Origin of the sequence: Duganella sp. CF458 (genome assembly GCF_900113115.1) — a bacterium.
Lineage (GTDB): Bacteria > Pseudomonadota > Gammaproteobacteria > Burkholderiales > Burkholderiaceae_D > Rugamonas.
Window position 1 is genome coordinate 226,989 of the sequence record NZ_FOOF01000010.1, and the last position, 56,241, is coordinate 283,229.

A 56,241-nucleotide genomic window follows, 5' to 3' on the forward strand; every position below is an offset into this window, starting at 1 on the left:
GTTGGTGACCTGGTGCGCACCGGTTGCCAGCACCGTGCGTTCTTCGCGCCATGGGCGGCGGGATTCCTGGTCCTCCACTGTCGCACCGAATGCGATGCTGTCGGCACCGAACTGCCGCGTGGCGTTGGCCGCCAGGCCTTTGCTCTTGTTGAGGAATGCGGTGTCGATGCTGCGCGCATAACGCTGCGGACCCACCACATAGGCCGCATTGGTGTGGTCCTCTACGCGTGCGTCCTGCACGTAAGCACGGCTCTCTAGCAGCCATGGGCCGGCTGCCAGCTCATGCTCCACGCTGAAGCGGTTGCGGCGGGTGCGGGACGATTGCATGGCACCTTGCGGATAAGAGGTGCCCAGCTTGTTGTCGAATTCGCGCTCGTGCTCGGAACGGAAGCCATCGAAGGTGAAGCCCAGCTTCTGCCCCGGCGCCAGGCGCCACGCCAACTTGGCCAGCAGCGCGTCGGAACTCCAGTCGTCCGGGTTCGGCGGCACGCTGCCTTCGCTTTCGGTCTGTTCACCTCTGCGGTGTACGGCCACTGCCAGCGCCTGCAAGGTGCCGAATTGGGCCGCTCCGGTTAGAGCGTTCAGGCGCGCGTTATTGGCACCGTGGTAGCCGGCTTTGTACTCGGCATACACCGGCCGCTCGTCGCTGACGTAATCCGACGGCGCCTTGGTCACGAACGACACCTTGCCGCCCAGGCCCGCGCTGCCGCCGTCGGCCGCTGTACTGCCGGCGCCAATGCGCACTTCGCGGAAGGTCTCGGGATCGAAATAGTCGCGCCCCACGCCGAAGCTGTTCAGCGTCGAGCTGTCCGGCCGTGGCGCAGCATCCGGCAAGGCGATGCCATCGAGATCGAGGCCGATGCGATTGCCTTCCACGCCACGGATATTGAAGCCGGTATTGCCCGCACCGTCCCATATGTTGGCGCCGCCGCTCAGCGCCGCCGGCACGGTGACCAGCGTTTCATAGCGCGCGATCTGCGACATATCGGTCACGCCGCGCTTATCCAGCTCGCGCGAGTTGATGGTCTTGGTTTCTTCAGGCTTGGCGGTGACGAGGATTTCGCCGAGGCGGGTCGCCTCTTCGGCGTGGGCGTGTGCGCCCAAGGCGGCAGCCAGCAACAGCGCCAGGCGCCGCGGCCGCAATACGGATGCTTTCATGATGGTCCAGTCGAGAGTCAGTCAAATGCTGGCTCACGGCTGGCATGGGAATATCATTTTAATGCGAATAATTCTCATTCGCAAGACCTGACCGGCCGTCGTGGAAAATTTGGAGTATCCTGAGCGCCTTCCGTTTTCATCCTGGATACCTAATGCTGCCAACCCGTTTCTCGACCGCAGTTCTTGCCGCCAGTTTGCTGGCCTCCCCTCTCGCTTTCAGCCCTGCGCTGGCAGCACCGGCCGCCAAACAGCAGGTCTCCCAGGCCAGCCGCAAACTGGCGCAGCTCGCCAATGAGTTCCACGTCGCCCGCGCGCAGTTCGATCCACTGTTGTTTGCCACCGCCAACGGCGACCCGCGCTACAACGACCAGATCGGCATGGCGATCTCGCCGGCAGTGCGCGCCAAGCAGTTCGCGACCTATCGCCAGATGCAGAAGCGCCTCGCGCAAATCCCTCGCGCGCAATTGGCAAACCAGGACCAGATGACGCTTGACCTTCTGGCGTATGAACTGGATGCGGCATTGGCGCTGGCGCCTTTCCCGGAACACCTGCTGCCGCTGAACCACTTCGATAACATTCCCAATACCCTGGCGAATTACGCTGGCGGCACCGGCTCGCAGCCACTGGCCACCGTCAAGCAATACCAGGACTACCTGAGCCGCGTACAGCAACTCGCGCCGTGGATCGACCAAGCCATTGCCAATATGCGCGAAGGCATCAAGCAAGGCATCGTGCAACCCAAGCCGATCACGCAAGCAATGCTGCCGCAGATGACCGCGCTGCGCAGCGCAACTGCTGAAGCCAGTGTGTACTACTCCCCTGTCAAGCGCATGCCGGCCAGTTTCAGCGACGCCGACAAGCAGCGCCTGGCGCACGACTACCGCGCCGCCGTCGAAAAAGTGAATCCGGCACTGGAACGCCTGGCAAAATTCCTGGAAGCGGAATACCTGCCGGCCAGCCGCAATAGCACCGGCTGGAGCGCACTACCGAATGGTGCCGCGTGGTACAAGGCCCGCATCAACGACAGCACCACCCTGCCGCTGACGCCGCAGGAAGTGCATGATCTTGGCCTGAAAGAAGTCGCCCGCATCGGCGCACAAATGCAAACCCTGATGGGCAAGCTGGGTTACGACGGTCCTGCGCAGGCTTTCCCGCAATGGGTGCGCGACCAGAAGCAGTTCAAGCCGTTCACCACCGAGGCGGAAGTCCTGGCCGAATACCGCAGGATCTACGACACGGTGCAAGCCAAGCTGCCTGCTTACTTCACCCTGGTGCCGAAATCAACGCTGGTGGTCGACCTGGAGCCCGAACTGACGCGCGCTACAGCCTCCGACCATTACACGCCGCCCGCAGCAGACGGATCGCACCCCGGCGTCTTCTGGGCCGTCGTCAACGACCCGAAAGACTATAGCCGAACCGGCATGGCCAGCTTGCTGCTGCACGAAGGCGTGCCAGGCCACCACTTCCACGCCGCGCTGCTGAAGGAAATGCCGCTGCCCGACTTCCGCATGTTCAGCACCGAAAACCAGAACAACGCCGCCTACACCGAAGGCTGGGCGCTGTACGCGGAAACCCTGGGCAAGGACTTCGGCCTGTATGAAGACCCGGTCTGGTACTACGGCCACCTGAATGCGGAAATGCTGCGCGCCGTGCGCCTGGTGGTCGACACCGGCATGCATGCGCTGGGCTGGAGCCGCGAAAAGGCCATCGCCTATATGGTTGAAAAACAGGGCGTATCCGAAGCGCGCGCCAAGAACCAGATCGAACGCTACATGGTCTGGCCGGCGCAGGCTTTGAGCTACAAGGTCGGCTCGTTGAAGATCCTGGAGTTGCGCGACAAGGCGCAACGGGTACTAGGTAATAAGTTCAGCTACCCAGCCTTCCACGCAGTTATTCTGGGCGAAGGCACCCTTCCCCTGCCGCTGCTTGAAAAGCGCGTCAACGCATGGATTGAGCAAACCAAGCGTTGATGAAAAAAAACTGATCTAACGATGCGCCGCAATCGAACCCATACTCCAGCAAGCGTCACCCCGAAGCTACTCTTGGGCACGCGCTGGAAATTGCTTGGCCGTGATGAGCTCGCCTTGTATCTCCGTCGGCTCATCGTGGCGGAGCGTAAGTGCCTCGGCGGGGAATTTTCCAAGAGAGTCGCACCACGCCTGCGCTGGCGGCGTTTGGCTACGGCGCATCGGCTGGTTGCAATCGGGCGCATCGTCGATCGGCGAGTTTTTTCGAGTCCTAATGCACGGTCCTGGTCGTCCGGCGAACTCAGGCCCGAGGTTCCTCCACGTTATTCTTGGGTCGGTGTTTTTATGCTCGTTCCCGTTCAAGGAAAAACCGATGAGGGCTAAGAGTTGAATTGGCCTCGGCAACTGGACATGGCAGTAACCAGTCAGCAGCGAAAGGTCTACTTTTCAGTCAAGACAATGTAAACGATTTAATCGAGCGGTACCCATGGTTAAAGGAATTCTTTTTTTGCTCGTCGCCGTGTATTGCAACGTGGCGAAGGCGTGCACTTGCGACTTTTTGTTTCTAGATACGGCAGCAGCCCGTAGTGCACAACAGGTATTTGTTTTTCGTCTCGTTTCGGCAGAGATCGGCGGTGGCGCGCGTGATGGCATGGGCGATAACGAAATAATCGGACGCATCGAGATTGTCTCCCAACTTCGCGGTTCATCGGAACACGTCAGTGAGCTGTCCTTTTCGACTCAGCGCTGCTGTGGCACGCGCCTGGACGTCGGCGGATACTTCGTAGCATTCCTTCCGCAAACAGGGAAACGCTTTGCAGCGAACAACGGGAACGTCGTGGAAGTTGATCGATTTGATCTGCAAGATACGCAGGTGAAGGTCAACGCTCTACTTGCCGGGAAAACGCGTTTCGAGGACGTATTTTCAAAAGCAGCCACAGATCGAACCGAGCAGGAGCCCGTTCCACCACCACCGTGTCCCTTGCCAAAAGGTGCGAGGTTGCCAAGGTAAGTAGCAGCTACTTGCGTTTCTTTGGATACAGCGGAGGAGCCAGTTAAGGCTTGGTGTCGGCGGGGGCCGGCCTGGCCTGGTCCTTGCCGAGGATTTGAACGTAGATTTCGTTCTGCTTGATCATGCTCAGCTCAAAGCGGGCACGCTCTTCGACAGCGCCGGTGCCGTCTTTCAGGTCGTTCACTTCCGAAGCCAGCTTGGCATTGCGCTGGCGCAGGCCTTCATTCTTTTCCTGCGCAGCCGCGACTTCTTTCTCCAGCTCCGCCACACGCAGCCAGCCGCCCTTCCCCAGCCAAAGCGGGTATTGGATCAAGAGCAGCAACAGGGCAAGGGCAACGGAAATCAGGCGCATTGGGTCACAACTGAACCGGCCGGGGGACCCGGCCGGTGGGTACTGAGTTACTTCAGATTATAGAACGCATCGCGGCCTGGGTAGGAAGCGATATCGCCCAGGTCTTCTTCAATGCGCAGCAGCTGGTTGTACTTGGCCATGCGGTCCGAACGGGACAGGGAGCCAGTCTTGATCTGCAGCGCGTTGGTGCCGACAGCGATATCGGCGATGGTCGAATCTTCGGTTTCGCCGGAACGGTGCGAGATCACCGCGGTGTAGCCGGCGCGCTTGGCCATTTCGATTGCCGCGAAGGTTTCGGTCAGGGTGCCGATCTGGTTGATCTTGATCAGGATCGAGTTGGCGATGTCCTTCTGGATGCCTTCTTTCAGGATCTTGGTGTTGGTGACGAACAGGTCGTCGCCTACCAGTTGCACTTTCTTGCCCAGGGCCTGGGTCAGGTGCGCCCAACCAGCCCAATCGCCTTCGTGCATCGCGTCTTCGATCGAGATGATCGGGTACTTGTCGCACCAGGTAGCCAGCAGGTTGGTGAACTCTTCAGCCGACAGCACCATGCCTTCGCCTTCCAGGTGGTACTTGCCGTCCTTGTAGAACTCGGAAGCAGCGCAATCCAGGCCGATGGCGATCTGGGTGCCCGCTTCGTAGCCGGCTTCTTCGATCGCCTGCATGATCAGCTTGATCGCATCTTCGTGCGAAGCCAGCGAAGGAGCAAAGCCGCCCTCGTCGCCCACGGCGGTGTTCATGCCGTTCTTGTGCAGGATCTTCTTCAGGGTGTGGAACACTTCGGCGCCGTAACGGACCGCTTCCTTGAAGGATGGCGCACCCACCGGGATGATCATGAATTCCTGGATGTCCAGGTTGTTGTCGGCGTGCGCGCCGCCGTTGATCACGTTCATCATCGGCACCGGCATCTGCATCGCGCCGGAGCCGCCGAAGTAGCGGTACAGCGGCAAGCCGGCTTCTTCGGCAGCGGCCTTGGCCACGGCCATCGACACTGCCAGCATGGCGTTGGCGCCCAGGCGGGACTTGTTCTCGGTGCCATCGAGCTCGATCAGGGTGCGGTCCAGGAAAGCCTGCTCATTGGCGTCCAGGCCCATGATGGCTTCCGAGATTTCGGTATTGATGTTTTCGCAGGCCTTCAGCACGCCCTTGCCGAAGTAGCGCTTGGCATCGCCGTCGCGCAGTTCGATCGCTTCGCGCGAACCGGTCGAGGCGCCGGACGGCACTGCGGCACGGCCCATGACGCCGGATTCCAGCAGGACGTCGCATTCCACGGTCGGATTGCCGCGCGAATCAATTACTTCGCGGCCGATGATGTCAACGATTGCACTCATGTGTTTTCTCCAAAGTTAAAGCAAATATCTGGGGCAAAATTGTTGCAAGAATAACAGACGGGACCAAAAAAAGGCCGCAAATAACGCGGCCCTTTGGGATATGACTTAGTTGAAGTTGGACTCGAGGAAGCCAGCCTTCTTGGTGACGCGATCCAGTTCGATCAGAACGGACAGCAGTTCTTTCATGCGGCCGAGCGGTACGGCATTTGGGCCGTCCGACAGCGCTTGCGCTGGAACCGGGTGGGTTTCCATGAACAGGCCGGCTACACCTACCGCCACGGCAGCGCGCGACAGCACGGGCACCATGTCGCGCATGCCGCCCGACGAGCCGCCCTGGCCGCCCGGCAGCTGCACCGAGTGGGTTGCGTCGAACACCACCGGTGCGCCGGTTTCGCGCATGATGGCCAGCGAACGCATGTCCGACACCAGGTTGTTGTAGCCGAAGGAAGCGCCACGCTCGCACGCCATGAAGTTGTCTTCATTCAGGCCCTTGGCCTTGGCGGCAGCGCGTGCCTTGTCGATCACGTTCTTCATCTCGTGCGGCGACAGGAACTGGCCCTTCTTGATATTGACCGGCAGGCCGGATTCGGCGCAGGCGGTAATGAAGTCGGTCTGGCGGCACAGGAAGGCCGGGGTCTGGATCACGTCGACCACGGACGACACGGCGGCGATTTCTTCCACGGTGTGCACGTCGGTCAGCACCGGCACTTCCAGCTCGCGCTTGACGTCGCCCAGGATCTCCAGGCCCTTTTCCATGCCCGGACCGCGGTACGAGGTACCGGAGGTGCGGTTGGCCTTGTCGAAGGACGACTTGTAGATGAACGGGATGCCCAGTTCGGCGGTCATTTCCTTCAGCGCGCCGGCGGTATCGAACGCCATCTGGCGCGACTCGATCACGCAGGTGCCTGCGATCAGGAAGAATGGCTTGTCCAGGCCTACTTCAAAACCAGCGAGCTTCATGCTGCATTCTCCAGGCGGGAGCCGGCTGCTTTATGCGCCAGGGCTGCTTTGATGAACGACGTGAACAGCGGGTGGCCGTCACGCGGGGTCGATTTGAATTCAGGGTGGTACTGCACGCCCATATACCATGGGTGCGAATTGGCGCCGGTGCGCGGCAGTTCCATGATCTCGCACAGGTTCTCGTTCGGGGTGCGCGCTGCCACCACCAGGCCGGCTTCTTCAACGCGGGCCAGGTAATGGTTGTTCGCTTCATAGCGGTGACGGTGGCGCTCGGTGACCACGCTGCCGTAGATCTCGGAGGCCAGGGTGCCGGGCTTCACTTCGCAGGTCTGCGCGCCCAGGCGCATGGTGCCGCCCAGGTCGGAGTTGGCGTCGCGCTTCTCGATCTTGCCGTCTTCGTTCTGCCATTCGTCGATCAGGGCCACCAGCGGCTGCTCGGTGTCCGGCTCGAACTCGGTGGAGTTGGCCTTGCTGAAGCCGGCCATGTGGCGCGCGTATTCGATCAGCGCCACCTGCATGCCCAGGCAGATGCCCAGGTAAGGCACCTTGGATTCGCGGGCGAATTGCGCTGCCTTGATCTTGCCTTCCACGCCGCGCTTGCCGAAGCCGCCCGGTACCAGGATCGCGTCGAACTTGGCCAGTTCGGCGGTGCCCTTGCTTTCGATCTCTTCCGAGTCGATGTACTCGATGTTGACGCGCGATTCGGTGTGCAGGCCCGCGTGGCGCAGCGCTTCGGTCAGCGACTTGTAGGACTCGGTCAGTTCGACGTACTTGCCCACCATGCCGATCGACACTTCCGCCTTCGGGTTTTCCAGGTTGTGGATCAGTTTTGCCCACATCGACAGGTCGGCCGGCGCCGGGTTCAGGTCCAGCGCTTCGCAAATGATCGCGTCCAGGCCCTGGTCGTGCAGCATTTGCGGCACTTTGTAGATGGTGTCCACGTCCCATACCGAGATCACGGCGCGCTCCTCGATGTTCGAGAACAGCGAGATCTTCGCCACTTCGTCTTCCGGAATCTTGCGGTCGGCGCGGCACAGCAGCGCATTCGGGGAAATGCCGATTTCGCGCAGCTTCTGTACCGAGTGCTGGGTAGGCTTGGTTTTCAGTTCGCCGGCCGATGCGATGAACGGCACCAGGGTCAGGTGAACAAAGGCGCAGTTCTTGCGGCCGGCGCGCAGCGACAGCTGGCGGGCGGCTTCCAGGAATGGCAGCGATTCGATATCGCCGACGGTACCGCCGATTTCGCACAAGGCGACATCGTAGCCTTCCGCGCCACGGCGGATGTAATCCTGGATTTCATTGGTGATGTGCGGGATCACCTGCACGGTCTTGCCCAGGTACTCGCCGCGGCGTTCCTTGCGGATCACGGATTCGTAGATCTGGCCGGTGGTGAAGTTGTTCACCTTGCGCATGCGGGTGGAAATGAAACGCTCGTAGTGACCGAGGTCCAGGTCAGTCTCAGCACCATCATCGGTAACGAAAACTTCACCGTGTTGCATTGGGCTCATGGTGCCTGGGTCCACGTTGATGTACGGGTCCAGCTTGAGCATGGTGACTTTGAGGCCTCGCGATTCGAGGATCGCGGCGAGGGAGGCGGCGGCAATCCCTTTACCAAGGGACGACACAACGCCACCAGTGACGAAGACAAATTTGGTCATTGCGAGATCGGCGCCGGGGAGGCGCGCAGCGGGAAATTGAAATTATAGCTCATTTTGGAAGCAAATGCGTGCGGCACCGAACAGACCCTGGCCCCGCCAAGCAGCAACAATAACTTTATTTCAACAGGAGGCCACCATGAGTCTGGATCGCGACGAATATGGCAACTATGTCGACACTGGCCACCAGGGTCCAGGTCCCCGCCTGATGGGCGCGGACACCCTGATCGGCGACCATGTCCATAACCTGCAGAATGAACATCTGGGCACGGTCAAGGAAATCATGCTCGACATGCAGACCGGTCACATCGCCTATGTGGTGATGGCGTCCGGCGGCGTGCTGGGCATCGGCGAGAAGCTGTTTGCGGTGCCGTTCGAGGCGCTGTCGCTCGACACGTCCAACCATCGCATGACGCTGAATATCGATAAAGAGCGCATTGAACAGGCGCCCGGTTTCGATAAGAGCCACTGGCCGGACATGGCCAACCAGACCTGGGCTACCGAACTGCACAATTTTTACGGCACCAGCAGCAGCACCAGCGGCCCGAGCCACCTGGACCAGAGCTCCCGCTAGAGTTCCAGCCGCATCGGGATAAAGCGTATCCCGTGCATTTCCGCCACCGGGCCGGTCGCCGCGAAGCCCAGGTGGCGGTACATGCCTTCAGCGAAGGTTGAGGAATTGACGGTGAAGCTGCCGGGATTGCCGCGCGCCAGCGCATCATCGCGGACAACTTCCCACAACCGCCTGCCGACGCCTTGCCCGTGCCACGGTGAGCCCACGTACAGGCTGAACAGATGCGTGTTGTCGCGTACCGCGGCCACGCCTGCCAGCACGCCGCCGTCGAAGGCCAACTGGTAGCGGTAGGCCTCGTCTTTCAGGTTGCGGCGGATGATATCGGACGACAGCGATACCAGGAATTCTTCCGCGCCGCTTCCATCCGCTTCGATGGTCAGGTAGGGCTGCAGCGACAGGATCAGCGCACTGATCGCCGACGCGTCGCCGGCCACACCTGGACGTATGTCAAACTCCCGGGACAATGTTCTCCCCTTCAACCAGCACATAGCGGCCGCCATCGAATTTGTAGCGCGCCATGCCCTTCAACTCATCCCGCTTGCGCTCCGCGGTATCCGGCGCATTCTCGGCCCGGGTTTCTTCATAGCCGGCGAAGCGCAGCACCAGGTCATCGTATGCAGCTTGCTCGCGCTTTTCGAATTGCCATTTGCCTTGGATCGACCAGCAATGCGACGTTTCATCGCCGCAGGCACCCTCGTTATCCGACGACAGCGACACGCTTCCCGCCAGGTCGTGCATGCTGCCATCCGCCAGGTCGAAAACCGACATGAGGTTGATCGAATTACCCTGCCAGGTTCCGCCGTGCTGCACGATGAAGCCCGGCTTGCCTTGTCCCAAGGAGACCCACGCCACTTCGCCAAACGTGCCGTTCGACCCCAGTGATGCGACGTTCTCATGACGGGCTTCGACTTTCCATTTGCCGCCATCCTTGCGAAGAAGGTAGGCATTCAGCAGGCCGGAAGTGACATGGTAAGCCATCGCCTCGCCATTCGTATCCACCATCTGCGCATTGGCGACGACGGCAACCCGCCCATCCGCCAGCTCATGCATGGCAACGGGTTCCAGGCGATAGCTGCCGATTTCATTGCGCTTTTCCTGGTCCGGCAGTTCAACGTCCAGGTAATTGTCGTGCGCGGCCTTGTCGCCATACACGGCCCGCAAAAGCTCCATCATGCGGGCGGTCTTGGGATCTGCAGCGGGTTTCGCCTCGACCGCAACAGCCGAAGCGGAAGCCGATGCCGGCTCACCGACTGCTGGCAAGTCCGTTTTCTTTTCGCAAGCAACCAGGGCCAACGCTGCGCAAACCAGCGCAAGCTTCTTCATTTTCATCATCAGATTTTCTCCGGGGTTCAAGGATTTGGAACGGAATGTTCACCGCTCGCCAGCACATAGTCGCCATCGCGCAAAGCGTAGCGTGCCGAGTTGCTCACGGCGCTGCGGCTGCGGGCCACGTCTTCGGCGGAATCCTCGGGACGGGACTCGGTATAGCCGCTGAAATCGAACACCAGGTCATCGTAGGCCTGCTGCGCAGTGCGTTCGAAACGCCACTTCCCTTTTACACTCCAGCAGCGATGGCGGCGCTCATCGCAATCGCCTTTGTTGTCGGATCCGACCAATCCAATCTTCGTGGCAAGGTTACGCAACTTGGGATCGCCGAGATCAAAGAGCGCCATATCCCGGATACTGATTCCTTGCCAGGTTCCGCCCGCGACCACCGCAAACCCTGGACGTCCCTCGCCCAACTCCACCCATTCGACGCTGCCCAACCGGCCCCAGGAGCCCATCTCGGCGACGTTTTCAAAGCGGCGCTCCACCTTCCACTTGCCGTCCTGCTTGCGCAGCAGGTAGACATTCAGCAGGCCCGGTTGGCCGTGGCCAGGCGTCTCGTCGCTTGCATCGTTGGCATTCGCCACCAAGGCCACGCGGTCCGGCGCGATTTCATGCATGCCGACTGGCGTGATGCGATATTGGCTCTTCCCTCTGGCGTCGCCATAGTCCGGCAGTTCTGCAATCACATGGCCGCCGTCGGCGGGCCCATAAATGGCCTGCATCAATTCCATCATGCGCGCCATTTCCTGGCTTGGCTTTTCATCGGGGCTTGCGGCAGGCTGCGCTGCAGCGGCGGGCGTTTCGGCTTGAACTTTGGACGAAGGGCTTGTTTCCTCGCTGCGTTGGCAGGCGGTCGCCATGACCGCTATGGCGAGCAGCATCGCCATTCTTGTAGCTGTTATTTTCATGCCGGCATGGTAGCACCGGCAACCTGCGCACATTGTCGTCAAAAATCACCGGCGCGCTATTTCGCCATCATTGGAAATCACGGCTGGCGGTCGGCAGGCGTCCGAGCAGGTGCGACAAATCGACCAGGCGCCGCGCGACCAGGTGGCGCACGATGCCCTCCTGCTGCCACACGCCGTACACGCCGAGCAGCGAGGAGCCCAGCACCTCGCGCCGGTATTTTTCCACCATGTCGGGCCAGACGATCACGTTGACATAGCCGGTCTCGTCTTCGATGGTGACGAACAGCACGCCCTTGGCGGTACCGGGGCGCTGGCGGCCGGTGACGATGCCGGCGCCGCGCGCCAACTGGTTATTGCTGAAGGTGTTCAGCACATCGGCCGGCAGGAAGCGCTTGGCCAAGAGCGCCGGCCGCAGCAACGCCAACGGATGGCGCCCCAGCGTCAAGCCTTGCGAGCGATAGTCGCCAAGGATTTCTTCGCCCTCGGTTGGCGGCACCAGTTGCGGAACATCCTCCTGCACCTCGGTCGGGCGCAGCAAATCCTTGTCCGGCACCGCGCCCGCCGCGTCCCATAGCGCCTGGCGGCGATTCCCGGCCAGCGAACGCAAGGCATTGCCTGCCGCCAGTACCTGCAGGTCATGGCGATTGAGATCGGCGCAACGCGCCAGTTCAGTCACGCTGGCGAATGGGCGTGCAGCACGCTTTTCCTCGATACGCTTCGCCGCATCTTCACGCATGCCGTATAGGCGCGACATGCCGAGCCGCACCGCCGGCTGCCGCCGTACGCCCTGCGCGGCCACCACAGCCAGGAATTCGTCCGGCATCACGTCGCGTTCGAGCGCCTCCCCCAGCGGTGCCGGGACGGCATCCACCTCTTCCAGCGACGATTCCCAACCACTGATCGTCACATCCACCGGCCGCACTTCAATCCCATGCCGTTGCGCATCCTGCACCAGTTGCGAGGCGCTGTAAAAGCCCATCGGCAAGCTATTCAGCAAGGCACACAGGAAGGCCGCCGGTTCGTGACACTTGAGCCATGAGCTCACATACGTCAGCAACGCAAAGCTCGCCGCGTGCGATTCAGGAAAGCCGTATTCGCCGAAGCCCTGGATCTGCTGGCAGATCTGCAATGCGAATTTCTCGTCAAAATTACGGGCCTTCATGCCGGACACAATGCGGTCCTGGTATTTCTCCAGCCCCCCTTTGCGCTTCCAGGCCGCCATCGAGCGCCGCAACTGGTCCGCTTCGCCTGGCGTAAAACCTGCGCCATCAATCACGACCTGCATCACCTGCTCCTGGAAGATCGGCACGCCCAGCGTGCGGCCCAGCGCCTTCTTCAGTCCTTCGGGATAAGTGGCCTCCACCTTTCCCGTGCGCCGCTGCAGGTAGGGGTGCACCATCCCGCCCTGGATCGGTCCCGGCCGCACGATCGCCACCTCAATCACCAGGTCGTAGTAGGTGCGTGGCCGCAGGCGCGGCAACATGCTCATTTGCGCCCGCGATTCGATCTGGAACACGCCGATGGTGTCCGCCTCGCAGATCATGTCGTAGGTTGCAGGGTCCTCGGAAGGCACGCTGGCCATGCCGAAACGAAGCTGGTAACGCTGGGAGACCAGGTCGAAAGTCCGACGCATCGCCGTGAGCATGCCAAGCGCCAGCACGTCGACTTTCAACAAACCCAGTTCTTCCAGGTCGTCCTTGTCCCACTGGATCACGCTGCGGTCTTGCATCGCCGCGTTTTCGATCGGCACCAGGCGCGACAACTTGTCTTGCGAGATAACAAAGCCGCCGACATGCTGCGACAAATGGCGCGGGAAGCTGAGCAGCTGGAGCGCCAGTTGCGCCCATTGGTGCGCGATGGGTGAAGCCGGATCCATGCCGCATTCGGCAAAGCGCTCCATCAACTCGCTTTTCCGGTCGAACCAGCGGTGGGATTTGGCGACCTTCTCGACGATCTCCAGGTCCACCCCCAATGCCTTGCCGCTGTCGCGCAGCGCGCTCTTGGTGCGGTAGCAGATAACCGTCGCCGCCAATGCCGTACGGTGGCGGCCGTATTTCTCGTAGATGTACTGGATCACCTCTTCGCGGCGCTGGTGTTCGAAATCGACGTCGATATCGGGCGGCTCATTGCGTTCGATCGATATGAACCGCCCGACTACGCTGTTGCCGCGCACCGGATCGACCGAGGTCACGCCAAGGCAATAGCAGACGGCCGAATTGGCGGCCGAGCCGCGGCCCTGGCACAAGATGTCGATCGAACGTGCGTAGCGGACAATGTCATACACCGTCAGGAAGAAGTACTCGTAGCGCAGCTGGGCCACCAGGTCCAGTTCCATCTCGATCTGGTCGTGCACAAGTTGCGGAACGCCGTGCGGGTAGCGCCATTCCGCGCCCTTATACGTTTCCTGCCGGAGGAAACTGGCCGGGGTGTGGTCAGGCGGGATCAGTTCGTTCGGGTACTCATAACGCAGCTCGTCCAGCGAAAACTGGCACAGAGCGGCAATGCGCACGCTCTCTTCCAGCATTGGCGGCGAATAGACGTTGGCCAGGCGCAGGCGCGAGCGCAAATGCTGCTCGGCGTTCTGGCCCAGTTCATAACCGCATTCGCCGACCGGCTTGCCAAGCCGCACCGCCGTCAGCGTGTCGTGCAGCGGCTTGCGCGAACGCACGTGCATGCACACGTGGCCTGCCGCCACCATCGGCAAGGCATGCTGCAGCGAGACTTCCTCGATCGCCGCGCCATGCGCCTCGTCGAAGGCGCGGCCCAGCATGGTCACGGCAAGCCAGCTGCGATCGCCGAACGTGGCCGCCATCCAGGATGCCTGCCGGTGCAGGCGTTCCACCTCGGCCGGGTATTCCGGCAGCAGGAGCAGCAGGCAATCGGGCAGCCCGCGCAGATGCGCGCGCTCGGGCGGTGGATTGGCGAAATCATCCGGGTGCAGTTCGTAACTGCCCTTGTCGGCGCGCATGCGGCCGAGGGTGATCATTTCGGACAGGTTGCCATAGCCATTGCGGTTGATGGCCAGCGCCAGCAGCGAGAGCGCGGCACTGCCGTCCGCATGGGTCAGGTGGAAATGGGCCCCGATCAGCAACTTCAGGCCAGCCTGCTTCGCCTCGCCATGCGCCCGCACCACGCCGGCCAGCGAGCATTCGTCCGTGATGGCCAGCGCGCTATAGCCGAGTTTTACCGCACGCTCCACCAGCTCTTCGGCATGGGACGCGCCGTGCAAAAATGAAAAGTTTGTCAGGCAAAACAGCTCCGCATAGGCGGGCAGCCCGGCGCGCGATGACTGTATATCCATACAGTATTCTACACCGCCTGCTGCATGCCGCGCCACCCTGCTGTATCCTGCGCCGATGGCTATTTACGAACTGAAATGTTTTGGGACCGGCCCGGGCGCGGGCAATGCGGCGCTGGTGATCATCGACGGCCCCGCCAGCGCCGGGGAAAGGCAGGCATTCGCCCAGTCGGCCAACAAGAGCGCCTGCGTGTTTGTCGACGGCGGGACACTGGATTCCTTGGATTACTATTACCCACACGCACGCTCGCCCCTGTGCCTGCACGCCACGCTGGCCGCTGCCCGCGTGCTGCTGGGCGATTCGCCCGGCCCGCTGCCGGTGCGCACGGCAATGGGCGGACAACAGTTGCTGCTGACCAGTAATGGCACGGCCATCTTCGCCAGCCTGGCGCCCCAGGCAGTGCCGGATGTCGCGCTGCCCGCCGACCTGGCTGAACGCCTGCTAGCCGCGCCCGGCCTGGCCATCGTTTCGCCGCCCGCCGTCGCCTCGGTGGGCAGTGCCAAATTGCTGGTGGAAGTGGCCGGCAGCGCCGCGCTGCACGCGCTGCGCCCGGACCTGGCTGCGATTGCCGATTGGGGCAAGGCAAATGGCGTGAACGGCATCTACGCCTGGTGCCGCCGTTCCGACGGCGCCTTCGAAGGCCGCAACTTCAACCACCTCGATCCGGCTGGCGAAGACAGCGCCACCGGCGTCGCCGCCGGCGCCCTCACCGTCCACCTCGGCCGCTCGCTCGAACTCTACCAGGGCGCGCAGCTCGGCCAACCATGCCTGCTGCGCACCGGGCTGGACGGCGGCCAGGTCCTGATCGGTGGCGCGGCGGAATACGTATGATCCGCAGCCCCAGCCGTGGCGTAGTTGCAACGTAAACTTGTCATTTGTGAACGCTGCACAAATGTAGTTCGGCTAGAATTAAAGGCAATTTTTCCTTGGAGCAAAAAATTGTCAAGCCATTCGATCCTGCGTAACGCCGTCCTGACCGCGCTGTATGGCGCCGGTGCCCTGTCTGCCCTGCCCGCCGTAGCCCAAACCCAAGCCCAAGCCGCCGCCGGCGATATCACCGTGGTTAACGTGGTCGGTTCGCGCCGCGCCACCAGCTCGCTCACCGATACCGTGGCGCCGGTCGATGTGATTTCCCTGAGCAAGGCCTCCGAGCAAGGCGCGCAGTTCGACCTGGCACAAACCTTGACCTTCATTTCGCCATCGTTCAACTCGACCCGCCAGACCGGTGCCGACGGCGCCGACCTGGTGGACTCCGCCGCACTGCGCGGCCTGAGCTCGGACCAGACCCTGGTGCTGGTGAACGGCAAGCGCCGCCACACCTCCGCCCTGGTCAACATCTTCGGCGCCCGCAACCGCGGCGCCACCGGTACCGACATGAACGCCATCCCGGTGATGGCGATCAAGGACGTGCAAGTGCTGCGCGACGGCGCTGCTGCGCAATACGGTTCGGACGCCATTGCCGGCGTGATGGACATCGGCCTGAAAAAGAACGTGGGCTGCGAATCGGCAGTCGGCTACGGCCAGTACGGCGCGGGCGACGGCAAGAACTGGCTGGCATCGGCCTACTGCGGCTTCGCGGTGGCCGGCGGCACGGTCGGCATCACCGGCGAATTCCTGGACCGCGGCCGCTCCAACCGCGCCGAGGAAGGCAACCCGCGCACCATTGGCGACTCCAAGTCCAAGAACAAGACCCTGTACGTGAATGGCGAGATCCCGGCCGGCCCTGGCCGTGTGTACTTCACCGGCGGCGTGCAGCAACGCGACGCTTCCAGCGCGGCCTGGGCGCGCAACGGCAGCGACGACATCCCGACCCGCAACTCCGCCGCCATGTACCCGAACGGCTTCGTCCCGTTCATCAACGGCGACCTGGATGACCGTTACGCCATCTTCGGCTACAAGCAAAAGATCGGCGAATGGAATGCCGACCTGTCGCAAACTTACGGCTACAACCGCCTCAAATACAACATCAGCAATACGCTGAACGCCTCCATCGCCAACCTGGACCTGCTGAACGGCGGCAAAGGCATCAGCCCCGACCGGTTCGACGCGGGCGGCTTCTCGTTCCAGCAGTCGACCACCAACTTCGACATGAACCGCTACTTCGAAGGCCTGGTGGGCCAAGGCTTGAACGTGGCGTTCGGCGCCGAATACCGCGCCGAGAAATACAAGATTTACGCCGGCGAGCCTGGCTCGTACATCGACGCCGACGGCGCCGGCGGCGGCAATGCCGGCAGCCAGGGCTTCCCGGGCTTCCAGCCGGGCGACGTGACCAACGCCAAGCGCCACAGCAGCGCCGCCTACCTTGACCTGGAAGCGGACCTGACCCAGAAGGCCCGCCTGCAAGGCGCCCTGCGCTGGGAGAAGTACAGCGACTTCGGCTCCACCGTGACCGGCAAGATCGCAGGCAGCTACCGCGTGACCGATCCGGTGCTGCTGCGCGCATCGGCATCGACCGGTTTCCGCGCGCCGTCGCTGCAGCAGGCTTACTTCTCCTCGACCTACACCGACTTCGTGGGCGGCGTGCCGACCGATATCTCGATCACCCCGGCCGTGGGCCCGGTCGGCAAGGTGGCCGGCCTCGATCCGCTGAAAGAAGAGAAATCGCGCAGCTTCACCTTCGGCGCCACCTGGACGCCGAACGCGGACCTGTCGGTCACCGCCGACCTGTACCACATCAAGATCAAGGACCGCATCGTGCTGTCCGGCCTGTTCGATGAGTCGAACTACCCCACCCTGGCCGCCAAGCTGGCGACCCTGGGCGTGGGCGGCGCGCAATTCTTCGTCAACTCGGTCGACACCAAGACCCAGGGCCTGGACCTGACCGCATCGCACAAGAGCACCCTGTTCGGCAACAAGCTGACCACCTTCCTGGCCGCGAACTTCAGCAAGACCGAGGTGACCGACATCCACGCCCCGGCAGCGCTGCAAGGCTTCGAGGACGTGCTGCTGTCCGAGCGCGAACGCCTGTTCCTGGAACAGGGCGGCCCGCGCCGCAAAGCCACCCTGGGCTTCGACTACGTCACCGGCCCGCTGGAAACGAACTTCAAGATCATCCACTTCGGCCCGCAAACCCTGGGCACCTGGAGCGGCACCGCAGCCGGCGTGGCGAACCAGAAGTACCAAGCGAAGACCTCGGCCGACCTTGGCTTCACCTACGCCTTCAGCAAGAACGCGAAACTGAGCTTCGGCGCCGCCAACATCTTCGACGTGCACCCGACGCCGCAAGACCCGAACGAAACCGACAACGGCTTCAAGTACGAGAGCGTGCAGTTCGGCCTGAACGGCGTGTCCTACTTCGCCCGCCTGCACCTGAAGTTCTAAGCGCCGCAACGGCCGAGCCCGTGTCCCACCTTGGGGTCAGACCCCACGGTGGGACACGGGCTCTTGCGCATGGTTTGATGTAGCGCAAAGACGCGTCCGGTCAATTGATGCAATGTGGAATCACAACCCACTCGGAGGAGGTGCTATGGCTGCAATGACGATCCACCTGGCTGGCGACGTTATTTCCGCAATCGCCAAATGGGCGCCGGTAGAACACATGTCGGCGGAAGAATTCATCCTCAGCGCCGTGTCCGAAAAGTGCGCGAAAGCGACCGCACTGGAGGAAGTCGAGACCTTCTGGCGCGACCTCGCCCTCCCTCTACCCCTTCGAAATTAGCGCCAGCTCGGCGCCCATGTTCGCAATCGCCGCGGCAGTGTAGTTATCGGTGAAGAACGGGTCGGCGAACAGCGTGCCCGCTTCCGCCTTGCTGCGCAGATGGGCGAGGACCTGGGCCCGCTGGCTGTTGTAGCGCTGTTCCGGCACATGGGCGTATTCGCCGCGGATGCCGCGTGCATAGGCCTGGTACACCTCGGCTTCCTGGCCGAGGATGGCCAGGTCCACCGACAGCATGGTGTCTTTCAGCGGGTGCACCACTGCGCCGCCCTGGAAGTGGTCGGTGGCGCGGATCAGGGTCGCCACCTCGTCGGCGCGCACGGCGTCCGCTTCCAGGCCGCTGCCCAGCCACAATCGTGCGCTGGCTTCTTCATTCGTCACATCGCCTGCGCCGTGGGCATACACCGCGTCGTGGAACCAGAAGGCCGCTTTGACCAGGGCCACGTCGGCCGGCGCCGCGCCGGTATTGGCGGCCCAGGCGCGGATCTCCGCCAGGCCGTGCACCAGGTGGTCGAGGTTATGGTAATGGCGCGCGGCGCCGCCGTAGGCTGCCTCGCCGGTCACGCGCTCGAACCAGTCGGCCGCATGCGGGCGTTCGCACCACAGGCTGTCCCACTCCTTGCGCAGCCAGCCCAGGATCCAGGCCTGGTAAGCCGGCGCGGGGACGAATTTCTTCATGGTCCAGTTCCAGCCGACCGGCCCCTCCAGCGCCTTGACGAAACTGGAGCTGACCGAACCCAGGTCGCGCGGCGGCATCACGAACAGCGTCTTGGCGCCGCCGATCACTTCCACATTGGTTTGCTGGATCAGGTTTTCATAATCGAAATCGGCGGTGCTGCGGATGCCGCGGATCAGGTAATCGACCCCGTTGCGCTTGGCCACGCGCGCCGTGTATTCGCTCTTGACGATCTGCACGCTGACATTGCCCCAGCCGCGCTCGGCGCAGCTGGCCAGCACGATGGCCTTGCGTTCTTCGGCCGAGAATTTGGGCGCCTTGGTGGAGTTCTCGGACAGGAATACAACCACTTCCTCCGCGATGGAACGCGCTTCGCCAATGACCCACATATGGCCGTTGGTGATGGGGTCCAAGGTCCCCGAGAAACCGATCTTCTGCATGCCCTGCTCCGATTGTCAAAAACGACATTCTAGCGCGGGGCAAACTCCACCGTCACTTTCAGCCCGCCCAGGCGTTCCGAAGCGTCCAGCGCCAGCTTGGCGCCATGCCGCTCGGCGATGGCCCGGATAATGGCCAGGCCAAGGCCGCTGCCCTGGGCTTCGCTGCCCGGCACGCGGTAGAAGCGGTGGAACACGCGCTGGCGCTCTTCCGGCTCGATACCGGGGCCGCTGTCCTCCACCACCAGCCGCGGCCCGGCGCCGCCCGCCGCAGCCAGCACCGACACGTCGACGGTGCCGCCGGCCGGTGTGTACTTGACGGCGTTGTCGACCAGGTTGCGCAGCAGGATCACCAGGGCGTCGCCCTGCCCCTGCACCGTTGCCTCGTCGGCCTGCTCCAGGCCAAGGTCGATGGTGCGTGCTTGCGCGGCGCCGGCCATGTCGCCCACCGCGCGCTTGGCCAATTCGGCCAGTCCGACCGGCTCCAGCTTGGCGTCGGTCGCCTCGGTACGCGCCAGCACCAGCAATTGTTCGACCAGGCGCGAAGCCCGCTCCACGCCGGCCGACAAGCGGCCGATCGCCACGTCGCGCGCTTCGCTGCAATCGGCGCGCGCCAGGCTGAGGATCTGCAGCTTGAGCGCGGCCAGCGGCGTGCGCAGTTCGTGCGCCGCATCGGCCACGAAGTTCTGCTGCGCCTCGAACGCCGCCTGCACGCGCGAAAACAGCAGGTTCAGCTCCTGCACCAGCGGCCGCACCTCGTCCGGCAGGTCGGCATCGGAAACTTCGGACAGGTCGTCGGCCTTGCGCGAAGCGAGCTGCCGCTGCACGCGCGCCACCGGCGCCAGCGAGCCCGACACCACCCACCACACGACAATCATCAGCACCGGCGCCATCAGCGCGATCGGGCCGACGGTGCGCAGCGCCAGCGTGCCGGCCATGCGCTTGCGCACGGCCAGGTCCTGGGCGATCTGGATGGTCTGGGTCGCGGTCTGCGCCGAGAACACGCGGTAGGTGGTGCCATTGGCGCGCACATTGGAGAAACCCAGCACGGCGCGCTGCGGCAGCTCCGCGCGCGACAGCGAGCGGAACACCTGGATGCCGTCCGGCGTCCACACCTGCACCACCATTTCGTCGTTGCCGGGATCATTGGGGTCGCGGTTGCCGGTGGCCGCCATCGGCGCGTTGGAGCGCAGCGACATGGCCATCTGCTGCATGTGGTAGTCGAAGATCTGGTCGGCGTCGTTCAGCGCCGAGCTGTAGGCGATCATGGCCTGCGCCACGGCAGCCATGGTGATCGCCGCCAGCAAGAACCATAGCAGGCGCCCACGCAGCGAGTGCGTGACGTTGACCTTCGGGACCCCCATCATCATGCTTTAGGCACCATGTAGCCGAGGCCGCGCACGTTCTGGATCAGTTCCGACCCGAGCTTCTTGCGCAAGCCGTGGATATACACTTCCACCGCGTTGGAATTGACTTCGTCCTTCCAGCTGTACAGCTTTTCTTCCAGCTGCGCGCGCGACAGCACGATGCCGGGGCGCGCGATCAGCGCTTCCAGCACGGCCCATTCGCGGGCCGACAGGCTGACCGGCTGGCCGTTGGCAATCACTTCCCGCGTCTGCGGATTGATCGACACCCCCTTGTGCTCGAACACCGGTTCGGCGCGGCCGGCGGCGCGGCGCAGCAAGGCACGGATGCGGGCCAGCAGCTCGTCCAGGTCGTAGGGCTTGAGCACATAGTCGTCGGCGCCCGCGTCCAGCCCGGCAATGCGCTGCTCCACCGCGTCGCGCGCGGTCGCCACCAGCACCGGCGTCAGCTCCTTGCGCGTGCGCATCGAGCGCAACACCTCCAGGCCATCCTTCTTCGGCAGGCCCAGGTCCAGCAGCACCAGGTCGTAAGTCTGGGTTTGCAGGGCGGTGTCGGCCATCGCGCCATCCTTGACCCAATCGACGGCGTAGTGCTCTGCCCTGAGCAGGTCGAGCACTACCTCGCCGATCATCGTGTCGTCTTCTACCAGCAGGAGGCGCATTTCTTACTACCTTTCTTGTTTTGTTAGCCGAGGCGCACCGGGATAAAGATGCGGTCCTCGCCGCGCTGGATCAGCAGCGCTACGGATTTCGTCGATTTTGCCACGAGGTCGCGCACATCGTTCACGGAAGTGACAGCCCGGCCATTCACCGACAGCAGCACGTCGCCCGGCTGCACGCCGGCGCTGGCGGCCGCGCCGCCGGCATCCTCGATCAGCAAGCCCGATGCCAGGCCCGATTCGCGGCGTTCCTGCGGGTCGAGCTGGCGCAGCGACAAACCGAGGCGCAGCTTGGCGGCCGCTTCATCGTTCTGCAGCGCGGCCACATTGCGCTCCGAAGCGTTGCCCAACTTGCCTTCCAGCGTGATGGTTTTACCCTGGCGCCATACCTCAAGCGCTACTTTATCACCCGGCATGGCCAAGCCCACCATTGCCGGCAGGTCGCCGGAAGCGACGATCTTCTGGCCGTTCATCTTGCGGATCACGTCGCCCGCCTTCAGGCCAAGCTTGTCGGCCGGGCCGCCGCGCTCCACGTTCGACACCAGCGCGCCTTCCGGCGACTCCAGGTCGAACGAGTCGGCGAAGCCCTGGTTCACCTCCTGCACCATCACGCCCAGGCGCGCATGCACCACCTTGCCGGTCTTGACCACCTGGTCGCGCACGCGGGTCGCCACGTCGATCGGGATCGAGAACGACAGGCCCTGGTAGCCGCCGCTCTGGCTGTAGATCTGCGAGTTGATGCCGATCACTTCGCCCTTGGTGTTGAACAGCGGGCCGCCCGAGTTGCCGGGATTGATTGCCACGTCGGTCTGGATGAAGGGCACGTTGGAGTCGTCCGGCAGGGAGCGGCCCTTGGCGCTGACCACACCGGCGGTCACCGTGTTTTCCAGCCCGAACGGGGAGCCGATGGCCAGCACCCACTCGCCCACTTTGACGTCGGTGGAGCGGCCCAGCGGCACCACCGGCAGGTTCTTGGCCTCGATTTTCAGCACGGCCACGTCGGTTTTCGGATCGGAGCCCAGCACTTTGGCGCGGAATTCGCGGCGGTCGGTCAGCTTGACCGTCACCTCGCTGGCGTCGCGCACCACGTGGGCATTGGTCAGGATGATGCCGTCGGCGCTGACGATAAAGCCGGAGCCGACGCCATGGGTCGGGCTGGGCGCGCCGCCGCGGCCGCGCTGGCCAGGCATCTGGAAGCGGCGGAAGAATTCGTAGAATGGATCGTTTTCCGCATCGTCGTCGCCGCGGAATTGCGCCTTGGTGGTACCGGTGGTGCTGATATTCACCACCGCCGGACCGTTGCGCGTCGCGATCACGCTGAAGTCAGGCAGGGAAATCATCGGCGCGGGTACCGGCGCCGGCGCGCCCTGGGCGGCATTGGCCGGGACGTTGGCGGTAACCACAGGATGCGGCGATGCGAAGGCCTGGCTCTGCTGGACAGCGATGGCTGCACCGGCACCGATAACACCGGCGGTGGCCAGGGCGAGGAACATGGTGGTGGCGTTGCGCATGATTAAACTCCTGGTGAAGATTGCTTTCTCAACGGCTCTAATATGCGGCATCAAACTTAGACGCGTCTTAACGCAAAAAAGGCCGGAAATCCGGCCTTTTCATGAAAGCTGGACGCGTTTAAGCGGCAGCTTTCTGCTCCAGGGCAGCGTGGTTGACCACGCCGTCAATCGCAATCTTGCGGGCCTTCAGGGCTTCCGGCACTTCGCGCACCAGTTCAATGGTGAGCATGCCGTTGTCGAACGAAGCACCCGTCACCTTCACGTGGTTGGCGAGCTGGAAGCGCTGTTCGAAATCGCGGAAAGCGATGCCGCGGTGCAGGAAGGTTTTCTCCTGGCCGTCTTTCTGCTTGCGGCCAGTCACCACCAGGGAATCGCGCTCGGAGGTGATATCGATTTCGCTACGGTCGAAGCCGGCCAGCGCCATCACGATACGGTACTGGTCTTCAGTCACCAGCTCGACATTGTAGGGTGGGTAGCTCGGCTGGTCGCTGCGATGCGAATCATTCAGCATCTGGGCCAGGCGGTCGAAGCCGATAGCGGAACGATACAGTGGGGTCAGGTCAAAAGTACGCATGTTCATATCCTTTCAAGGTTAAGCGATATAAGGTCCGGCGGTCCCCGGCTGGGCAACCGCTGAATCCGATATAAGTGCCCCCCAAAAGGATTTCAAGAGTTTTTTTTCGCGTTACGTTCCGAAACAATCCGGCTTCCCCTGCGTGCTAAACTCGCCCGTCGCACTTTCCTCGTTGAAATAAATGAAACTGTTCACCAACACCGCACTCGCCCTGCTGCTGGGCACCGCCTGCAGCGTCCATGCCGGCCAAGCCATCCCTGCCCCGGCCGACCAGCCTTACCCGGGCACCATCGTGATGAAGGTCGATGCCTCGAATACCGCGCAGAATATCTACCGCATCCAGCAGACCATTCCCGCCAGGCCAGGCAAGATGACGCTGCTGTTCCCGCAATGGGTGACGGCCCAGCACGGCCCGACCGGTGCGCTGAACCAGTTCGCCGGCTTCAAGGTATCGGCCAATGGCAAAGGCCTGCCATGGCGCCGCGACAACGTGAACGTGTACGCCTTCCACATCGAAGTGCCGGCCGGCGCCAGGTCGATCGAGTTGGAATACCAGCACCTGGCCCCGACCGAAGCCGCGCAGGGCCGCACCTCGATCACGCCCGACATGCTGGGCATCCAGTGGCAGTCGCTGACCATGTACCCGGCCGGCTACGCCACCCGCCGCATCCCGATCCAGGCCACGTTGACCTTGCCGGCCGGCTGGCAGTACGGCTCCGCGCTGGAACAAGCGGAACGCCAAGGCGACGTGGTGACCTTCAAGACCACCGACGTGGAAACCTTCGTCGACTCGCCGCTGTTCGCCGGCCGCCATTTCAAGCGCTTCGACCTCGACCCGGGTGCCAAGGTGCCGGTGCACCTGAACGTGGTGGCCGACACTGCCGAAGCGCTGGAGGCCAAGCCAGAGCACATCGAACTGCACCGCAACCTGGTCAAGCAGACCTACAAGGTCTTCGGTTCCCAGCACTTCAAGCACTACGACTTCCTGTTCGCGCTGAGCGATGAATTCGGCCGCGTGGGCCGCGAACACCACCAGTCCAGCGAGAACGCGCTGAAGACCGACTATTTCACCGAGTGGAACAAGACCGAAGCCGAACGCGGCCTGCTGCCGCACGAATTCACGCACTCCTGGAACGGCAAGTTCCGCCGTCCGAAAGGCCAGGATGTGCTGAACTTCAACCAGCCGCTGCAAAACGACCTGCTGTGGGTGTATGAGGGCCAGACCACCTACTACGGCGAAGTATTGGCGGCGCGCTCCGGCCTGATGAAGGCTGCCAGCATCAAGGACATCATGGCGGCCACCGCCGCGCGCTACAGCATCCAGAAGGGCCGCGAATGGCGTTCGGTGCAGGACACCACCTACGATCCGATCATCAACGCACGCCGCGCCATCCCATGGTCGAACTACCAGCGCAGCGAGGACTACTACAACGAAGGCATGCTGATCTGGCTGGACGTGGATACCAGGATCCGCGAACTGTCGGGCGACAAGCGTTCGCTCGACGACTTCTCGGCCAAATTCTTCGGCGTCGAAGATGGCCGCGTACAAGCCTTGCACTACAGCTTCGAGGACGTGGTCAAAGTGCTCAACAGCGTGCAGCCGCACGACTGGTCGAGCTTCCTGCGCAAGCGCATTGAAGAGCTGGGACCGGTGCCGATGGATGGCATCACCCGCGCCGGCTACAAGCTGGTATTCGCCGAGAAGCAGACCGACTTCCTGAAGGCGGCCGAAGAGCGCAGCAAGTCCGCCGACTTCACCTACTCGCTGGGCTTCAACGTCGGCAACGAAGGCAAGATCGAAAGCATCCAGTGGGAAGGCGTCGGCTTCCAGGCTGGCCTGTCCGGCAACACCACCCTGCTGGCAGTGAATGGCCGCGCCTATAAGTCCGACCTGCTGCGCAAGGCTGTCACCGAAGCCAAGACCAGCAAGAAGCCGATCGAACTGCTGGTAAAACACGGACAGCAATACCGCACCGTCGCGCTGGCCTACTACGATGGCCTGAAGTATCCGCGCCTGGAACGCGTCGAAGGCACGCCTGACCGACTGGAAGCCATCCTGTCGCCGCGACAGTAGATCACTTCCCGACGGGCGCACTGCGGTGCGCCCGTTTTCTTTGGGCCGCGCTAGAGTGGTGGCCACCATGTTCACCGTCTATACCTGGGTCACGCCCAATGGGCGCAAGCCCTTGATCCTGCTGGAGGAACTTTCCCTTCCTTATGAAGTGGCGCCGGTCAACCTGCGCGAGCACGAACAGTTCGCGCCGGAATTCCTCGCCATCTCGCCCAATAACAAAATCCCGGCTTTGAAAGATGGCTCGCTCACGCTGTTCGAAAGCGGCGCGATCCTGACCTACCTGGCTGAAAAACACCGCCGCTTTCTGGCCCCGGAAGGTGCGGAACGCTACCGCACCTTGCAATGGCTGCACTGGCAGGTTGGCGGCCTTGGCCCGATGCTGGGCCAGTTGGGCTTTTTCGCGAAGGCCGACCTGGCGCTGCCGAAAGAGCATTTCATCGCCGAGGCGGAGCGCTTGCTGAATGTGCTCGACCGCGCACTGGCCGGCACCCCCTACGTCGCCGGCGACCATTACACGATCGCCGACATCGCCTGCTATCCCTGGACGCAGGCGGCTGCCTCCCACCTGGAACTGAACCTGTCCGGCAAACCTGCGGTGCAGCGTTGGCTCGCGCAGGTCGGCGAGCGCCCCGCCGTCAAGAAGGCGATGGCCTGGAAACCTGCCTGATCCTGTTTAAACCTGCTTAATCCTTGAGGTAGCGCGCGCTCCACGCGGCGATCAGGCTTGCCACATAGTTGGCATCCTCGCGCACGGCCAGCAAGTGGTCCGCCGTATCGAGCGAGATGAAGCTCTTCGGGTGTTTGGCCGCCGTGAAAATGTCCAGCGCATTATTGATGCCGACTGTGGTGTCGCCCGGCGCGTGCATGATGAGCAAAGCCTTGCGCATATTGGCGATCTTGTGGCGCAAGCTGTTTTCCGCCACGTCTTCCAGGAATTGACGCTTGATGCGGAACGGCCGCCCGGCCAGTTGCACCATGGCCTCGCCTTGCGCCGTGATCGCATCGATCTGGTCGCCGAACAAATGCGTGACGTGCACCGGGTCGCTCGGCGCGGCAATGGTGACCACGGCCTGCGCTTCCGGCACGGTGCCGGCGAAGGCCAGCGTCGCCGCACCGCCGAGGCTATGCCCGATCAGGATGCGCGGCGCCTGGAATTCGCGCCGCAGGAAATCGGCAGCGGCCTGCAGGTCGGCCACATTGGATGAGAAATTGGTGTTGGCAAAATCGCCCTCGCTGGCGCCCAGGCCGGTGAAGTCGAAGCGCAGCACGGCAATGCCGTGCTCGGTCAGCGCCTGCGCGATACGGCTGGCAGCGAAAACATCCTTGCCGCAGGTGAAGCAGTGCGCAAACAGCGCGTAGGCGCGTACACCATGCTGCGGAGAGTCCAGCCGCGCCGCCAGCAGTTGGCCGTCCGCGCCAGGGAATTCGAGTCGTTGTGCAGTCATACGTCCCCCTTTCGCAAACAATGATACTTCAGGCGCATTACGCTTGCTGGTAGCGGATCATGGCGATGCTTGCTCCCCCGCTTCGTCAACCATGGCAGGAACCTGGATCATCTCCAGGAATTTTCTGCCTGCACTCTGGAAGCGGGATCGAAACTCTTCGGGCGTGACGTGAACGTGGGTCAGGAAATCGGCGCGCATAGCCGAGGTGGAGGCAAAGCCACAGCGCTTGGCGATGCGGGCGGCAGACAAGGAGCTTTCGCTGAGCAAACGCCGGGCAGCATCGACCCGGAGCATTTGAAGGTGCGTGGCCGGCGTGACATTCATCGCCTGCTTGAAGCGTCGCGCAAAATTCCGTGGGCTCATGGCCATTTTGTCCGCCATCATCGTCACGGAAATATCATCCGCCAGATTGGCTTCCATCCAGCGGCTCAGGTCACCGAAACGATCGGGATCTTCTGCCCTGACTTCCGCGGCAAGGTGCGCGCTGAACTGGCTCTGGCCGCCAGGCCGTTTCAGGAAAACGACCAGGGCGCGGGCAGCGCTTAATGCAAGCTGCTTGCCCAGGTCGTGCTGGATCAGCGCAAGTGTGTAATCGATGCCCGCCGACACGCCGGCCGAGGTGTGGTACTTGCCATCGCTTAGGTACAGCGCATCGCGTTCCAGGTCGATTGCCGGGAACGCCTCTTCGAACTCCTCAAAATGGGCCCAGTGCGTGGTCGCCCGGCTATGGTTCAATACGCCGGTCGAGGCAAGCGCAAAGGCGCCGGTGCAGATGGAGGCCACCCTGCCCGATCGTTGGCAAAGATTGCGCATGGCTTCGACATGTCCTGGATGGTTGATCATCGCCCGCGCTCCGGGGCCGCCCGCGATAATCACGATATCGGCCTCCAGGCCAGGCTGGAAAAGATCCACGGTTGCGTTGATCGAAATACCGGACGTTGTGGCTACCGCACCGCCGCCGGGAGCCGCCAGGAAGACCTCATACGCGGGCGATTTGCCCAGCTCCGCCAGCGCAGAATTTGCAGCAGCCAGCGCATCGAGCGGTCCCGTGATATCCAGCATCTGGGCCGGCGGGAACGCAACCATGACGACACGGCGGGGCTTGCTCATTCTTGCAAACTCATAGTACTTGTTGGCGATGATTAGCGTCAGTTGGGTCAATGAGTATAGCACTGGCGTCTCCCTTAGAACGTGGCGCCTTGCTCAACAATGGGGCCGGACAGCGTCTCCAGGAACCGGGCCAGGTCGGCGATCTCGCCGTCGCTCAGGGCAAGGGGGTGCCTTTCGTTCTTGCCGGTCTTTGCCGGCGGCGCGGCTGAGTAATGACGGACGACGTCGGCCAGGCTGGCGATCTGCCCAGCGTGCATATACGGCGCGCGCTCCGCCACGTTGCGCAGGCTCGGCGTCTTGAAAGCGCCAACCATATGCGGATCGTCGTCAGCGATGAATTCCAGTTCCTGGCATTGCTGGCGGGTTGCGTCGCTAAACGGTCCCATGCAGTTGAACTCATCGCGCAGCAGCTTGGCGATGGCGGCCGTACGCCCTTGGTCCGGCGCCTGCGGATCGCGTGCGGGCACCCCTGTGTTGTGAAAATGCTGGTCGGTCAACAGCGGTCCGGCATGGCAGGTCACGCACTGTCCCTTCCCGATGAACAGGCGAAGTCCGCGCTTCTCGGCCGCGCTGAACTTGCGGGGAGCATCCGGATCGCCCTTCAATGTCGCAGATATATACGCATCCAACCTGGAATGGCCAAAGCGCAGCCTATTCTCGTACGCCGCGATCGCCTTGCCCATATTGGCATACACCTCGGAGACGGCGTGCTGCATGGACGGATCCATCTTTTCCCATGCCAGTCGCTCCTGCTGCGATCCATTTGGGCTGGCGTTCGCCGGCAAGCCGCCAAGGTCCGGCAAGCGCTTGAAGACTGCTTCGTATTCGGTCCGGTAATGCTGGCTCATCAACTGGGCGAAAGCGGTCCGGTTTCCCCCATGCTCCATGGGGTCCTCCAGCGGGCCAAGCGCCTGGGACCACACACTATCCTTGCGTCCATCCCAGAACTGCCAGGCACTGCGGCTACTCTCGACCAGCGGCATCGTTCTTCGCAGTCCGCTACCAATGCCCCGGCCTACTGGGCGGTTGTCCTGGAACTTGAGCTCCGGAGCGTGGCAGCTTGCACAGGAAATCTTTTGATTGGCGCTGAAGCGCGGATCGAAAAAGATCTTCTTGCCAAGGGCTGCAGCTTGCGGCATACGTTCGAATCTGTTCGACGGATCCGCCGGCGCCGGGGGCAACGCATCCAGGTGCAGGCTGCCCAGTATCCGTAGTTCCCCAGTGCTCCATTCCGGCAGTTCGGTGCCGAGCACAATATGGGTCGCCGCAGCCGATGCCGCGATGGCAAGCGTGCCGAGGATTTTCGCTGCGGTCGTCATGGCATGCCCGCGTTGCCGGAAGCCTGCGGCAGGACCAGGTTGAACGTCACCTGGTCGCGCCCCTTGCCTGCATCGATGTCCAGCTTCAGCTCCCACCATCCGGTCATGCTGAATTTGACGCCGTCCACCCGATAGCGGCCAGCCGCCAGTTCAGCGGTGACGCGCGGTTTCGTTGGCAGCCCGTGGCCATGTTGCGGCATGCCGCCGTCGACCAGGATGCGGGCGTTCCGGACGGGCTCCCCGGCCGCGCCGGCGAGCTGGATTTCCCAGGAGTGGATCTTGTTGATCTCGATGTCGTCGTCGATGGGACGGATCGACACCTGGTAGGCGTTCGCAAGGCTGGGCCTGGTCGTGCGAAGGTCCAGGTCTTTGGGTGGCGACATCAGCGAGCAGCCCGCCAACAGCGCCGTCGCGGCCATGTGAACAGCAAGATAAGGTCGAAATCTGATAAACATTGGTGGCTCCTCAAGATTGGCGCTCAAAGCCGAAACGCTTTGATGCCAATCATTATGTTTTTTGCGAGGAGCTTTTGACGGACAGCAATTGCAGCATTGCTGCCAAAGTTAGCCTGGTTCCACCCAACGACGCGGTGCGGACAGCAAGCTGCGAAGCACGGCCATTTGCTTGCGTCCGTTAATCGCAGTGGTTTGTCTCTTGTGCTCATGGCTCATGGTTCATAGTTCAGGCGAACAAACCATGCAGGTACCAGCGTGTTTCCTCGGTGCCGGGCGTGCGTTCGCGGTAGACCCAGTAGTAGGCATTGTCTTCGCCCTCGGCGATGAAGTAGTCGCGGCTTTGCGTTGCGCTCCACCAGCCGGCTTCGATGCGCTCGGCGGTCGACACCATGCGCAGCGGCGAGCAGTAGAACGGACGATGGTCGCGCATCAGGAGCGGGATCGGCTTGGGCAACAGGAAGGCCGGGCGCGGCAAGGGGCGCGGCGGCATCTGGGCCGCGACGTCGGCCGGACGCACTTTCTCGTGCAACGGCACCCAGCGGTTGGCGACTTCGGGCCGGTAGTCGGCCTTGGGGTAGGACTGCAGCACGTTCTCGGCACCAAGGCGCGCCACCAGCACTTCGAACAGGCGTTGGCGATCCTGCGGGCTGCCGCCGGGCTCGGGGAACAGCGAGTCGCTGAGCGGCGCCATCGGCGCGACCTGGGCGGCTTCCAGCACCAGCCCGATCACCGGCGCCGGCAATTCCACCTTGGCCAGGCGTTCCTTCAACAAGCGCACGATATGGTCGTCGCGCCAGGTGGGCTCGGCCAGCATCACGTCCACCGGCGTCGGCGGACAGGCCTCGCGGCCGCGTTCATGTTCCAGCAGCAGCTGGATGCGCGAGACCGCGAACTGGTGAGCGCACAGCCAGCCGGTCAGCTGCTGCAGCAGGCGGCAGGCGCCGGCCAGCAGCAGGTCGGTATTTTCGATGCGGCCAAACAGTTCCAGCTTGGCCTTGAAGCTGGGCGGCGCTGCGATCCATTCGTGCATTTCGGGCGCCAGGCCTTGCGCGGCGTCGAGCATGTCCAGCACCTCGCTGCCGCAGCGGCGCTGCAGGCCGGGGCGCGGCAGGCGTACCAGGTCGCCGATAGTGAGGCAGCCGATGCCATCCAGCCAGCGCTGGTGACGCTGCAGCGGCGGCAGCAAGCCTACCGGCAGGCGATGCAGGCGGCGCAGCAGGCTCTCCAGCTTGAGCGTGCTGCCGCCGCCGGCGCGCGCCAGCAGCCAGGCGCCACGCGCCGTGGGCGCCACGCCCAGCACGGCGCTGAAGCCGAGCTTTTGCAAGCTGTCCCGCACCAGGCGGCACAGGCGGCGGATGCCGCCGAACAGGCGCAGGCTGGCCCCCACGTCCAGCAACAGGGTCGCACCCTCGCCTTCCGCTACCTGGGGCGTGTATTGCAGCATGGCCATGGCGACTGCATGCAGCGCTTCTTTTTCCTGCTGCGGAGCGCGTTCGTGCATCCGGGCTTCCGGTGCCAGCATCAGGGCGCCGCTGCGGCGCATGCCGGGACGCACGCCCATCACATGGGCGCGGTACGACACCGCGAGCACGCCCTCCTGCTCCAGCACCACGCTGCACAGGTCATCCGACCAGTTCGGACAGAACACTTCGAGCGGTAGCCGGGGCAGGTACAGGCCGATCCACAGACGCATGGCGTTGCAACAGGGTTGGGGTTAAGGGCAGGAACAGCGGCGTGTCGCGCTGCGGTCCCCGGCGTTTGACGAATTCGATCGTGATGCCGCCGGGCGCGGGCCGCAGCGCCAGCCGCAACGGCGCGGGCGAGGAATCCTGGGCGGCCGCGATCGGCCGCAGCAGGAAGAACAGCGTTTCGCCGCACTGGGCGGCCAGGTGCAGGCGGCGCAGCGATTCATTGCGGATGTGCTGCTGCCACAACAGCACCGCGCCGCAACTGCCGCTGCGCAGGATTTGCTCCGCCGCCCACAGGCTGTCGGCGTCCTTGCCGGTATGGCGGATCCACAGCAGTTGCTGTGGAGGCAAGTCAAGGCCGAGGGCTTGCGGGGCATACGGCGGCTGCAGCAAGGCCGCCGGGCGCGTCAGGCTGGCCAGGGTGGATTTCAACAATCGGAACTCGCCGATCCCGGGTTGCTGGAGTAGCAACTCGGTCAGGACGCCCATAGGCCAGCCGCCTCCCGGCAATTGGCGGGAGAGGACGGGAATGCCGGTATCCACACAGGACGTGGCTCCCTTGCTGAGCTGGGAGGCCAGCCAGAGGGCCGGATGCAGGGGTTGGGGGTCGAAAAGCGCCATACTGATCAATACTGTATATGCATACAGTATAATCGCACCAACGCGAAGCGCAAACCTGTTTCGGCGTTTGGGCATCCGGCACCGCTTTCGGCGGCTCGCCTGATAGAATCGGCAATATTGCCAACTTACAGCTCCCTGCCATGCAACTGATCGGCGCCATCCTGTTTGCCCTCGCCTTGCTCCACACTTTCAGCGCCAAGGCGTTCGAGCGTTTGTCGCACCGGTTCCCGCGCCACAGCGGCTTGCTGCATTTGCTGGGTGAAGTCGAGGTGGTGTTTGGTTTCTGGGCCATGGTGCTATTGGTGGCGATGGCCTTTGTGGCCGGGCCGCAAAATGCCATCGCCTATGCGGAAACGCAGCAATACACCGAACCACTGTTCGTCTTCGTGGTGATGGTGGTGGCAGCTTCGCGGCCGGTGCTGGACTTTGTGCAGCGCCTGATCGACATGCTGTCCGGCGGCCGCCCGCTGCTGCAGGCCTGGCTGGGACTCGCGCTGGTGCCACTGGTCGGCTCCCTGATCACCGAGCCGGCCGCCATGACGCTGGCCGCGCTCATCCTGGCGCCGCAAATCTTCCGCCATGGCGTGCCTGAATGGCAGAAGTACGCCGCGCTCGGCGTCTTGTTCGTCAACGTTTCCATCGGCGGCACGCTGACCGCCTACGCCGCGCCACCGGTATTGATGGTCGCCGCCACCTGGCAATGGGACAGCGCCTTCATGGCCGCCAACTTCGGCTGGAAAGCCACGCTGGCCGTGCTGGTCAACGCCAGCGCGGTGACCTGGTTGCTGCGCGAACAACTGCGCAGCGGCAGCAAAGGCGATACAGCTGCACACAGCGCCCGCACTGCGGCACCCATGCTGACCAGCATCATTCACCTCGGCTTCCTCGCAGCCGTGGTGCTGCTGGCGCACCATCCGGTACTGTTCCTCGGCCTGTTCCTGTTCTTCATCGGCTTCACCACCGCCTATCCGCAGCACCAATCCCCGTTGATCCTGAAGGAAGCCTTGCTGGTCGGATTCTTCCTCGCCGGGCTGGTGGTGCTGGGCAGCATGCAGCAATGGTGGCTGCAACCGATAGTCGAAAGCCTGCAGCCAGTGGCACTGTTCTTCGGCGCGCTGGGCTTGACCGCCATCACCGACAACGCCGCCCTCACCTATCTCGGTTCCCTGATCGACGGCATTTCGCCGCAGGCGCAATACATGCTGGTGGCAGGCGCCGTTGCCGGCGGCGGCCTGACGGTGATCGCCAACGCTCCCAATCCTGCCGGCGTTGCATTGCTGCGCAAAGGGTTCCGCGATGAATCGATCGGCGCCCTCGGCCTGTTAGCCGGCGCGCTCGCTCCAACCGCGGTCGCCGCTGCCGCGTTCTTCCTCTAATTTCCCCAACAATTGCATGGCACGCTGCTCCAGCGTGCCATGCAATTCGGTGTATGCAATCCCGCGCACCTGCAGGTCGTAACGCACCATGCCCTGGATCCGGCTGCGCCAAGTCGCATCGTCGCGCCATCCATCCTGGTGGAAAGGTATCTCATCGCCGCACAGGAAATGCGCATGGTAGCGCCGGGCGCAGTCGCCCGCGTAGTCGAGCAAGGCCGGTGGCGCCTCTCGCAAGTGGCCGTAGCAGAAACCCAGCAGCAAGGTCGTCAGCGCATTCGTGTCGACGAACAGGAAACGCCGGCATTGCTCCAATGCCGCGTCCTCCTCCGCGCGATGGCGTTCAGCGATGTCGACATAGTCCGCAGGTGCCAGGCGTCCCTGGCGTGCCTCCCATACTTCGCGTCCAATCTCGGGTATGTAACGCGTCCCGCAATGCCGTGCGAGATAAGCGGCCAGCGCCGACTTGCCGGTCGATTCGGCACCCACCAAGGCAATGCGCTGGACGAAATGACGGTACACGCCGGGAGCCAGCCAGTTGCGCAGTCCATGCACATCCGCGCGGATCGCCGTGGCGGAAACCGGGAGACGCACGCGCGCCTGGTCGACCATGCGATGCGCCACACCCAATGCAGCGGCGAAAGGCGGGCCGTATTGTTCGCTGGAGAACACAACGTCGGCCGCCACGCCTGCTTGCGCCAGCCACTGCCGCAAGTAATGCCAGTGCACGGGACCAGGCGCACTGTCGGGCGGGGCGACTTCCGGCACCAACACCTGTACCTCCGGATACAAGGCCGCGATCCATGCCGCGCGCAATGCAGACGGCATGGCAGTGAAGTCGGGCGTGGCATAACACAGCACAGTCACCCGCGCAGCCTCGCCACGTGCGCATTCAATCACCTGCTGGTGCCCCTTGTGCAGGGGCGCAAATTTGCCGACAACTAAAGCGTGTCTGTAACTCATGGTGGCATTGTAGCCCCACACTATTGAATTTCGACAAGGACGCAAAAAACCTGACTGCGCTATTCTCAATCTCACCCGTTCACACTAATGAGGAGAGCAGAATGAGCTATCTAGACCGTGACAAATTCGGCATCTATCGCGACCGTGACGAAAACGACGGCCCAGGCCCGCGCCTGATGGGCGCCGACACGCTGATGGGCGAAGATGTGTATAACCGCCAGGAAGAAGACCTGGGCGACATCAAGGAAATCATGCTCGACATGCAAACCGGCCAGATCGCCTATGCGGTGCTGTCCTTCGGCGGCGTGCTGGGCATGGGCGACAAGCTGTTTGCCGTGCCATGGCAGGCATTGCAGCTCGACACAGTCAACAAGCGCTTCGTGCTGGACTGCACCAAGGAAAAACTGGAGAACGCGCCAGGCTTCGACAAGGACCGCTGGCCGGATATGGCAAGCCCCGAATTCGGCACGCAGATCCATAATTTCTACGGCACCACCGCCAGCGGCATGCGCACCTCGACCGGCAGTGTCATGGGCTCGGGCACCAGCACCATGCAAAGCGATTCGACGGGTGGCAGCAGCTACGGCGGCGGCAACAAGGGGAATTACTAAGCGCTTAGCGCTGCATCGATTCCCACACTTTCATCAGGCGCTTGACGGACACCGGCATCGGTGTCCGCAGCTCCTGAGCGAACAGCGACACGCGCAACTCCTCCAGCATCCAGCGGTATTCAACCAGTTTCGGGTCGGTGTTCTTGCCGGCCGACTTGTCGCGCATCAGGCGCTGGTAAGGTGCCGCCGCCTGGTTCCATTCCGACATGGACTTGGTGTCGCGCGCGGCGTCGGCGCGCAGCTTTTCCAGGCGCACGTTCATCGCTTTCAGGTAGCGCGGGAAGTGCGCCAGCTGCGAGAACTCGTTCTCGATCAGGAAGCGCTTGTGCACCAGGCCTTGCAGTTGCTGCTGCATGTCCTGCGCCACCTGCTGGTTGATGCCTTGCAGGCGCTTGGGCAGGCCGTGGTACTCGGTCAGCACTTGCGAAACCAGGCGGGCGATCTCGTTCACCAGCAGTACGATGCGCGACTTGCCTTCATCCTTGCGCTTGTTGAAGCTCGCCTCGTCGGTAGGCAACGGGTCCTGCAGGCAGGCGATATCGATGGCCTTGGCGATGACCTGGTCGCGCAATTCCTCCTGCGTGCCCATGGACATGAATTGCATGCCCATCTGCTGCAGGTTGGGGATCGATTTCTCGACGAATTTGATCTGGTCGCGCATCTGCAGCATGAACAGGCGGCGCAGGCCGATGCGGTGGGTGCGTGCGGCGACGTTCGGGTCGTCGAACACTTCCAGGTCGCAATGGGTGGTCTTGTCGACCAGCGCGGGGAAGCCGATCAGGCTTAGCTTGCCCTGTGTGATTTCCAGTAGCTCGGGCAGTTCGCCGAAGCTCCATGTCGTGATGTTGGTGTGCTGCGAAGCGGCGCTTGGCGCGGTAGCCGCCGGCGTGCCTGCAGGCGCGCGGGCCGGGACCGCACCACGTGCCGCGTCGGCTGCAATGCCGCCGTGCTTTTGCCTGGCCGGCGCGGCTGCGCCGCCCGCGAGCTGCGCCAACTGCGCGGCCGAAGCCGGCGCGTTGCCCCCTTCCGCCATCCGCTGGAAGCTCTGGCGCGCCTGCAGGCCGTATTCGGCCTGCAGCGTGGCCAGGTTGCGTCCCATGTCGAGCTGGCGCCCATGTTCGTCCACCACCTTGAAATTCATGAAGTGGTGCGCCGGCAGCTGCTCCGGCTTGAAGTCTGAAGTCAGCACGCTGATCGTGATCTGCTTGCGAATGTCGGCAATGATCGCGTCGATCAAGTCGCCGCGCGCGAACTCGGTTCGCTCGCAGAACTTGGCGGCGTAATCCGGCAACGGCACCATGTGGCGGCGCTGCTTTTGCGGCAGGGTCTTGAGCAGCAGGTGCACCTTCTCCTTCAGCATGCCCGGCACCAGCCATTCGCAGCGTTCGCGCGAGAGCTGGTTCAGCGCATACAGCGGCACGGTGAGCGTCACCCCGTCGCGCGGCGTGCCCGGCTCGAAGTGGTAGGACAGCTGCATCTCCAGGCCGGCGGCCATCATCTTCTTCGGGAACAGCTCGGTCGTGATGCCGGCCGCTTCGTGGCGCATCAAGTCGTCGCGGATCAGGTACAGCAGCTTCGGATTGTCGGCCGAGGCGTCCTTGTACCATTTTTCGAAACCGGCCCCGTTCACCACGTCGGCCGGAACTTCCTTATCGTAGAAGGCTTCGATCAACTGGTCGTCCACCAGCACGTCCTGGCGGCGCGACTTGTGCTCGAGGTTCTCGATCTCGCGCACCAGCTTGTGGTTATGGGCGAAGAACGGCGCACGGGTATCGTAATCGCCGCCAACCAGGGCGTCGCGGATGAAGATTTCGCGCGCCTCCACCGGGTTCTTCAGGCCGTAGTTGATGCGGCGCTGGCTGTAGACCACCAGGCCGTACAGCGTGGCGCGTTCGGACGCAGTGACTTGCGCCGGCCGCTTTTCCCAGCGCGGCTCGCCCCAGGATTTATTCAGCAAATGGCCGCCGATCCTTTCGATCCACTCCGGCTCGATGCGCGCCACGCAGCGCGCGTACAGGCGGGTGGTTTCCACCAGTTCGGCGGAGACGATCCACTTGCCCGGCTTCTTCGACAGGTGCGAGCCTGGCCAAATATGGAACTTGATGCCGCGCGCGCCCAGGTAGGTGCCACCCGGCTCGTCCTCGCCCTTGAAGCCGATATTGCCCAGCAGGCCGGTGAGCAGCGCCATATGCAGCTGGTCGTAGGTAGCCGGCAGTTCGTTGGTGCGCCAGCCCTGCTCTTTCACGATGGTGAGCAGTTGCGAATGTACGTCGCGCCATTCGCGCAGGCGAAGCTGGTTCAGGAAGGTGGCGCGGCACGCGTCCATCAACTGGCGATTGGACTTCTTGTGCTCGACGGCATTCTCGAACCACTTCCAGATTTTCAGGTAGCTGAGGAATTCGGACTTTTCGTCGGCGAACTTCTTGTGCGCTTCGTCGGCGGCCTGCTGGTGTTCGACTGGCCGGTCGCGCGGGTCTTGTACCGACAGGGCGGCAGCCACGATCAGCACTTCGGTCAGGCAGGCATATTCCTGCGCGGCCAGGATCATGCGGCCCACGCGCGGGTCGAGCGGCAGCTTGGCCAGCTTGCGGCCCAATGGCGTCAACTGGTTGTCGTCGTCGACCGCACCCAGTTCCTGCAGCAGCTGGTAGCCGTCGGCGATCGCGCGCCCCGGCGGCGGTTCGATGAATGGGAAGCTCTCCACGTCCGTCAGGTGCAGCGACTTCATGCGCAGGATGACGGACGCCAGCGAGGAACGCAGGATTTCCGGATCGGTGAACTTGGGCCGCTGCAGGAAATCCTGCTCGTCGTACAGGCGGATACAGACGCCGTCGGCCACACGGCCGCAGCGTCCGGCGCGCTGGTTGGCGGCCGATTGCGCCACCGCTTCGATCTGCAGTTGCTCGACCTTGTTGCGGTAGCTGTAGCGCTTGACGCGCGCCAGGCCGGCGTCCACCACGTAGCGGATGCCCGGCACGGTCAGCGACGTTTCCGCCACGTTGGTGGCCAGCACGATGCGGCGCGCGTTGGTGGTGCGGAACACGCGGTCCTGCTCTTCGACCGACAGGCGGGCGAACAGCGGCAGGATTTCCACGTGCGGCGGATGGTGCTTGCGCAGGGCTTCGGCGGCGTCGCGGATTTCGCGCTCGCCGGGCAGGAACACCAGCACGTCGCCGCTGCCGATGCGGCAGACTTCATCGACGCCGTCGACGATGGCTTCCATCAGGTCGCGTTTATCGCGGGCGGCCGCGGTACGGGCACCCTTGGCGTCGGCGCCTTGCTGTGCGCCGGGCGCCACAAGCTGGTCGCGCTCCACCGGACGGTAGCGCACTTCGACCGCGTACAGGCGGCCGGAGACTTCGATCACCGGCACCGCAGGCTTGCCTTCCTGCGCGAAGTGGCGGGCGAAACGCTCGGCGTCGATGGTCGCCGAGGTGATGATCACCTTCAGGTCCGGGCGGCGCGGCAGGATCTGCTTCAAGTAGCCAAGCAGAAAGTCGATGTTCAGGCTGCGTTCGTGGGCTTCGTCGATGATGATCGTGTCGTAAGCCTTCAGCAGCGGGTCGGTCTGGGTTTCGGCCAGCAGGATACCGTCGGTCATCAGCTTGACCGAGGCGCCCTTGCTCAGGGTGTCGTTGAAGCGCACCTTGTAGCCGACATGTTCGCCCGGCGGCGAGCCCAGTTCGACGGCGATGCGTTTCGCGGTGGACGAAGCGGCGATACGGCGCGGCTGGGTGTGGCCGATCAGGCCTTTCTGGCCGCGTCCCAGTTCCAGGCAAATCTTCGGCAGCTGGGTGGTTTTGCCGGAGCCGGTTTCACCCGAGACGATCACCACCTGGTGCCTGGTCAGGGCTTCGGCGATTTCCGCGCGGCGGCCCGAGACCGGCAGCTCCTCAGGGAAGGTGATCGGCGGCAGCGGATTGCGGAACGCCCGCGCCGCCTCGCGTTCGGCGCGCTGCTCCGCACTCTCGCGCCCGCGGCGCTCCCCGCCTTGCGCACGCTGGCCGGATGGTTTCTGGGGAGGATTGTTCTTGCTTGCTTCAGACATCGTTTTTTACATAGTTTGGGCGCGAAAACCGCGCAGCGCATTATAATGCGCGGATAATGGAAAACCCTATCCAATTCGTCTCTTGGCTGCGCTCCGTAGCGCCTTACGTCCACGCCTTCCGCGGCAAGACCTTCGTGGTCGCTTTCCCTGGTGAACTGGTTGCCGCAGGCGCCCTCTCGGTGCTGGCGCACGACCTGTCCCTGCTGCACGCGCTGGACATCAACGTCACCGTGGTCTACGGCTCGCGTCCCCAGGTTGCCGAGCAGCTCGCCTTGCGAAACGTGGAAGGCCGCTTCCACAACGGCGTGCGCATCACCGACACGGCCGCCATGGAGTGCGCCAAGGAAGCCGCCGGCGAACTGCGCCTCGACATCGAGGCCGCCTTCAGCCAAGGTTTGCCGAATACCCCGATGTCGCATGCCGCGATCCGTATCATTTCCGGCAACTTCATCACCGCCCGCCCGCTCGGCGTGATCGACGGCGTCGACTTCGAACTGACAGGCCTGACCCGTAAGGTGGACGCGGAAACCATCCATTCGATCATGGGTTCGGACGGCGTGGTGCTGCTGTCGCCGCTGGGCTTCTCGCCTACCGGCGAGACGTTCAACCTGACGATGGAAGACGTGGCCTGCACCGCCGCCATCGCCCTGCACGCCGACAAGCTGGTCTTCATCACCGAAACCGACATGATGACCGACGCCGGCGGCACCGAGATCCGCGAACTGTCCTCGCACCAGGCCGAAGCCGTGCTGCAGGCAGGCTTCCTGCCGGACGCCACCGCCTACTACCTGAAGCACTGCATCAAGGCCTGCAGCAACGGCGTCGAGCGTGCCCACATCGTGCCGTTCGCGATGGACGGCTCGGCCCTGCTGGAACTGTTCACCCACGATGGCGTGGGCACCATGATCTCGCATGAGAACCTGGAATCGCTGCGCCCGGCCACCATCGAAGACGTGGGCGGCATCATCAAGCTGATCGAGCCGCTGGAAGCCGACGGCACCCTGGTCAAGCGCGGCCGCGAGCTGATCGAGCGCGAGATCGAGATGTTCTCGGTCATCGAGCACGATGGCGTGATCTTCGGTTGCGCGGCCTTGTACGTCTTCCCGGAAGAAAAAATGGCCGAAATGGCATGCCTTACCGTCAACCCCGACGTGCAAACCCAGGGCGACGGCGAGCGCATCCTCAAGCACATGGAAAACCGCGCCCGGGCGCAGGGCATCAGCAAGCTGTTCGTGCTGACCACCCGCACCGCGCACTGGTTCATCAAGCGCGGCTTCATCCCCGCCACGGTGGACGCGCTGCCGAAAGACCGCCAGCGCCTCTACAACTGGCAGCGCAAGTCGCAAGTCTTGATCAAGACCTTATAATTGACTTTTTTAGGAGCACCGAAGATGGCCCGTACCGTCCACTGCATCAAACTGAACAAGGAAGCCGAAGGCCTGGACTTCCCGCCATATCCGGGCGAGCTGGGCAAGCGCATTTACGCATCCGTCTCGAAGGAAGCCTGGGCCGCCTGGATCAAGCACCAGACCATGCTGGTCAACGAAAACCGCCTGAACCTGGCAGACGTACGCGCCCGCAAATACCTGGCCGCGCAAATGGAAAAGCACTTCTTCGGCGAAGGCGCCGACCAGGCCGCCGGCTACGTCCCGCCAAGCGCCTGAATTGAATGGGAAAATTAAATGGGGACGTACCCCATTTAATTGTTGCAAATTAAATGGGGTACGTCCCCATTTAATTTTTTAGCGGCTGGCTACATCCGAATTCATCGGTTTGCACTGGCGCAGTTCGCAGCGCGCCATGAATACCTTGCCGTTGCTGCAAGACATACGGTAAATCTCCACCGGACCGCGTTCGGTCACCAGCCCTGCCCCGCGCCCGCCACGGCACTCTTCAGCACTGGCCAGGCGCTCCACCGTTGCCGACGAAATGCCGGGACGGAATTCCACTTTCTCCACCGGCACGCCATCGATCATCGATCGCTTGGCAACAGCTTCCGCTTCCAGCACGGATTTACGCTTCACAGGCGCCTGGGCAACCTGTTTTTTGGATGCGCAAGCACTCAATACACCAGCAGCGAGCAAGAGCAGGAACAGTCGTTTCATGGGTTCTTTCTAAAGGGAAGAATCAATATTTAACGGTACGCACGCCGTCAGGGGTACCCAGCAGACACACATTGGCGCCGCGGGCAGCGAACAGGCCGACGGCAACCACGCCGACGATCTGGTTGATTTGGGTTTCCAGCGCAACGGGATCGGTAATCGACAGGCCGGCCACGTCGATGATATTGCCGCCATTGTCAGTCACGAAGATCTCGTCGGAACCGGCCTTGGTGCGCACTTTCGGCTGGCCGCCCAGGGCCGCCAACTGGCGCATCACCGAATTGCGGGCCATCGGCAGCACTTCCACCGGCAGCGGGAACTTGCCCAGGGTCTCTACCAGCTTGGAACCATCTGCGATGCAGACGAATTGCTTCGATACCGACGCCACGATCTTTTCGCGGGTCAGGGCTGCGCCGCCGCCCTTGATCATGTGGCCTGCCGCGTTGATCTCATCGGCGCCGTCAATGTACACCGCGATTTCCGAAACCTCGTTAAGATCGTAGACAGGAATGCCGTGACCGGCCAGGCGCGCTGCAGTCGCTTCCGACGAGGCAACAGCACCCTTGATGCGGTGCTTGATCTTGCCCAGTTCATCAATGAAGTAGTTTGCCGTGGAACCGGTACCAACGCCGATAATTTCGCCGTCGATCACGTACTCGATCGCCGAAATAGCAACAGCCTGTTTCAATTTGTCTTGCGTCATAGTTACAATGGATTCAATAAAGGTTGCCTATTTTATCCGAACTGTCAACTGAGCCGGGAAAAACGCCATGAAGCCAAGTACCGTATTAATCGTGGATGACAGCCGCGTGTCGCGCATGCTGACCCGCCAGCACATCCAGGTGCGCCATGCCGACTGGGTTGTCGAGGAAGCCGCCACCGGCGATGAAGCCATCGCCAAGGCCAAAGGATTGCAGCCCGACTTGGTGTTGCTGGACGTAAACATGCCGGGCATGAATGGCGTCGATGCTGCCGCCGCGCTACGGGTGATGCTGCCCAATGCCCACATCTCCCTGCTGACTGCCAATGTCCAGGCCGCCACCCGCCAGCGGGCCGAAGAGATCGGCGTGGGCTTCATGGAGAAACCGATCACCGCCGAGCGCATCGCGCAACTGATTGCCCCGCTGGAAGCCTGACCATGGTCCGGCTCACCGAACTGGAGCACGACGCCCTCGTCGAGCTGTTCAATATTGGCGTGGGCCAGGCAGCCTCCGCCATGAGCGAGATCGTCAGCGAAACGGTCACCATGTCGGTGCCTGCCATCAGCTTTCTGACCCGCGCTACCGCCGCCAAACTGCTGGCCAGCCGCAGCACCGGCAACGGCCGCCTGTGCGGCATCAGCCAACACTACAGCGGCGCCTTCGACACCGATGCCATCCTGATGTTTCCGGAAGAGAAAAGCCAGGAAATCGTGCGCCTGATGGTGGGCGAAGCCATGCCGCTGGCCGAACTGTCGGCCATGGAACAGGAAGCGATGAGCGAGATCGGCAATATCCTGCTGAACAGCTGCGTCGGATCGCTGGCCAACCTGCTGGGGCACGAGTTGCATGGTTCGCTGCCCGATTACCACGTCGGCTACAGCGAAGAGATCCTGGCGCAGGCCGGCAGCGCCGAGAACGCGGTGCTGATGCTGCATATCGAGTTTGTCATCGAGCGCCAGCAGATCGCCGGCGACGTCGCCTTCATCATGGACATGACCGCGCTGCACGACTTGAAGCAGCATGTGACGGACTTCCTCGACAGGTCCATCGGCGGAGCGCAGCCATGAAATCGTCGGTCGAGTCCCTGCCGCTTCTGCAGGGCGTTATCGACAGCATCGACGTCGGCACGCTGGTGGTCGATAGCAGCGAGCGCGTGGTGCTGTGGAACCATTGGATGGACCAGCACTCGGGCGTGCTCGGCGCCGAAACGCTGGAGCGCAGCTTCTTCGACCTGTTCCCCGAGCAGCGCGGCAAGCGGCTGGAGGCCGCCATCGGCCAGGCGCTGCGCAGCAACCTGCCCTCCCTGCTGTCGCAGAGCTTGAACCGTTGGCCGCTGCCGCTGTATGCCAGCAAGTCGGCCGCCGAAAAAGGCGAGCGCATGCAACAGCAGATCACCGTCACGCCGCTTAACCTGGGCAACAATGAACGCTATTGCCTGATCCAGGTCAGCGACGTCAGCGCGGCAGTGCAGCGCGAGAACCTGTTGCGCGAACAGGCCGTGGCGCTGCGTTCGCAGACCTTGCTGGATGACCTGACCGGCGTTGCCAACCGTCGCCACTTCGACATGGCGATCGACCGCGAGACGCGGCGCGCGCGGCGCATGGGCACTCCGCTCTCGCTGATGATGCTCGATATCGACTACTTCAAGGCCTACAACGACCATTATGGGCACCAGCAAGGCGATGCCTGCCTGGAAGCGGTGGCGTCCTCATTGTCGACCATGCAGCAGCGGCCGGCCGACCTGTTCGCACGCTACGGCGGCGAGGAGTTCGCGGTGGTCCTGCCCGACACGCCGGCCGACGCCGCGGTAATGATGGCCAACGCCATGTGCCGCAAGGTGCGCGACCTGCGCATCCCGCACCAGGCCTCACGCACCGACGAACGCATCGTCACCATCAGCATCGGTGTTGCCAGCAGCGACAGCAGCAATGGCGGCGAAGTGTATGACCTGATCAACGCTGCGGACCGCGCCCTGTACCAGGCCAAGGCATGCGGCCGCAACCGCGTGCACTCGATCTGAACCCGTTTGCCTGGCACCCTCACCATCGGCAGGACTTTGCCCGCTCCTACTGTGCAAAGACGAAGCGAACCAGCGCCAGCGACAGCGCGAACACATAGCCATAAGCGAAACGGTCGATGCGCAGCACGGCGTCGCCGCGGCGAGCACGCCAGACGCCTGCCAGGCACATCATGCCGCCGGCTGCCAGTGGCGTCAGCAGCAGGTTAAGCTTGCGCAGGACTTCGTTGCGTACCAGGTGGTCGGGCAGCAGCCAGAGCGTAATGCCCCCCGCAACAGCACCCAAGATGGCGTAGCCCAGGCCTGCCAGCCACGGGTTCAATGGGCGGCGGGACTTATCGAACGAATGAAAGCCCAGCTCCACCAATGCTTCCACCGCCACCTGGATCAGGAACTCGCCAATCAGCTCGAACAGGAATTCAATCATGATGCGAACAAGGCATGTTGGCTGGCGGTGTGAAAATCGCGCCAGACACGGTTGATCTCGGAATCTTCCTGCGCCGCGCGCAGCCCGCAGTAAGGATAGGTTTCTGCCACCGTGCGCCGCGCCGCCAGCACCAGCGCCATCGAAGCCTCGCGCAATTGTGCGTCAAGCTCCTGGTCGATGCGGCCACCTGCCCCTTCCGCCTGCGCCCAGGCCTGGTCGAGCAGCGCGAGCATGCACCCACGCGCGCCTTCCAGCGCCTCGGCCGCCCGTGCCAGTGCATCCTGCGCGCTGGCAGGCGGCTGGCGACGTGCCGCAACGATGTCCCGCGCCAGCGCCAGGAAATGCCGCGCCATGCCGGACAAGTTCGCCGCCAACGTCACCCACGCCAGCAGCATGAAGGGGAATCGGTACAGCGTGCCCTGTGCCGTCGCATGGGCAGGGTCGATCGTGAATCCATGGCTTGCCGGCACCAAGGCGCCTTCGATGCGGTAGCTGTGCGAGGCGGAGCCCTTCATGCCAAAGCTGCGCCAGGTCGGCTCGATCACCACCTGCGCGGCCGGCACGACAAAAGCCCGGATCCGCGGCGCGCCATCCGGCCCCGCCAGCGGCTGGCCGTTCTCGCGCAGCACCGCATTGAGCGTGAAATGCGTCGCCATCGGCGCACCGCTTGCGATGTCCCAGCGGCCCGTGATTCGATAGCCATCGCCTTCCTTGTCGGCGAAACCGGTCGGCGCCCCGCTGCCGGCGAGACAGACGCCAGGCGTCGCGATGACTTCCCGCGCCGTCTCAGGCGGCAGGAAGCCCGTGAACCAGCCCGCCCCCGCACACAGCGTGACCACCCAGCCCATGCTGCCATCGGCCTGCGCGAGTGCCTCTTCCAGCCGGACTACTTGCGGCAAAGGCATTTCCGTACCGCCGACAGCGCGCGGCGCCAGCATTTTCAACCAGCCCTGTTGATGGATCAGCGCCTGCTGGTCCATCAACAGGAAGCCCGCGGCTTCGGCGCCTGCAGCGCCGGCGCGGATACGTTCGATGTCAACTTTCATATGCAATCTATGCCAGAATTGCAAGCATTCTAACCTCGGAGACCCCAATGCTGCGAACTGCCATGCTTTGCCTGGTAACGGCCCTGCCGCTCACCACCTACGCCGCGCCACTCAACGCCCAGCTCACGCAACGCGCGGTGCTGAACCTGAACGTGGTGAAGCAGATCGCCGCAGCCGCCGAGGCGGAAGCGCGCAAGAACAACTGGAACGTATCGATCGCCGTAGTCGATGAAGCCGGCCAGCTAATGCACTTCATCCGCATGGACGATACGGCCAACTCCACGGTCAATGTGGCGCAAGGCAAAGCGCGCCATGCGGTCAATTACCGCCGCGATACCAAATTTCACCAGGAAATACTGGAAAAAGGAAATGCCGTGGTACTCGGCTTGCCGGATTCACTGCCGGTAGAAGGTGGGGTGCGGCTGCTAGCCGCGGGCAAAGTGATCGGCGCCATCGGAGTCGCGGGCGTCCAGGCATCGCAAGACGCCCAGATCGCCCGCGCCGGCGCGGCGCTGCTGCAGGATTAAGTTGCCGACAGCGCCAACACGACCAGGGTGTACATGGTCAGCACGATGAAGGTCATGAACAGCAGGAAGCAGGTACGCCACAGTGCGCCGAAACGCGACAGGCCGTAGGCGCAGCGCAGTTGCAGGAACATGTGTACCGGTGGGATGAAGACGAACAGGCTGGCGCCCAGGCCGCCGAAATCAAAGTAGCTCAATGTTGCGACGATGGTGAACAGCAGCGACATGAACGACAGCGAATACAGCGAGAACACCGCGTGGTCGTACATCGTGATGCCACGGCGCCAGAAGAACATCAGCCACAGGAAAGGCAGGGAAATCGGCACCAGCAGGAAGGAGTATTTGTAGGCCGCGTTCTTCAGCTTGTACTTGGCCAACTCCGGGTTGTCGACAGCGTGCTTGATACCCTTGCCAATCCAGCCTGAATCGGAATGCTTGGCGTCTTTGCCGCCAGCCCCGTCTTCCTCCGTTACTTCTTCGCTGACATCGTTCAGGATTTCCTCAATGATGCCCGGCTCCTTCGTGTTCGCGCTTTCCTTCGCACTGCCTTGGTCTGCCTCCTTGGCTGCATCCTTGCCGGCCGGCTTGATCGTTTCAGTGAACTTGGCGGTGCCGGTCATCGCAATCTTGCCGGCGGTCAGGGCGCTATTCAAGCCGTCGAGCGCCTTCTTCGCCTCATCCAGCCTGTGTTGTGCCTTCGGGACTTCCGCCGTACCGGGTTCTGCGGCCTTCAGGTCCGCCTCCGCCTCGGCAATCTTCACTTTCTGCTCGGCGATCTTCCCGTTCATTGTCTTCTCGAAGGCAGCCTTGCCGTTCTTGCCTTCGGCGACCTTGCCTGTGCCCGGTCCCGAACTGGTGCCCATCGTCAGCGAGAAGACGAAGAACATGAAGAACATCATGAACAGGAACAGCGCCAACGGCGAGACAAAGCGCGTGCGCTGGCCGTCGATGTAGCGGCGCGTCAGCTGGCCCGGACGGGCAATCAGCAGCGGCAAGGTGCGCCAACCCTTGGTGTCAAAGTGCAGCAGGCCGTGGATCAACTCCTCGCCCAGGTGCAGTACCGACTTGTGCAGATGGCCCTTCTGGCCGCAGTTGCCGCAGTAATTGGCGGTGACCGGCGTGCCGCAGTTGGCGCATGATGCGCTATGCGCGTGCTGGCCGGACTTGCCAGCGTCGCCTTCAACCTCTTTGGCTACCAGGCTGGCCGTTACCAGGTCGCCTGCCACTTCAATCTCCATCCCCATCGCCGCCGCTCCGCCCAATGCAAAGTTTGCATGTTAGCAAATTATTGATCTTTATTGCTAAGGTAGCCGGCGAATGCCCCGATCACGACGCCAATGCCACTCCATGACAACATTTCCAGGTTGCCTGGCAGGCCTTTCCCGAACAGGGCCAGCAAATCGAGCGCCAGCATGAAAGGGCCGGTGACCAACCCAAGCAGCGCCGACACCAGCCCCCATCCTGGATCCGCCTGGTTCCAGGCAAGGACGGAACCCTTTACGGCAGCGCCCATGACACCGCCAAGCATGGCCCCGAGAATTCCATCGACCAGCGGTGGCGTGCGGCGCTGCGCCATCAGAGGTTCCGCTTCGCCTTGACGACCACAGTCCCTGCCAGGAAATCGTGCACGGCGCGGCGGCGCGTGTTGCACAACATGGCCACCGCGCATGCCAACATCCAGACTTGCATCAGCGTCTGTGCCAATGTTGCCCAGCCTGGCGAAAGAGCCGCCATGGCAGCGGCCCGCTGCATGAAGCCAAACGAGAAGTAGGTCGCCTGATCCAGGTTCACAGCAGCATAGGCGGTGCCGATATTGGTTGCGAGCGACAGCGCCAGCATTGGCGCTACGCGCAGCAAGGCCGCTTTGGTCGAAACCGGTGCGCCATCGCGCATCTGGACGCGCAGCTTCAGCACCAGCTTGCCAGGCGAGCCGCCATAGCGGCGCACCAGGTAGACCGTCAGGAACATGCCCAGCAACGTGCCGGGAATCAGCCAGATCGCGTAGAAATAACGCGACAGGGAGCTAAGCCAGAAGGTCAGCCCGATGACGGGCAACAGGAAGATCACGTCCAGGATCTGGGCGCCAACGCGAATCCAGAAACCGCCGACTTCGGGCGGCGTGCCGATTTCTTCAGCGCGCGCGGTGTCAAGATCGGCTAACGGAGATTGGTAAGGGTTATGCATGGTTGCTTAAAATTGTGCTCTAAAGCAACTACGATAGCATACCGTTAGCAAAAAATATACGCGGCAGGTTGGCCGGCGACGCCGGATCACGCAGGAAATCGCGCAGCATGTCGTGGTACAAGCCTGCATCCAGCTTGTGCAGATAGACCATGGCGAAATAGTCGGCCAGCACCTCGGCCTGGGCTTCCATATTGAAGTCGCGCAGCCGCAGCTCGGGCGAAACTTCATAGTCATAGTTCAGGCCGAGGCGGATGGCGCCGCGCCACATCACGGGATAGCCAAGCTGGTGCTGCCAGACGTGGGCCATCTCGTGCATGAACCAATGCTGTTCGCGTTCGGATGCGAGCGAGAAGTCCGGGCGGTAGCGGGAGATGTGGAAGTACAGTTCGCCGTTCGGCGTGATGCAGACATCTTTGCGCTGCAAAAAAGGAATGAAGCGGGTGTTGTGGATGCGCACCCGCTTGTAGTCGATCGCGCCGCCGAATACCAGCCGGGCCAGCGCAATCTCACCCGGCGTCAACGGCCGGGCAATGACTTCCATCAGTGGCGCAGAGCGCTGGCCGCCTTGGCAATGGCGGTGATGCGGTCCCAGTCGCCGGCTTGCATGGCGTCCTTCGGCGTCAGCCAGGAGCCGCCCACACAGGCCACATTCTTCAGCGACAGGAAGGCCGGCGCGGTGTCTTGCGAAATGCCGCCGGTCGGGCAGAACACCACGTCCGACAGCGGACCGGCAATTGCATTCAGCATGCCAACGCCGCCGGCGGGAACGGCCGGGAACAGCTTCAGTTGCTTGAAGCCCTGTTCACGCGCCTTCATCACTTCCGACGGGGTCATGACGCCAGGCAGCAGCGGCAGGCCGCTCGATTTGGCGGCGGCGATCAACGCATCGGTCAGGCCCGGCGACACGCCGAACACGGCACCCGCATCGCGCGCGGCGGCGAATTCCTCAGGCTGGGTCAAGGTGCCGACACCGACGATGGCGCCTTCCACCTGGCTCATGGCGCGAATCGCCCCCAGGCCGTGCTGGGTGCGCAGGGTCACTTCCAGCACGCGGATGCCGCCAGCCACCAGCGCTTTCGCCAATGGCACGGCGTGGTCAGGATCGTCAATCGCGATCACGGGGATCACGGCCGAGGTACGCATAATGTCGAGCAGGGTCATGTCAGGCTTTCTTTGCGAGGAAATCTTCATCGGAACCGGGCACGGTATTGCCCACATTGTCTTCGCCGTGCAGCGGCACGGTGGTCGGGATCGGGGACGGCAGCGGGAACATGGTCGCGCCCTGCTCCGCCGCGCACACGCTGCTGCGGAACATGGAGAACAGTTCGCGCCCCATGCCGATCTGGTTTGGCGACAGGTCGGCCTGCGCCAGCGAGCGGCCATGCCACACGTCGGAGGCAACCAGCGCTTCCAGCGTGCCGCTGGCGGCGTCCAGGCGGATGATGTCACCGTCGCGCACCAGGCCCAGTGGGCCGCCCGCCAGGATTTCCGGCGACACGTGGATCGCGGCAGGCACCTTGCCGGAAGCGCCGGACATGCGGCCGTCGGTCACCAGGGCCACCTTGCGGCCGGCGTCCTGCAGGTTGGCCAGTGCAGGGGTCAGGGCGTGCAGTTCCGGCATGCCGTTGGCTTTCGGGCCCTGGAAGCGGAGCACCGCCACGAAGTCGCGATCGAGTGTGCCGGCCTTGTAGGCTGCCATGAAGGCTTCCTGCGAATCGAACACCAGTGCCGGCGCTTCCACGCTGCGGTGCTCTTCCTTGACGGCGGAAACCTTCATGATGGCGCGGCCCAGGTTACCCTGCACCAGCACCATGCCGCCGTCTTTCGAGAACGCATCGGCGGCGCCGCGCAGCACTTTTTCGTCCGCGCTCTTGAGCGGAGCTTCCTTGAAGACCACGCCGGTCGCATCGTCGTTCAGGAACGGCTCGGCGCAGTGCCCGCGCAGGCCCCGGCCCAGGATGGTGTTGACGTCGTCGTGCAGCAGTCCCGCATCCAGCAGTTCGCGGATCACGAAGCCGGTACCGCCGGCAGCGTGGAAGTGATTCACGTCGGCGTCGCCGTTCGGGTAGATGCGGCACAGCAGCGGCACCACGGCCGACAGCTCATTGAAATCGTCCCAGTCGATCACCACGCCGGCCGCCTTGGCGATTGCGACCAGGTGCAGCGTGTGATTGGTCGAACCGCCAGTCGCCAGCAGGCCCACCACGGCGTTGATGATGGACTTCTCGTCCACGATATGGCCGACCGGGATGTATTCGTTGCCCATCTCAGTGATCTGCGCCGCGCGCTGTGCGGCGGCGGCAGTGAGCGCATCGCGCAGCGGGGTGCCAGGGTTGATGAAGGCGGCACCGGGCAGGTGCAGGCCCATGATTTCCATCAGCAGCTGGTTGGAGTTGGCGGTACCGTAGAAAGTACAGGTGCCGGCGCCGTGATAGGACTGGGACTCGCCTTCCAGCAGCTCTTCGCGGGTGGCCTTGCCTTGCGCATAACGCTGGCGGATCGCCGCTTTATCTTTGTTCGACAGGCCGGAGGTCATCGGACCGGCCGGCACGAACACGGCAGGCAGGTGGCCGAAGTGCAGCGCGCCGATCAGCAGGCCCGGCACGATCTTGTCGCACACGCCCAGGTACAACACGGAATCGAACATATTGTGGGACAGGCCGATCGCCGCCGACATGGCAATTGCATCGCGCGAGAACAGCGACAGCTCCATGCCGGGCTGACCCTGGGTCACGCCATCGCACATGGCCGGCGTACCGCCCGCGTACTGCGCCACCGCGCCAACCTTGCGTACCGCATCCTTGATGATGGCCGGGAAGGCCTCGAAGGGCTGGTGGGCCGACAGCATGTCGTTGTAAGCGGAGATGATCGCCACGGAAGGCTGCTTCACCTCCTTCAGGATCAGCTTATCGTTCGCCGGGAACGCGGCAAAACCGTGCGCCAGGTTGGTACAGGACAGGGTGCCACGCTGGGTGCGGCCCTTGACGCGGGCCGCCTCGAGGTGCGCCAGGTAGGCGCCGCGGGAAACGCGGCTGCGCTGGATGACGCGTGCGGTGACTTTTTCCAGGACTGGATGCAACGGCATGATCGTTCCTTTTCAATGAATTTACGGAAATTTTACTACAAAATTTCCGACTGCGAGCGCTCTCACCACGCTTAATCACGCGCAAAAGCCCCGCAATTCACCAGCGCGCATAAAGATTTGTAGTGAATTTACCTGCTTTTCCTGTATAGTTAAACACAATTCACAAAACCATATGCCACAGGACATTATGCGCTTGCCCGCCCTGACCTCCACCGCCGCCTACCAGGCCCTCGAAAACCACGCCCACGATGCCCGCGACTGGCAAATGCGCCAGTTATTCCAGAACGACCCTGGCCGCTTTCCGCGCATGACGGTCGATGCGGCTGGCCTGTTCCTGGACTACTCCAAGAACCGCGCCGACGACGAAACCATCAAGCTGCTGGTGCACCTGGCCCGCACGCGCGGCGTGGCGGAACAGCGCGATGCCATGTTCGCCGGCGAAAAAATCAATATTACCGAACGCCGCAGCGTGCTGCACACCGCCCTGCGTATGCCGCGCGGCAAGGAACAAAAGGTCGATGGCCAGGACGTCAACGCCGAGGTGCACGCAGTGCTGGACCGCATCAAGGTGTTCACCGACAAGGTGCGCAATGGCGGTTGGCTGGGCCATACCGGCAGGCCGATCACCGATGTGGTGAACATCGGCATCGGCGGCTCCGACCTGGGCCCGAAAATGGCCGTCCTGGCGCTGCGTTCCTACTGCCATCCACGCATGAAAATGCATTTCGTCTCCAACGTGGACGGCCACGATATGGATGCGGTGCTCGGGCAGGTGAATCCTGAGACCACGCTGTTCATCGTCGCCTCGAAAACCTTCACCACCGCCGAAACCATGTTGAACGCGCAGACCGCTCGCGCCTGGTTCCTGGCCAAGGCAAAGGAAGCGGACCTGCCGCGCCACTTTGTCGCCGTGTCCACCAATACCGATGCGGTGCGTGCCTTCGGCATCGATCCCGAAAACATGTTCCCGTTCTGGGACTGGGTTGGCGGCCGCTATTCCGTGTGGTCGGCAATCGGCCTGTCGGTCGCGGTCGCGATCGGCTTCGGCTACTTCCAGGCCTTCCTGGAAGGCGCGCACGCGATGGATGAACACTTCCGCGAAGCGCCGCTGGAGGCGAACATGCCGGTGCTGCTGGCCCTGATCGGTTTCTGGAATCGCCAATTCCTGGGCGCCGGCTCGCTGTCCATCGCACCCTACCACCAGGACCTGAACCGCTTCCCGGCCTACCTGCAGCAGCTCGACATGGAAAGCAACGGCAAGCGCGTGACCAGGAACGGCCAGCCGGTCGACACGCCAACCTGCCCTATCGTCTGGGGCGAATGCGGCACCAACGCGCAGCACGCCTACTTCCAGCTCCTGCACCAGGGCACCGACATCACGCCGATCGACTTCATCGCCGCGCTGCGCGCGACGCACGACCTGCCGGGCCACCACGACGCCCTGCTGGCAAATTGCTTCGCCCAGTCGGAAGCCTTCATGAAGGGCAAGACCGAAGACGAAGTGCGCGCGGAGCTGAAAGGCGCCGGCCTGCCGGCCGCTGAAATCGAGGAGATGGCCCCGCACAAGACCTTCCCAGGCAATCGCCCGTCCAACACCATCCTGATGGACCAGCTCACGCCATCCACCCTCGGCGCGCTGATCGCGCTGTACGAGCACAAGACATTCGTGCAGGGCGTGATCTGGAATATCGCCAGCTTCGACCAATGGGGCGTGGAACTGGGCAAGGTGCTGGCCAGGAAAATCCAGGCTGAGTTGACCGGCAAGGTCGATCCGGAAGCGCATGACAGTTCGACCAATGGCCTGATCGTGATGGCCAAGTCGGCCCAGATCCAATGAACAGCTACCGGATCGAAGTCGCCTGCGATGCCACCATGACCGTGGGCGAAAGCCCGTTGTGGGCGCCGGACGAGAAAGCGCTGTACTGGGTCGATATCGAAGGCTTTGCCATCCATCGCCTGTGCACCGCCACCGGCCGGCACCAGCAATGGAAGGTCGACAGCGAAGCATCGTCGCTGGCACGCGCGGCAAACGGCGGCCTGATGGTCGCCCAGCGCCGCGGCTTCTCGCACTTCAACCCGGATACCGGCGAACTGAAACTGGTGGCGGAGGCGCCGTTCGACCAATCGACTACCCGCTTCAACGACGGCAAGTGCGACGCGGCAGGCCGCTTCTGGTGCGGCACCATTTACGAGCCGCGCGACAAGCCGGCGGCGGAAATGTACGTGCTCGAACGCGGCCAGGTGCGCAAGGTCTGGTCGGGCGGCATGGTCAATTCGAATGGCCTGGGCTTCAGTCCGGACAACAAGACCATGTTCCACGCCGAGACAGCCAGCCACCGCGTCACGCGCTTCGCCTTCGACCTGCTGTCGGGCACCGTCACCGATGAACGCGATGTACGCCGCTTCGGCACCGACAAGTCGGCGGCCGACTACGGCGGCCGCCCCGACGGCGCGGCCGTCGACAGCGAAGGCAATTACTGGGTCGCCATGTTCGAGGGCGGCCGCATCCTCAAGCTGTCGCCGCAGGGCGAGCAGCTCGATGAGATCCGCCTGCCGGTGCGCTGCCCGACCATGGTGGCTTTCGGCGGCCCCGACCTGCGCACGCTGTATATCACGACTGCCGGCAAACGCCCAGCGGACGAACTGGCGGCCATGCCGCTGAGCGGCAAAGTACTGTCGGTTCGCATGCCTGTTGCCGGCCGCATCGAGCCGGCCTACGTAGAAAATTGATCCACCCCACACTGAAGAAGATTATGGCTCTCTCTGATTTCGACCTGGTTCTGTTTGGCGGCAGCGGCGACCTCGCAATGCGCAAGCTGCTGCCCGCTATGTTCAGCCGCGACGTCTGCGGCGACCTGCCGCCGACCGCGCGCATCGTTTGCGTCGGCCGCCAGGAAAGCACGCAGGAAGAGTTCATCAATATGGTGACCACCACGTCCCGCCCCCACATCAAGTCAGCCAAAGCCACCGATGAAAACTGGGAGCGTTTCATTGCACGCATCGTCTACGTTTCGCTGGACGCTGTCGATCCAGCCACCTACAAGGGCCTGGTGGAAGCACTGCGCACCGATCCGGCGATCACTCGCGTCTACTACCTGGCCACCCCGCCGGCCCTGTTCTCGCGCATCTGCGACAACCTGAAAGACAACGGCCTGGCCACCGCCAATTCGCGCGTGGTGCTGGAAAAGCCGTTAGGCCGCGACCTGGCCTCGGCCAAGCAGATCAACAAGGAGGTCGGCAAGGTCTTCGAAGAACAGCAGATCTACCGGATCGACCACTACCTGGGCAAAGAGACCGTGCAGAACCTGCTGGCCCTACGCTTCGGTAACATCCTGTTCGAACCGCTGTGGCGCCGCGAGTGGATCTCCGACGTCCAGATCACCATCGCCGAAAAGCTGGGCGTAGGCAATCGCATCGGCTACTACGACACCTCCGGCGCGCTGCGCGACATGCTGCAGAACCACCTGCTGCAACTGCTTTGTATCGTCGCCATGGAGCCGCCGACTTCGATCGCTCCGGACGCCGTGCGCGACTCCAAGCTGCAGGTGCTGCGCTCGCTGAAGCGCTTCACCCCGACCACGCTGGCGCAGAACATCGTGCGCGGCCAGTACCGTGCCGGCCACGTGGAAGGCAAGGCCGTGCCGAGCTACCGCGACGAGCCTGAAGCGCCGCAGAACTCGAAGACCGAAACCTTCGTCGCCATGAAAGTGGAGATCGACACCTGGCGCTGGGCCGGCGTGCCGTTCTACCTGCGCACCGGCAAACGCATGGCCGACTCGCTGGCCGAGATCGTGGTGCGCTTCAAGCAGATCCCGCACTCGATCTTCAACCAGCCGACCTCCAGCTTCCAGCCGAACTCCCTGGTGATCCGCCTGCAGCCTGACGAAGGCCTGCGCATGAACCTGATGGCCAAGACCCCGGGCGAAGGCATGCGCCTGAAACCGGCGGAGCTGGAACTGGACTTCCGCGAAACCTTCAAGATGCCGCGCATGGACGCCTACGAGCGCCTGCTGCTGGACGTGCTGCGCGGCCAACTGACCCTGTTCATGCGCGGCGACGAGCTGGAAGCGGCCTGGGAATGGGTCGAACCGATCCTGAACAACTGGGAGCAGGACGATTCCACGCCGCTGCCATACACCTCCGGCACCTGGGGTCCAGCGGCCGCCAGTGCCCTGATCGGTCGCGACGGGCTACAATGGCGCGAAGAAGCGCTGCCGGAAGACTAAATGCTGCTCGACTCCATCCGCACGCAGCTCGACTCGCTCTCCAAATCGGAGCGCAAGGTCGCGCTGGCGGTGCTAGACAATCCGGCCCGCACGGTGGGCGCCAACATCACGGCGCTGGCCAAGAGCGCGCAAGTGTCCGAGCCGACCGTGGTGCGCTTCTGCCGCACGCTAGGCTACGACGGCTGGCACGAATTCAAGCTGAAGCTGGCGCAAGGCCTGGCGCTCGCCCTGCCCGGCCTGAACGACCAGCCGGCGCAGGACGATCTGGCGTCCGACCTGGTGAACAAGATTTGCAGCCGCTCCATCAACACGCTGCTGGACCTGCGCAACAACCTGAATGCGGAACCGGTGCAGAAGGCGCTCGACATCCTGTCGCGCGCGCGCAAGATCGAGTTCTACGGCCACGGCACCTCAGGCATCGTGGCAGCCGACGCACAGCACAAGTTCTTCCGCTCCGGCGTGCCGACCGTGGCCTACGCCGACCCGGCCATCCACAGCATTTCAGCGGCCCTGCTGCATGAAGGCGACGCGGTGGTAGCGATCTCCCAGCGCGGCAACAGCCCCGCGCTGGTACGCTCGGCCAAGCTGGCCAAGGAAGGCGGTGCCGACGTGATCGTGCTGGCGCCCTCCGGCACCCCGCTGGCGGAAACGGCGTCGGTGCTGATCCCGATCGACCTGATCTTCAATACCGACCCCTACACCCCGATCTCGGCCCGCCTGGCCTACCTGGTGGTGATCGACGTGCTGGCCGTCGGCCTGGCACTGAAACGCGGCCCCGAATTCCGCAAGAAAATGCAAAAC

The 56,241-nt window shown here is 63.1% G+C and carries 52 protein-coding genes (2 of these 52 running past the window's edge); 20 read left to right on the forward strand and 32 right to left on the reverse strand.

Features of this window, described 5'->3' with window-relative positions:
* Positions 1–1,158, reverse strand: the 5' portion of a protein-coding gene (locus tag BM269_RS17190; protein WP_090439328.1) for a TonB-dependent hemoglobin/transferrin/lactoferrin family receptor. It extends 1,077 nt beyond the left edge of the window; the window shows 1,158 of its 2,235 coding nt (coding positions 1–1,158); its start codon is at positions 1,156–1,158; the stop codon falls past the left edge of the window.
* Positions 1,159–1,310: 152 nt separating this feature from the next.
* On the opposite strand from BM269_RS17190, the gene BM269_RS17195 reads away from it, so the two are divergent.
* Both BM269_RS17195 and BM269_RS29115 read left to right on the forward strand, forming a co-directional pair.
* Positions 1,311–3,128, forward strand: coding sequence for a DUF885 domain-containing protein (locus BM269_RS17195; protein WP_090439331.1), 1,818 nt, complete (start codon positions 1,311–1,313; stop codon positions 3,126–3,128).
* Positions 3,129–3,612: 484 nt separating this feature from the next.
* Positions 3,613–4,137, forward strand: a complete 525-nt coding sequence (locus BM269_RS29115) for a hypothetical protein (RefSeq protein WP_139232772.1) — start codon at positions 3,613–3,615, stop codon at positions 4,135–4,137.
* Between the two features lie 43 nt (positions 4,138–4,180).
* Here BM269_RS29115 and ftsB read toward each other — a convergent pair whose 3' ends face one another.
* The 4 genes from ftsB to BM269_RS17215 all read right to left on the reverse strand — a co-directional run bounded on the left by ftsB (position 4,181) and on the right by BM269_RS17215 (position 8,438).
* A complete protein-coding gene (gene ftsB, locus BM269_RS17200; RefSeq protein WP_090439335.1) occupies positions 4,181–4,489 on the reverse strand; it encodes a cell division protein FtsB in 309 nt (102 codons plus the stop codon).
* 47 nt (positions 4,490–4,536) lie between these two features.
* Entirely contained in the window at positions 4,537–5,820 is a 1,284-nt protein-coding gene (eno, locus tag BM269_RS17205; protein WP_090439338.1) for a phosphopyruvate hydratase, read from the reverse strand.
* A gap of 105 nt (positions 5,821–5,925) precedes the next feature.
* Positions 5,926–6,780 carry a 3-deoxy-8-phosphooctulonate synthase gene (gene kdsA, locus BM269_RS17210; RefSeq protein ID WP_090439340.1) on the reverse strand — a complete coding sequence of 285 codons (855 nt, stop codon included), beginning with the start codon at positions 6,778–6,780 and terminating at the stop codon, positions 5,926–5,928.
* Positions 6,777–8,438 carry a CTP synthase gene (locus BM269_RS17215; protein WP_090439343.1) on the reverse strand — a complete coding sequence of 554 codons (1,662 nt, stop codon included), beginning with the start codon at positions 8,436–8,438 and terminating at the stop codon, positions 6,777–6,779. Before BM269_RS17215 ends, kdsA begins: the two co-directional genes overlap by 4 nt.
* Before the next feature lie 136 nt (positions 8,439–8,574).
* Between BM269_RS17215 and BM269_RS17220 the strand changes: the two genes are divergently transcribed.
* Complete coding sequence (locus BM269_RS17220; protein WP_090439347.1) at positions 8,575–9,009, forward strand: PRC-barrel domain-containing protein; 435 nt, start codon at positions 8,575–8,577, stop codon at positions 9,007–9,009.
* On the opposite strand, the gene BM269_RS17225 is transcribed toward BM269_RS17220, so the two are convergent.
* The 4 genes from BM269_RS17225 to BM269_RS17240 all read right to left on the reverse strand — a co-directional run bounded on the left by BM269_RS17225 (position 9,006) and on the right by BM269_RS17240 (position 14,547).
* Positions 9,006–9,473, reverse strand: coding sequence for a GNAT family N-acetyltransferase (locus tag BM269_RS17225; RefSeq protein ID WP_170860405.1), 468 nt, complete (start codon positions 9,471–9,473; stop codon positions 9,006–9,008). The two genes, BM269_RS17220 and BM269_RS17225, sit on opposite strands and share 4 nt — an antisense overlap.
* Positions 9,457–10,341 carry a hypothetical protein gene (locus tag BM269_RS17230; RefSeq protein WP_090439353.1) on the reverse strand — a complete coding sequence of 295 codons (885 nt, stop codon included), beginning with the start codon at positions 10,339–10,341 and terminating at the stop codon, positions 9,457–9,459. The genes BM269_RS17225 and BM269_RS17230 overlap by 17 nt, the downstream gene beginning before the upstream one ends.
* 17 nt (positions 10,342–10,358) lie before the next feature.
* The gene (locus BM269_RS17235) at positions 10,359–11,219 is read right to left on the reverse strand and encodes a hypothetical protein (protein WP_139232773.1); all 861 of its coding nucleotides are present in this window, start codon (positions 11,217–11,219) and stop codon (positions 10,359–10,361) included.
* A gap of 94 nt (positions 11,220–11,313) precedes the next feature.
* Positions 11,314–14,547 carry an error-prone DNA polymerase gene (locus BM269_RS17240; RefSeq protein WP_090439359.1) on the reverse strand — a complete coding sequence of 1,078 codons (3,234 nt, stop codon included), beginning with the start codon at positions 14,545–14,547 and terminating at the stop codon, positions 11,314–11,316.
* A gap of 55 nt (positions 14,548–14,602) precedes the next feature.
* On the opposite strand from BM269_RS17240, the gene BM269_RS17245 reads away from it, so the two are divergent.
* From BM269_RS17245 to BM269_RS17255, 3 genes are all read left to right on the forward strand, one after another.
* Entirely contained in the window at positions 14,603–15,376 is a 774-nt protein-coding gene (locus BM269_RS17245) for a PhzF family phenazine biosynthesis protein (protein WP_090439362.1), read from the forward strand.
* Positions 15,377–15,484: 108 nt separating this feature from the next.
* Entirely contained in the window at positions 15,485–17,866 is a 2,382-nt protein-coding gene (locus tag BM269_RS17250) for a TonB-dependent receptor plug domain-containing protein (RefSeq protein WP_090439364.1), read from the forward strand.
* A 145-nt stretch (positions 17,867–18,011) separates the two neighbouring features.
* Entirely contained in the window at positions 18,012–18,203 is a 192-nt protein-coding gene (locus BM269_RS17255) for a hypothetical protein (protein ID WP_090439367.1), read from the forward strand.
* Here the strand turns inward: BM269_RS17255 and coaD are convergent.
* The 5 genes from coaD to BM269_RS17280 all read right to left on the reverse strand — a co-directional run bounded on the left by coaD (position 18,186) and on the right by BM269_RS17280 (position 23,421).
* Positions 18,186–19,316 (reverse strand): pantetheine-phosphate adenylyltransferase, encoded by a 1,131-nt coding sequence (coaD, locus tag BM269_RS17260; protein ID WP_090439370.1) that lies wholly within the window; start codon positions 19,314–19,316, stop codon positions 18,186–18,188. The two genes, BM269_RS17255 and coaD, sit on opposite strands and share 18 nt — an antisense overlap.
* Positions 19,317–19,345: 29 nt before the next feature.
* Positions 19,346–20,680 carry an ATP-binding protein gene (locus tag BM269_RS17265; protein WP_090439531.1) on the reverse strand — a complete coding sequence of 445 codons (1,335 nt, stop codon included), beginning with the start codon at positions 20,678–20,680 and terminating at the stop codon, positions 19,346–19,348.
* Positions 20,680–21,339: a response regulator gene (locus BM269_RS17270; protein ID WP_055930945.1), complete on the reverse strand. Its 660-nt coding sequence runs from the start codon at positions 21,337–21,339 to the stop codon at positions 20,680–20,682. Before BM269_RS17270 ends, BM269_RS17265 begins: the two co-directional genes overlap by 1 nt.
* A 23-nt stretch (positions 21,340–21,362) precedes the next feature.
* Positions 21,363–22,847, reverse strand: coding sequence for a DegQ family serine endoprotease (locus BM269_RS17275; RefSeq protein ID WP_170860406.1), 1,485 nt, complete (start codon positions 22,845–22,847; stop codon positions 21,363–21,365).
* Between the two features lie 118 nt (positions 22,848–22,965).
* Positions 22,966–23,421, reverse strand: coding sequence for an Hsp20 family protein (locus BM269_RS17280; protein ID WP_090439538.1), 456 nt, complete (start codon positions 23,419–23,421; stop codon positions 22,966–22,968).
* Between the two features lie 181 nt (positions 23,422–23,602).
* Between BM269_RS17280 and BM269_RS17285 the strand changes: the two genes are divergently transcribed.
* The gene (locus BM269_RS17285; protein ID WP_090439373.1) at positions 23,603–25,495 is read left to right on the forward strand and encodes a M61 family metallopeptidase; all 1,893 of its coding nucleotides are present in this window, start codon (positions 23,603–23,605) and stop codon (positions 25,493–25,495) included.
* A 67-nt stretch (positions 25,496–25,562) separates the two neighbouring features.
* Complete coding sequence (locus BM269_RS17290; RefSeq protein ID WP_090439541.1) at positions 25,563–26,162, forward strand: glutathione S-transferase family protein; 600 nt, start codon at positions 25,563–25,565, stop codon at positions 26,160–26,162.
* Between the two features lie 16 nt (positions 26,163–26,178).
* On the opposite strand, the gene BM269_RS17295 is transcribed toward BM269_RS17290, so the two are convergent.
* From BM269_RS17295 to imuA, 6 genes are all read right to left on the reverse strand, one after another.
* On the reverse strand, positions 26,179–26,940 hold the full coding sequence (locus BM269_RS17295) for an alpha/beta hydrolase family protein (RefSeq protein ID WP_090439376.1): 762 nt from the start codon (positions 26,938–26,940) through the stop codon (positions 26,179–26,181).
* A gap of 57 nt (positions 26,941–26,997) precedes the next feature.
* Entirely contained in the window at positions 26,998–28,101 is a 1,104-nt protein-coding gene (locus BM269_RS17300) for a GlxA family transcriptional regulator (RefSeq protein ID WP_139232774.1), read from the reverse strand.
* Positions 28,102–28,124: 23 nt separating this feature from the next.
* Positions 28,125–29,369, reverse strand: a complete 1,245-nt coding sequence (locus BM269_RS17305) for a cytochrome-c peroxidase (RefSeq protein ID WP_090439381.1) — start codon at positions 29,367–29,369, stop codon at positions 28,125–28,127.
* Positions 29,366–29,824, reverse strand: a complete 459-nt coding sequence (locus BM269_RS17310; RefSeq protein ID WP_090439384.1) for a FixH family protein — start codon at positions 29,822–29,824, stop codon at positions 29,366–29,368. Before BM269_RS17310 ends, BM269_RS17305 begins: the two co-directional genes overlap by 4 nt.
* 226 nt (positions 29,825–30,050) lie before the next feature.
* Positions 30,051–31,517: a Y-family DNA polymerase gene (locus tag BM269_RS17315; protein WP_090439387.1), complete on the reverse strand. Its 1,467-nt coding sequence runs from the start codon at positions 31,515–31,517 to the stop codon at positions 30,051–30,053.
* On the reverse strand, positions 31,447–32,133 hold the full coding sequence (imuA, locus tag BM269_RS17320; protein WP_090439389.1) for a translesion DNA synthesis-associated protein ImuA: 687 nt from the start codon (positions 32,131–32,133) through the stop codon (positions 31,447–31,449). Before imuA ends, BM269_RS17315 begins: the two co-directional genes overlap by 71 nt.
* A gap of 140 nt (positions 32,134–32,273) precedes the next feature.
* On the opposite strand from imuA, the gene BM269_RS17325 reads away from it, so the two are divergent.
* Entirely contained in the window at positions 32,274–33,509 is a 1,236-nt protein-coding gene (locus BM269_RS17325) for a putative Na+/H+ antiporter (RefSeq protein WP_090439391.1), read from the forward strand.
* Here the strand turns inward: BM269_RS17325 and BM269_RS17330 are convergent.
* Entirely contained in the window at positions 33,456–34,469 is a 1,014-nt protein-coding gene (locus tag BM269_RS17330; RefSeq protein WP_139232775.1) for an AAA family ATPase, read from the reverse strand. The two genes, BM269_RS17325 and BM269_RS17330, sit on opposite strands and share 54 nt — an antisense overlap.
* Before the next feature lie 101 nt (positions 34,470–34,570).
* Here BM269_RS17330 and BM269_RS17335 point away from each other — a divergent pair, with 101 nt between their 5' ends.
* On the forward strand, positions 34,571–35,080 hold the full coding sequence (locus tag BM269_RS17335) for a PRC-barrel domain-containing protein (protein ID WP_090439396.1): 510 nt from the start codon (positions 34,571–34,573) through the stop codon (positions 35,078–35,080).
* Between the two features lie 4 nt (positions 35,081–35,084).
* Here the strand turns inward: BM269_RS17335 and hrpA are convergent, their stop codons facing one another.
* Positions 35,085–39,128, reverse strand: a complete 4,044-nt coding sequence (gene hrpA / locus BM269_RS17340) for an ATP-dependent RNA helicase HrpA (RefSeq protein ID WP_090439398.1) — start codon at positions 39,126–39,128, stop codon at positions 35,085–35,087.
* 56 nt (positions 39,129–39,184) lie between these two features.
* Between hrpA and argA the strand changes: the two genes are divergently transcribed.
* Positions 39,185–40,495, forward strand: a complete 1,311-nt coding sequence (gene argA / locus BM269_RS17345) for an amino-acid N-acetyltransferase (protein ID WP_090439401.1) — start codon at positions 39,185–39,187, stop codon at positions 40,493–40,495.
* A gap of 24 nt (positions 40,496–40,519) precedes the next feature.
* Complete coding sequence (locus BM269_RS17350; RefSeq protein WP_090439403.1) at positions 40,520–40,792, forward strand: oxidative damage protection protein; 273 nt, start codon at positions 40,520–40,522, stop codon at positions 40,790–40,792.
* Positions 40,793–40,870: 78 nt separating this feature from the next.
* On the opposite strand, the gene BM269_RS17355 is transcribed toward BM269_RS17350, so the two are convergent.
* Together BM269_RS17355 and rpiA are read right to left on the reverse strand one after the other, a co-directional pair.
* Positions 40,871–41,233 (reverse strand): hypothetical protein, encoded by a 363-nt coding sequence (locus BM269_RS17355; protein ID WP_090439406.1) that lies wholly within the window; start codon positions 41,231–41,233, stop codon positions 40,871–40,873.
* A 22-nt stretch (positions 41,234–41,255) separates the two neighbouring features.
* Positions 41,256–41,933, reverse strand: coding sequence for a ribose-5-phosphate isomerase RpiA (gene rpiA / locus BM269_RS17360; RefSeq protein WP_090439408.1), 678 nt, complete (start codon positions 41,931–41,933; stop codon positions 41,256–41,258).
* Between the two features lie 67 nt (positions 41,934–42,000).
* On the opposite strand from rpiA, the gene BM269_RS17365 reads away from it, so the two are divergent.
* Genes BM269_RS17365 through BM269_RS17375 form a run of 3 tightly spaced genes read left to right on the forward strand, consistent with a single transcriptional unit; the run spans position 42,001 to position 43,951 of the window.
* Positions 42,001–42,366: a response regulator gene (locus tag BM269_RS17365; RefSeq protein WP_090439410.1), complete on the forward strand. Its 366-nt coding sequence runs from the start codon at positions 42,001–42,003 to the stop codon at positions 42,364–42,366.
* 2 nt (positions 42,367–42,368) lie between these two features.
* Positions 42,369–42,998 (forward strand): chemotaxis protein CheC, encoded by a 630-nt coding sequence (locus BM269_RS17370; protein ID WP_090439414.1) that lies wholly within the window; start codon positions 42,369–42,371, stop codon positions 42,996–42,998.
* Positions 42,995–43,951, forward strand: a complete 957-nt coding sequence (locus tag BM269_RS17375) for a GGDEF domain-containing protein (RefSeq protein WP_090439416.1) — start codon at positions 42,995–42,997, stop codon at positions 43,949–43,951. The genes BM269_RS17370 and BM269_RS17375 overlap by 4 nt, the downstream gene beginning before the upstream one ends.
* Before the next feature lie 46 nt (positions 43,952–43,997).
* Here the strand turns inward: BM269_RS17375 and BM269_RS17380 are convergent, their stop codons facing one another.
* Both BM269_RS17380 and BM269_RS17385 read right to left on the reverse strand, forming a co-directional pair.
* Positions 43,998–44,375, reverse strand: coding sequence for a hypothetical protein (locus BM269_RS17380; RefSeq protein ID WP_090439419.1), 378 nt, complete (start codon positions 44,373–44,375; stop codon positions 43,998–44,000).
* The gene (locus BM269_RS17385; RefSeq protein WP_090439422.1) at positions 44,372–45,421 is read right to left on the reverse strand and encodes an acyl-CoA dehydrogenase family protein; all 1,050 of its coding nucleotides are present in this window, start codon (positions 45,419–45,421) and stop codon (positions 44,372–44,374) included. Before BM269_RS17385 ends, BM269_RS17380 begins: the two co-directional genes overlap by 4 nt.
* A 47-nt stretch (positions 45,422–45,468) precedes the next feature.
* Here BM269_RS17385 and BM269_RS17390 point away from each other — a divergent pair, with 47 nt between their 5' ends.
* Complete coding sequence (locus tag BM269_RS17390) at positions 45,469–45,948, forward strand: GlcG/HbpS family heme-binding protein (RefSeq protein WP_229204689.1); 480 nt, start codon at positions 45,469–45,471, stop codon at positions 45,946–45,948.
* On the opposite strand, the gene BM269_RS17395 is transcribed toward BM269_RS17390, so the two are convergent.
* The 6 genes from BM269_RS17395 to edd are packed head-to-tail and all read right to left on the reverse strand — an operon-like array spanning position 45,945 to position 51,214.
* Positions 45,945–47,183 (reverse strand): DUF3667 domain-containing protein, encoded by a 1,239-nt coding sequence (locus BM269_RS17395; RefSeq protein ID WP_170860407.1) that lies wholly within the window; start codon positions 47,181–47,183, stop codon positions 45,945–45,947. The genes BM269_RS17390 and BM269_RS17395 overlap by 4 nt on opposite strands.
* A gap of 47 nt (positions 47,184–47,230) precedes the next feature.
* Positions 47,231–47,521 carry a hypothetical protein gene (locus tag BM269_RS17400; protein ID WP_090439427.1) on the reverse strand — a complete coding sequence of 97 codons (291 nt, stop codon included), beginning with the start codon at positions 47,519–47,521 and terminating at the stop codon, positions 47,231–47,233.
* A complete protein-coding gene (locus tag BM269_RS17405; protein ID WP_090439430.1) occupies positions 47,521–48,129 on the reverse strand; it encodes an RDD family protein in 609 nt (202 codons plus the stop codon). Before BM269_RS17405 ends, BM269_RS17400 begins: the two co-directional genes overlap by 1 nt.
* Positions 48,130–48,157: 28 nt before the next feature.
* Positions 48,158–48,670 carry a hypothetical protein gene (locus BM269_RS17410; RefSeq protein WP_090439433.1) on the reverse strand — a complete coding sequence of 171 codons (513 nt, stop codon included), beginning with the start codon at positions 48,668–48,670 and terminating at the stop codon, positions 48,158–48,160.
* Positions 48,670–49,290 carry a bifunctional 4-hydroxy-2-oxoglutarate aldolase/2-dehydro-3-deoxy-phosphogluconate aldolase gene (eda, locus tag BM269_RS17415; protein ID WP_090439436.1) on the reverse strand — a complete coding sequence of 207 codons (621 nt, stop codon included), beginning with the start codon at positions 49,288–49,290 and terminating at the stop codon, positions 48,670–48,672. Before eda ends, BM269_RS17410 begins: the two co-directional genes overlap by 1 nt.
* Before the next feature lies 1 nt (position 49,291).
* Positions 49,292–51,214, reverse strand: a complete 1,923-nt coding sequence (gene edd / locus BM269_RS17420; protein ID WP_090439440.1) for a phosphogluconate dehydratase — start codon at positions 51,212–51,214, stop codon at positions 49,292–49,294.
* 187 nt (positions 51,215–51,401) lie between these two features.
* On the opposite strand from edd, the gene pgi reads away from it, so the two are divergent.
* The 4 genes in view from pgi to BM269_RS17440 are tightly spaced (at most 23 nt apart) and all read left to right on the forward strand, a layout consistent with a single transcriptional unit that may run on beyond the window.
* Complete coding sequence (gene pgi, locus BM269_RS17425) at positions 51,402–53,051, forward strand: glucose-6-phosphate isomerase (protein ID WP_090439547.1); 1,650 nt, start codon at positions 51,402–51,404, stop codon at positions 53,049–53,051.
* Complete coding sequence (locus BM269_RS17430; RefSeq protein WP_090439443.1) at positions 53,048–53,944, forward strand: SMP-30/gluconolactonase/LRE family protein; 897 nt, start codon at positions 53,048–53,050, stop codon at positions 53,942–53,944. The genes pgi and BM269_RS17430 overlap by 4 nt, the downstream gene beginning before the upstream one ends.
* A 23-nt stretch (positions 53,945–53,967) precedes the next feature.
* Entirely contained in the window at positions 53,968–55,440 is a 1,473-nt protein-coding gene (zwf, locus tag BM269_RS17435; RefSeq protein ID WP_090439446.1) for a glucose-6-phosphate dehydrogenase, read from the forward strand.
* Positions 55,441–56,241 carry the 5' portion of an SIS domain-containing protein gene (locus BM269_RS17440; RefSeq protein WP_090439448.1) on the forward strand. 54 nt of this gene lie beyond the right edge of the window, so only the first 801 of its 855 coding nucleotides appear in the window; its start codon is at positions 55,441–55,443; its stop codon lies off the right edge, out of view.

Excerpts from the sequence above, each read along its gene's own strand:
- BM269_RS17195 (WP_090439331.1), top strand. The coding sequence starts at position 1,311 with ATGCTGCCAACCCGTTTCTCGACCGCAGTTCTTGCCGCCAGTTTGCTG.
- BM269_RS29115 (WP_139232772.1), top strand. The coding sequence starts at position 3,613 with ATGGTTAAAGGAATTCTTTTTTTGCTCGTCGCCGTGTATTGCAACGTG.
- ftsB (WP_090439335.1), bottom strand. The coding sequence starts at position 4,489 with ATGCGCCTGATTTCCGTTGCCCTTGCCCTGTTGCTGCTCTTGATCCAA.
- eno (WP_090439338.1), bottom strand. The coding sequence starts at position 5,820 with ATGAGTGCAATCGTTGACATCATCGGCCGCGAAGTAATTGATTCGCGC.
- kdsA (WP_090439340.1), bottom strand. The coding sequence starts at position 6,780 with ATGAAGCTCGCTGGTTTTGAAGTAGGCCTGGACAAGCCATTCTTCCTG.
- BM269_RS17215 (WP_090439343.1), bottom strand. The coding sequence starts at position 8,438 with ATGACCAAATTTGTCTTCGTCACTGGTGGCGTTGTGTCGTCCCTTGGT.
- BM269_RS17220 (WP_090439347.1), top strand. The coding sequence starts at position 8,575 with ATGAGTCTGGATCGCGACGAATATGGCAACTATGTCGACACTGGCCAC.
- BM269_RS17230 (WP_090439353.1), bottom strand. The coding sequence starts at position 10,341 with ATGATGAAAATGAAGAAGCTTGCGCTGGTTTGCGCAGCGTTGGCCCTG.
- BM269_RS17235 (WP_139232773.1), bottom strand. The coding sequence starts at position 11,219 with ATGCTGCTCGCCATAGCGGTCATGGCGACCGCCTGCCAACGCAGCGAG.
- BM269_RS17240 (WP_090439359.1), bottom strand. The coding sequence starts at position 14,547 with ATGGATATACAGTCATCGCGCGCCGGGCTGCCCGCCTATGCGGAGCTG.
- BM269_RS17245 (WP_090439362.1), top strand. The coding sequence starts at position 14,603 with ATGGCTATTTACGAACTGAAATGTTTTGGGACCGGCCCGGGCGCGGGC.
- BM269_RS17255 (WP_090439367.1), top strand. The coding sequence starts at position 18,012 with ATGGCTGCAATGACGATCCACCTGGCTGGCGACGTTATTTCCGCAATC.
- coaD (WP_090439370.1), bottom strand. The coding sequence starts at position 19,316 with ATGCAGAAGATCGGTTTCTCGGGGACCTTGGACCCCATCACCAACGGC.
- BM269_RS17265 (WP_090439531.1), bottom strand. The coding sequence starts at position 20,680 with ATGATGGGGGTCCCGAAGGTCAACGTCACGCACTCGCTGCGTGGGCGC.
- BM269_RS17270 (WP_055930945.1), bottom strand. The coding sequence starts at position 21,339 with ATGCGCCTCCTGCTGGTAGAAGACGACACGATGATCGGCGAGGTAGTG.
- BM269_RS17275 (WP_170860406.1), bottom strand. The coding sequence starts at position 22,847 with ATGCGCAACGCCACCACCATGTTCCTCGCCCTGGCCACCGCCGGTGTT.
- BM269_RS17280 (WP_090439538.1), bottom strand. The coding sequence starts at position 23,421 with ATGCGTACTTTTGACCTGACCCCACTGTATCGTTCCGCTATCGGCTTC.
- BM269_RS17285 (WP_090439373.1), top strand. The coding sequence starts at position 23,603 with ATGAAACTGTTCACCAACACCGCACTCGCCCTGCTGCTGGGCACCGCC.
- BM269_RS17290 (WP_090439541.1), top strand. The coding sequence starts at position 25,563 with ATGTTCACCGTCTATACCTGGGTCACGCCCAATGGGCGCAAGCCCTTG.
- BM269_RS17295 (WP_090439376.1), bottom strand. The coding sequence starts at position 26,940 with ATGACTGCACAACGACTCGAATTCCCTGGCGCGGACGGCCAACTGCTG.
- BM269_RS17305 (WP_090439381.1), bottom strand. The coding sequence starts at position 29,369 with ATGACGACCGCAGCGAAAATCCTCGGCACGCTTGCCATCGCGGCATCG.
- BM269_RS17310 (WP_090439384.1), bottom strand. The coding sequence starts at position 29,824 with ATGTTTATCAGATTTCGACCTTATCTTGCTGTTCACATGGCCGCGACG.
- BM269_RS17315 (WP_090439387.1), bottom strand. The coding sequence starts at position 31,517 with ATGCGTCTGTGGATCGGCCTGTACCTGCCCCGGCTACCGCTCGAAGTG.
- imuA (WP_090439389.1), bottom strand. The coding sequence starts at position 32,133 with ATGGCGCTTTTCGACCCCCAACCCCTGCATCCGGCCCTCTGGCTGGCC.
- BM269_RS17325 (WP_090439391.1), top strand. The coding sequence starts at position 32,274 with ATGCAACTGATCGGCGCCATCCTGTTTGCCCTCGCCTTGCTCCACACT.
- BM269_RS17330 (WP_139232775.1), bottom strand. The coding sequence starts at position 34,469 with ATGAGTTACAGACACGCTTTAGTTGTCGGCAAATTTGCGCCCCTGCAC.
- BM269_RS17335 (WP_090439396.1), top strand. The coding sequence starts at position 34,571 with ATGAGCTATCTAGACCGTGACAAATTCGGCATCTATCGCGACCGTGAC.
- hrpA (WP_090439398.1), bottom strand. The coding sequence starts at position 39,128 with ATGTCTGAAGCAAGCAAGAACAATCCTCCCCAGAAACCATCCGGCCAG.
- argA (WP_090439401.1), top strand. The coding sequence starts at position 39,185 with ATGGAAAACCCTATCCAATTCGTCTCTTGGCTGCGCTCCGTAGCGCCT.
- BM269_RS17350 (WP_090439403.1), top strand. The coding sequence starts at position 40,520 with ATGGCCCGTACCGTCCACTGCATCAAACTGAACAAGGAAGCCGAAGGC.
- BM269_RS17355 (WP_090439406.1), bottom strand. The coding sequence starts at position 41,233 with ATGAAACGACTGTTCCTGCTCTTGCTCGCTGCTGGTGTATTGAGTGCT.
- rpiA (WP_090439408.1), bottom strand. The coding sequence starts at position 41,933 with ATGACGCAAGACAAATTGAAACAGGCTGTTGCTATTTCGGCGATCGAG.
- BM269_RS17365 (WP_090439410.1), top strand. The coding sequence starts at position 42,001 with ATGAAGCCAAGTACCGTATTAATCGTGGATGACAGCCGCGTGTCGCGC.
- BM269_RS17370 (WP_090439414.1), top strand. The coding sequence starts at position 42,369 with ATGGTCCGGCTCACCGAACTGGAGCACGACGCCCTCGTCGAGCTGTTC.
- BM269_RS17375 (WP_090439416.1), top strand. The coding sequence starts at position 42,995 with ATGAAATCGTCGGTCGAGTCCCTGCCGCTTCTGCAGGGCGTTATCGAC.
- BM269_RS17380 (WP_090439419.1), bottom strand. The coding sequence starts at position 44,375 with ATGATTGAATTCCTGTTCGAGCTGATTGGCGAGTTCCTGATCCAGGTG.
- BM269_RS17385 (WP_090439422.1), bottom strand. The coding sequence starts at position 45,421 with ATGAAAGTTGACATCGAACGTATCCGCGCCGGCGCTGCAGGCGCCGAA.
- BM269_RS17390 (WP_229204689.1), top strand. The coding sequence starts at position 45,469 with ATGCTGCGAACTGCCATGCTTTGCCTGGTAACGGCCCTGCCGCTCACC.
- BM269_RS17395 (WP_170860407.1), bottom strand. The coding sequence starts at position 47,183 with ATGGAGATTGAAGTGGCAGGCGACCTGGTAACGGCCAGCCTGGTAGCC.
- BM269_RS17400 (WP_090439427.1), bottom strand. The coding sequence starts at position 47,521 with ATGGCGCAGCGCCGCACGCCACCGCTGGTCGATGGAATTCTCGGGGCC.
- BM269_RS17405 (WP_090439430.1), bottom strand. The coding sequence starts at position 48,129 with ATGCATAACCCTTACCAATCTCCGTTAGCCGATCTTGACACCGCGCGC.
- BM269_RS17410 (WP_090439433.1), bottom strand. The coding sequence starts at position 48,670 with ATGGAAGTCATTGCCCGGCCGTTGACGCCGGGTGAGATTGCGCTGGCC.
- eda (WP_090439436.1), bottom strand. The coding sequence starts at position 49,290 with ATGACCCTGCTCGACATTATGCGTACCTCGGCCGTGATCCCCGTGATC.
- edd (WP_090439440.1), bottom strand. The coding sequence starts at position 51,214 with ATGCCGTTGCATCCAGTCCTGGAAAAAGTCACCGCACGCGTCATCCAG.
- pgi (WP_090439547.1), top strand. The coding sequence starts at position 51,402 with ATGCGCTTGCCCGCCCTGACCTCCACCGCCGCCTACCAGGCCCTCGAA.
- BM269_RS17430 (WP_090439443.1), top strand. The coding sequence starts at position 53,048 with ATGAACAGCTACCGGATCGAAGTCGCCTGCGATGCCACCATGACCGTG.
- zwf (WP_090439446.1), top strand. The coding sequence starts at position 53,968 with ATGGCTCTCTCTGATTTCGACCTGGTTCTGTTTGGCGGCAGCGGCGAC.